Raw genomic sequence first — 57,671 nt, forward strand, 5'->3', positions numbered from 1 at the left:
ATGCCAAGTGAAGCTTGAAGAGAGATATACAATATTTAAACGTGAATAATGACGTCTGCCCGGATAAGATGGGGGAGACGTTTTTGTTTGCCAAAAATTAAGTGCAGCAAAAACCCCCTGTTTCCTGACAATCCGGAAATAGGGGGTTCATGGTTTATAAATATACATAAGTCACCTCTACATCATAGTGAAAAAGTTGACGATCAGCATGACGATTGCTGAGCCAGCGATTCCCAGTGCAAGATCTTCCCATCCCAGTTCCAATGCTTTTTCAAAGTTCATAACAATCCGCTCCTTTTTAGTTTCTATATTCTATAGAAGATCTTGCTTGCAAGTTATAAATCTTTGCTATTTTTATAACTTGTTCTGATTATATGGAATTATCAAATAATTGTCATGATACTATATTACTAAAAATTTTAAATAATTAAAATATAATAAATACCTTAAGATATTGGTATTTAATACGAAGGGTATTATACGTAAATTGGGTACATGTTTTGGGAAGAGAAACCGATAAAAATTCCGCCTGCTTGATGAATGGATGATGCATTGATATATTGAAGGGAAGCAGAACCAAGGGGTCAGTCGATACTATATCTACATAAAAGGAGCAGATACATATGAGAATATTGCCAAAACGGTTGAAACGTGGAGATACTGTTGGTGTGATTGCGCCATCCAGTCCCCCGAACCTTGAGAATTTGAAGAAGGCGTTGCCTTTTTTGGAAGAGCTAGGCCTGAACGTAAAAATGGGCAGTTCAGTGGAAGCGAAGCATGGTTACCTTGCGGGTACGGAAGAAGAGCGGCTGGCGGATTTCCATGCCATGTTCGAAGATCCGGAAGTGGCAGGCATCATCTGTGCTGGTGGCGGTTATGGAGCCGCACGTTTTGCAGAGCAGATTGATTTTGGCATGATTAAGGAAAATCCGAAAGTGTTCTGGGGGTATTCGGATATCACTTTCCTCCACACTGCCATCGGACAATTTGCAGATCTTGTGACTTTCCACGGACCGATGCTTGCTTCTGATGTCGGCAAGGACGAATTTCATGAACGGAGCGGCCGCATGTTCGGCCAATTATTTGCACCGTTCGAGCTTCATTATGATGAAGGCATTTCCACTTTGACGGCCATCGGAAGAGGTGTAGGACAGGGCGAACTGGTCGGCGGCAATTTATCGTTGTTGCGGAGCGGAATCGGAACAAAATTTGAAATCAATACAAAAGACAAGATTTTATTGATTGAAGATACGAATGAGCAGCCCTATGAAGTGGACGAAATTTTGAACCAATTGCGGCTGGCCCGGAAATTCGAGGGACTGGCGGGCATAGTGATTGGTGATTTCAAAAATTCTGAACCGAAAAAACCGGATGAATCGCTCAGCCTCGACCAAGTATTCGACCATTATTTCAAAGATCTCGGCATCCCGGTCGTAAAAGGCTTTAAAATCGGCCATTGCGAACCGCATTTTTCGGTGCCATTGGGTGCGGTGGCGAAACTGGATACTGAGGAAATGACACTGACAATCCTGCCGGGCGTGCAATAAGTACTTGCAGAGTTTCTGAACAAGGAGGAATGGCAATGGTGCTGAAACAATCAGCGGTGTGCGGTATACCGGTGGCAACGGTTTGGAGTTCACCCGATAAAGCGCGCGACGTCGATATGGAAGGTTTAAGCGCAACAGGACGGATCAATAATTGGGTTGAAGCGATGAATATGGATCAGACACGTGACCTTATGGAAAGCGGACGGATTGAAACACAATTGCTATACGGTGAACCGGTTGAAATCGACGTGGTAGTTGATGGCTGGGCGAAAATTGCAGCGCTTTGGCAGCCAAGCGGTAAAGATGAGCGTGGGTATCCGGGGTGGGTGCCTGTTGCTCAATTGAAAGAAGTGGAACTCTTTGAGGAATTTGACTACGCCCGCATTACCGGACGTCATGCCCAGTTGTGGACGCCAGAGTTCAAGCCGCTGACCACTATTTCATTTAACACAAAACTCCCGGTACTGGAAGTGAATGATTTTGTCCGTGTTCAGACGCCGGACGGAGATGCGCTGATTCGGTCCATAGACGTTGAAATCCTAGAGCGTTCCCACGCGAAAACGGGAACAACAGGAGCAGACATCGTCAAAATGGCGGAACAATTTTTAAACCTGCAGTATTTCTGGGGCGGGATGTCGAGTTATGGCTATGATTGTTCGGGTCTGACCTTTAATGTCTTCGGTGCTGCAGGAATTAAAATCTCACGCGATGCCGGAGATCAGGCTATAGAAGGTGAGTCGGTGGATAAAAATTCTCAGACAGATTGGCAGGTCGGCGATCTGTTGTTCTTTGCCGATGACTATGGCCGCGCAGCGGTGCGTCATGTTGGAATCTATTATGGCAATGGAATGATGATCCATTCACCGACAGCGGGGCAAGGCTATTGAAATCATTGAAATCACGGCCATCAAGTATGCGGATGAATTATGTGCGGTGAGGCGTTTTGCCCTTCAACAGGAGAAATAACCGGACTGCCAACTGTGAAGCGGTACTCAAAAGATGATAAATCCACGCTTTTATGATACAATATACAGATATTGTTTCTAAAAGAGAGGCGTGGATAACAATGGCATTTCAACCACATGAAAAAGAAGTATCAGAATTTGTAGCTGCCCGTTATATCGGGGAATGGATATCCTTTACCCGCAATGACGTCGAAGTCAGTGGAACCATATTTAAAATTATGGACAATTCGGTAATTGTTGAAATTTCGCCTGAAGATGCGAAAGAAATTGGTGCACCGTCCAACATGACCGTAATTTCACATAAGAAATATAAAATTGTTGCAGATCAATAAGGATGGAAACTTTCGCACACTGCGGAAGTTTTTTTTTGAAAAATTTCGGTTGCATTGATTGTTGTTGAAATATTATATTGTAAAATGTACCAATTTAAGCATTCCAATGTTCATCAGTTTTTGGTAAAGTAAGGGATGATTACATACGCGGAAATTCAATCGCCACGAAGGGAATAAAGCCATATGATATTTGATTTTAAGTTCTGGCATTATTTCGCCAGACAGGGAGAACTCATACATAATCTTGAAAATTCGGAAATGCGGCATTTCAATAAGAGGCTCGGGTGGCTTTTTGCGTTGGGAGTCCTGCTTTTTGCCGTGCGTGAAATTTGGGGAATGAACACCTCGACACTGACGCCATACCTTATTGCCGGAGATTTTGACACATATACGCTTGCCCGCTGGATATCACTCGCCGGCACTCTTATCTGGGCCGGCATTTATTTGGCTTTCCATACATACGGAGCGGCGTTCCTGTTCAGCCGGATTTTGAAAATCCCATGGCGCGCTGCGTTAGTGATGCAGACTTATGTTACAGCGATTCTTGTCATCGAAAAAGCGTTGCTGTTTCTAATTTTTGCTGTACTCGGCTACACAACTTTTTTGTCGATGTTTTCATTTGGCCCGCTGGCGGCGATGTTTTTTGATCATTCCTTTATCATTCTGACTTTTAACCAGCTGACAATTTTTACATCGCTCATTATTGCCATCCAATACCGTTTCCTCCGCAATTATGTGGAATTTTCACCGAAACTGCTGCTGTTCGGGCTTATCATTCTCCATCTGCTAATCGCAGTGGCGATTGGCGCATTGGACTTTGTGCCAGTCGAGGACATGCTGGAAGGTTTCACGGAAGGAGATGTTCCAGGTGAATAAATACTTTGCAATCGGCTTATCAATTGCCATCACCGCATTTCTGGCGGCGAATGCAATCCTATTGTTCAGCGACAAGAGCCTTGTTCCAAAAAAAGTTTATATCAGTGAATATGAACGTGTATACACGAGCAACTATACTGAAAAACTAGCGAAAGAGGCAGTTACAGCGCCGCTGGGAGCAACGGAAATCTTCATACAGGATTCCGAAGCTGTAGATCAATGGATTATCAATGAAGGCGATTATGTCGAAGCGGGTACTGAACTTGCCCTGCTGAACGAATCGGAAAGTGAAGAACAGCGAGCGATTTGGGAAGCGCAGGAAACAGCGCTGCGCACTGAATTGCTCGAGGTCCAAAACGCTGTGAGAGATCTTGAAACGGCCCGTTCCCGCCAGTCCGGCTCGAGCTCCGACAGTTCGACCGATCGGGATACGGTCACCAATGAAGATGGAGACACCGTTGAACTCGACGTCAATGTTTCATTGGATGTTGAAGTTCCGCAGGATGGCTCCTATGCAGCTGGAATTGCGGAGGCAGAACAGCGCCTCGCAGCGATTGAAACTGAATTGGCCGTCGTTGAAGCCCAATTGGCTCAGAATACGGCCACTCCCGCGCTAATCAGCCCGGTAGAAGGCATTGTCGGAAAAATCGATGCCGGTTCACAACCTATGAGCATTGAAATTTATTCGAGTGAAAAATTATTCATGACTTATGTTATTGAAAAAGAATGGCTCGAAGTCAACGCGGAAGATCGCGTGTTCGTCCACGTCGATGGAATTCCAGAGGCCATGCCTGCCAGAGTGCACAGCGTATCAGAGCTGCCGGCTGACAATTCCAAATGGCTGGAAGCTTACCGCGCCCTCGATCCTGTCGATCAGGCGAACCCGATCGCGATTTACGAAGTTCTCATCATGACGGAAGAACCCATTACGGACGCCGTTCCATATGGCAAAACCGCCAATACTTCCATTATTATCAATGAAGCAACAGATGCTGTCGCCTTAAAAGACGACTGGATTTTTGACCGCTATGACGGCACTGGCAATGTATTTGCACTGGACCAGGATGGATATGCGGTAGACATGCCGATATCCATTGCATTCGGACTGGATGGCAAAGCTATTTTGAGTGATGGTGTGCAAGCCGGGGCAACTGTTGTGGATAATGATTTACTGAGAGAATTCGGATCTGCCCCAATGACCTTCCTGCCATTCCCGAGCATTCAGCCGGACATGGAACATGCAAAAAATACCTATTGGCGCAAATATGTGGAATATCTTTTAGCAAGATAATGAACTTAGACCCGCGAGCGGCTGCTCGCGGGTTTTTGTATAGAATGAATTCGCTTGTTTGGAGGGTGTTTGTCATATAGCGGGGTTTTGCTGACGTATAAACTCATTTAGGTGTCGTATGACGGCGTTTTGTTGTCGTATAAACTCGTAAAGCTATCGTATAGCGGAGTTCACCTTACGCATAGCGAGTTTTACTTAACGTGTCCCTATTTCCTGTGGCTTTTTCCGAACGAACGAAGACCTTTTGATCGGAAAGCAGTCCGCCGCCAGCGGACTGCCCAGTGGGCGGCAGAAGCCGCCCGTCAATACCGGTTTGGGGGTTGAATTGCTTGGGTGGTGGGTTGGTTGTCGTATAACGGGTTTTGTTGTCGTATAAACCTTTATAGATGTCGTATAGCGGAGTTCACCTCACGTATAGCGAGTTTTACTTAACGTATCTCCATTTCCTGCGGCTTTCTCCAAAAGAATGAAGACCTTTTGATTGGAAAGCAGTCCGCTCCCGGCGGACTGCCCAGTGGGCGGCGAATCGCCGCCCGATCAATACCGGTTTTGGGGGGTGAGTTGCTTGGGGTGAGGGTGTGTTGATGGATAGCGGAGTTTTGTTGTCGTATAAACTCGTTTTGTTGTCGTATAAATTCGCTTACCTGCCGTATAGCGGAGTTCACCTTACGCATAGCGAATTTTACTTAACGTGTCCCCATTTCCTGCGGCTTTCTCCGAACGAACCAAGACCTTTTGATTGGAAAGCAGTCCGCTGCCGGCGGACTGCCCAGTGGGCGGCGAATCGCCGCCCGATCAATACCGGTTTTGGGGGGTGAGTTGCTTGGGTGGAGGGTTGGTTGTCGTATAGCCGAAGTTTGTTGACGTATAAACTTGTTTAACTGCCGTATAGCGGAGTTTACCTCACGTATAGCGAGTTTTACTTAACGTGTCCCCCTTTCCTGCTACTTTCTCCGAACGAACCAAGACCTTTTGATTGGAAAGCAGTCCGCTACCAGCGGACTGCCCAGTGGGCGGCGAATCGCCGCCCGATCAATACCGGTTTGTGGGGTGAGTTGCTTGGGATGAGGGTGTGTTGATGGATAGCGGAGTTTTGTTGTCGTATAAATTCGCTTACCTGCCGTATAGCGGAGTTCACCTCACGCATAGCGAGTTTTACTTTACGCGTCCCACTCTCCTGCGGCATTCTCCAAACGACAGAACGAAAACCCGTGAACGGCAAGCGGTCAGCGGCGCTAGAGTTGCCGCCACAATTCATTCCCAGTTTAATACTTTTACTAAATAATGGTATTATAAGAAAATGATAAGTAAAGAAATGGAGTGGGGATGATGAATGAAACGGATTGGCGGTTTAAAATTGCCCACCGGGAAGCTTTAATCGGCGTGGGGCTGGCGCTGTTCAATTTTATCTGGTGGTTCGGCTTCGCATATGGCCTGGGCTCGCGGCCGGTGGAAGAGTATACCTACGTCTTCGGGTTGCCGGCCTGGTTTTTCTACAGCTGTGTCGTAGGATTCCTCGTCATCGCAATCCTCGTGATTGTCATTGTGAAATTCTTTTTTGTGGAAGTGCCGTTTGATGGGGAAGAGGAGGAGAAACGATGAATTATGCTGTGTTGATTCCGATGATCGTTTTTCTCATCCTCATTTTCTTCATAGGCTATTGGTCGAGCCGCAAACTGGCGTCATCGTCGAATTTCATCAGCGATTATTTCCTCGGTGGCCGTGAACTCGGCGGTTTTGTGCTGGCGATGACGATGGTCGCGACATACGGCAGTGCCTCGAGTTTTCTAGGAGGTCCCGGAACTGCTTATACAATGGGTTTCGGCTGGGTGCTGCTGGCGATGACGCAGGTTGTCACCGGCTATTTCGTGCTGATGATTCTCGGCAAAAAATTTGCAATCATGGCTCGCCGTTATGGAGCGGTGACGATGATTGATTTCCTGAAAGCGCGTTACAACAGCAAAGCCGTGGTCCTATTATCTGCGCTCAGCATCATCATCTTCCTGTTTTCCGCCATGGCGGCCCAGTGGATCGGCGGCGCGCGGCTGATTGAATCGCTGACTGGCTTGTCCTATAATTCAGCGCTGTTCCTGTTTGCCGTCAGTGTGCTGGTTTACGTCACGATCGGCGGTTTCCGGGCGGTTGCGCTGACGGATGCCGTGCAGGGAGCAGTGATGCTGGTCGGAACGGCAATCCTTTTGATCGCGGTCATTATTACGGGCGGCGGCATTCCCACAATCGTCCAGGATTTGATCAATGAAAACCCGAATCTCGTGACACCATACGGAGCGGAAGGCGATTTATCCGCAGCTTACGTATCATCTTTCTGGATACTCGTCGGCGTCGGTGTTGTCGGGTTGCCGCAGATTGCGGTCCGGGCAATGTCCTATAAAAATTCTCGCTCGATGCACCGGGCGCTCATCATCGGAACGCTCGTCACCGGCATCATCATGCTCAATATGCACCTCATCGGTGTCTTCGCGCGTCCAATTCTGCCGGGCATCGATGTCGGCGACAAAGTCATTCCGCTGATTGCACTCGAAACCTTGCCGCCGTGGCTCGCGGGAATCGTCCTTGCTGCACCGATGGCGGCAATCATGTCGACGGTCGATTCGCTATTGCTTATTGTCAGCTCATCGATTGTCCGTGACGTCTATTTGAATTACATAAAACCGGAAGCGGAATTGAAGACCATCAAACGCATTTCGTTCGGCGTAACGGCCATGCTCGGAATTGGCGTCTTCCTGTTGGCACTTGATCCGCCGGATTTATTGATCTTCCTGAATTTATTCGCGTTCGGCGGTTTGGAAGCGGCGTTCGTCTGGCCGATTGTGCTCGGGCTCTACTGGAAATGGGGCAATAAATACGGAGCCATCGCGTCGATGGTGACGGGAATCGGCACATATGTCGCGCTGCATTTTTATAATCAGGCGTACGGCAACCTGTTCGGCGTCCATACCGTGACGTTTCCGGTGCTGCTGTCGCTCGTGGCGTTCATCGCATTCAGCCTGCTGATCGGGCGGAAAGCTTATGATTATTCGGTGTAGTCATTTACTTTCCCAGCAACAGAGCGTAAAATGGATGTTTATTACGAAATCCGAAAGAAGGCATGACTGGGTTGAAACAATGGAAAGTATATCTGATCCTGACCGGCGTCATGATCGTTTGGGGATTTAATCTTGCAACAGTTAAATACATGGTGGAATTCGTCGGTCCGGTGACTTTGACGACATTCCGGATTCTCGTCGCTGGGATATCAGTTTTCATCATTCTTGCCTTTTTCCGCCTGTTGCGCTGGCCCACCCGTGTTGATTGGAAATACATATTACTAGGGTCGTTATTGAACGTCGTCTCACATCATTATTTCCTGTCGAATGCATTGACCTTGACTACTGGCACAAATGCCGGGTTGATTCTCGGCACGGGTCCGATGCTGACGGCGGTGCTGGTGGCGCTCATCATGCGCAACTATCCGTCGCGGCTGCAATGGCTCGGCGTCGTCATCGGCCTGGCCGGTGTCGTTCTCACGGTGCGCGTAGGCAGCGGCCCGACAAGTGGCATGAATATCGGCGATCTCTTCGTCTTCATCTCGATCCTGACGCAGGTGCTGAGTTATATCGTCATTGCCAATGCCTCGAAAAACTTGGATCCCCGGCTGATGACGGGCTATATGTTCATCATCGGCTCCGCCGTGCTGTTCTTAATCTCGCTCGTGCAGGAACCGGGCGGCATAGCGGCATTTGCGGAAGTTCCGCCGATATTCTGGTTCGCCTTCCTGTTCTCGGCTGTACTCGGCACATCCGTCGGGCATATGCTCTACAATTATTCGATCGGCCAGGCGGGTCCGACAAAAGCGGCGATCTTTATGAACCTCAACACTTTGTTTTCACTGATCGCGGCGGCCATCATTTTAAATGAAACCATTCTGCCCGGCCACCTGGGTGGCTTTGTGCTGATTGTGATCGGCGTCCTTTTCGGCTCAGGAGCCGCAGAAGACCTTTATGCAAAAAGAAAGAAACGGTTCAGCACCCGCTGAACCGTTTTTTCTTGTTCTTATGCACATTATTATTTAAGATGAAGAAGAAAAGACTTTATATATGTTGAATTAAAGAATCAGCTTTTTATATACCGCTTCGGCGCTCTGGACAAAGCTCCTGCAATAAGCCGAGAAGACCGCTCGTCTTTTGCTCCGTCGGCATTCGCCTGCTCCTGGAACGCGCCGGCGCTAGGCGACACCTCGATATGGAGCAAAACAGCGCAGACGCCCAGGGGACCAAGCGAAGGGCTGAGATCCACTCGGGCGAAGTGAAACGAGACCGAGTTAGCTCAGCGCGAGCCTCCAGGCAAGCAAGCTGTTTTGCGGAATATCGAATACTTTGGATTTATTACTTCAATGTATAATAGAAGAAACTAATGAATGGATCGGAGATTATTATGACTTTAACCCTTAATCCACGGGCGGAAGCCCTTGTTATTTCCGGTATCCGCCAGTTTTTTAATCAGCTGGTGGATTACCCGGATGCCATCAACCTGACAATCGGCCAGCCTGATTTTCCAACGCCGGAAGCGGTGAAGCGAGCAGGGATGGACGCAATTGCAGCCAATAAAACAAGTTATTCCCATAATGCGGGGCTGATCGAACTGCGCCAGGAAGTGGCTTCATTTTTCAGCGACAGTTACGGGCTTGCTTATGACCCGCAGACGGAAATCATCATCACGAACGGTGCCAGCGAAGCGCTCGATTCTGTGCTCCGGACCATTATCGAAAAAGGCGATGAAGTCATTATTCCGGCTCCGTGCTATGCGGGCTATGTGCCGTTAGTCGAGCTGAACGGCGGGAAAGCGGTGCTCCTTGATATCTCGGACACCGGCCTGGTTCCGGATCCAAAGCGTTTGGAAGCGGCCATTACGGACAAAACGAAAGCGGTGCTGTTCAATTTCCCTTCAAATCCAACTGGGGTCAGTTTGAATAAAGAAGAGACAGAAGCGCTGGTTAAAGTATTGAAGGAGCATGAAATCTTTGTCATTGCGGATGAAATCTATTCTGAAAATGTCTTTGAGGGGGAACATATTTCATTCGCGTGCTATAGCGAAATCAAAGACCGGACTTTCCTCGTGCACGGCTTGTCGAAATCACATTCGATGACGGGCTGGCGGATGGGCTTTTTACTCGGACCGGAACGATATACGAAGCATATTTTGAAAGTGCATATGTACAACACGGTGTGCGCGTCCTTGCCAAGCCAGCATGCGGCGATTGAGGCGTTGCGCAACAACCGCTTTGTGCCGGATGAAATGAACGCGGCCTATAAGATGCGGCGTGATTATGTATACGGCAAATTAGTGGAAATGGGCTTTGATGTCGTCAAACCGACCGGCGCATTCTACATATTTCCTTCCATTGAGAAATTCGGTATGTCTTCCTTTGACTTCGCCACGCGCCTGTTGAAAGAAGGTGGAGTGGCCGCAGTGCCGGGTTCGGCTTTTACTGAACACGGCGAAGGTTTCCTGCGCATTTCGTATGCCTATGCGATGCCGACACTCGAACTGGCGATGGAGAGGATAGCCAATTGGCTGAAAACTGTGCAAGTGACGGAAAGGGGATAAGTTATGGACTTATTATGGGGAACACCGGAGAAATTACAGCAATTGCTTTGTGAAATGGTCGGCTGGAACAGTATCACACTTTCAGAAGGGGAAGTGGAATTCGCTTATAAACTGAAAGATAAGTTGGAACAGATCCCTTATTTCCAGAACAATCCGGAGAAGATCTATCTCGGTGAAGTCAATTGGGATCGCCAATACGTCACCGCTTTATACAAACATCCGGAAGCGACCGACACGATTGTCCTTATGAGCCATTTTGATACCGTTCAAACCGGGGAATACGGTGATTTGGAGCCACTCGCCTGCAACCCGCGTGAACTGACGGAAGCAATGAAAGGGATTCGAGGGGAGCTGGACGAATATGCTCAGGCAGACCTCGATTCGGGTGAATATTTGTTCGGCCGCGGCACGATGGACATGAAAGCGGGTCTCGCGATGCATATGGCGACGCTCGAGAAAGCCGCTGCCAATGAATGGCGGATCAATCTCGTGTTATTGTCCGTGCCGGATGAGGAAGTCAATTCTGCCGGTATGCGCTACAGCGTCAGCAAATTGCTCGACCTTGAACGCGAATACGGACTGGAATATATTTTATTCCTTAACGGCGAGCCTTCATTCGCGCAGCATCCGGGTGACCAGGACCATTACATCTACAGCGGATCGATCGGCAAAATCATGCCATCCGCCATGTTCTACGGCAAAGAGACGCATGTCGGCGAACCGTTGTCGGGCATAACGTCAAGCTATATTTCGACGTATCTGACACACCGCATGGAATGGAATCCCACATTCAAAGAGACGGTCTACGGCGAAACGACGCCATTGCCTGTAACTCTGACGCAACGTGATATTAAGGAGTTCTATTCAGCGCAGACGCCGTACCGCACATTTGCGTTGTATAATGTCTTCACGATGGAGCATAGTGCCGAACAAGTTTTTGACTTATTCGAAAAGGTCGCGGAAGAAGCGGCAGCGCATTGCATGGAAGATTATATGGTAATGTGCAACAATGAAAACATTGAACCGGTCGGTGTAATCAGGGTCATGCGTTACGAAGACCTGGTGAAATACGCGCTGGATAAATTTGGAATTGAGTATTTCAACGACCTGATCCGGGATACGCTCATGCATCCGGAATGGGACGTTCGCGAAAAGTCGATGCATATCACAGACATCCTGCTGGTCAATTGCCAGGAACTGACGCCGGCGATAATTATCATGTTCGCGCCGCCATATTATCCGGCGGTCAACTCGTCAGAAGACGAACTGGTCAAACGCTGCATCGGGCAAATCAAGGAAAACGCCATGGCAAAATTCGGCCATGAACTCAATCAGATCCATTACTTCAATGGTATTTCCGATTTGAGCTATGTAAATTATGGCGAACAGAAAGACGGTTGGATCACCTACGAAGCCAACACGCCGGTTTACGGAGATGCCTACAGAATCCCGTTCCAGACGATGAAGCAATTAAAAGCGCCGGTTCTCAACATCGGCCAATTCGGCAAAGATGCCCACAAACGTACCGAACGCCTCCACATCAAAAACGCATTCGAGCAGATGCCGGTACTGTTGGAGGAAATGATTTTGTCTATACCAGTAAAGAGCCGCCTGTGAGGGTGGCTTTTTTCTGTGGGAGATGTGAGGGATAAGGGGTTATGTGTGAGGGAAACTCCGCTATACAGCAGCTAAACGAGTTTATACGACAACAAAACCCGGCTATACGACAACAAATCGCCGCTATCCATCAACACACCCACCACCCAAGCAACTCAACCCCCAAACCGGTATTGATCGGGCGGCGCCTGCCGCCCACTGGGCAGTCCGCCGGGAGCGGACTGCTTTCCAATCAAAAGGTCTTCGTTCTTTCGGAGAAAGCCGCAGGAAATGGGGACACGTTAAGTAAAACTCGCTATGCGTGAGGTAAACTTCACTATACGGCAGCTAAACGAGTTTATACGACAACAAAATCCCGCTATACGACAACTAATCCTCCACACCAAGCAGCTCAACCCCAAACCGGTATTGATTGGGCGGCGCTCGCCGCCCACTGGGCAGTCCGCCGGGAGCGGACTGCTTTCCAATCAAAAGGTCTTCGTTCTTTCGGAGAAAGCCGCAGGAAATGGAGACTCGTTAAGTAAAACTCGCTATGCGTGAGGTAACCTTCGCTATACGACAACAAAACGAGTTTATACGACAACAAATCGCCCCTATCCAACAACACACCCACCACCCAAGCAGCTCAACCCCCAAACCGGTATTGATCGGGCGGCTTCTGCCGCCCACTGGGCAGTCCGCCGGGAGCGGACTGCTTTCCAATCAAAAGGTCTTCGTTCTTTCGGAGAAAGCCGCAGGAAATGGGGACTCATTAAGTAAAACACGCTATGTGTGAGGTGAACTTCGTTATACGACATCTATAAAGGGTTATACGACAACAAAACGAATTTATACGACAACAAATCGCCCCTATCCATCAACACACCCACCACCCAAGCGAATCACCATAATCTCATATAAGTTAAATGTCAAAAAAACATCATACATCACATAATATCAGACACAAATCTCATTTTTGAGGTTATATGAGCTCTCAAATTTCATATTTGGATAAATATGGAATAATCTGAAAATCTATGCTACTATTGATAGAGGGGTGGCTGCTATAATTATCAAATTCCGCAAGAAGCCGGCTAAAATTGAGGGATATGAAGCATTGTTGAAAAGGTTGCCGCTATACCATCCAAAACAGGAACTTGTTGAAGATTTTCTCAAATCCAGCAAAGCCGGCTTTGGTGGAGAAGAACGGCTGGACCAGTTGATGAAATATTTTAGCCCGGATTATCCGTATTTAATTATCCAGGACTATTCGATTTCCTCGAGCATGGAATTGCAGGTGGATACGATTTTATTGACCCAGTCCTGCATCATCCTATTAGAAGTAAAAAATATTTCGGGGCGGCTTCGATTTACGCTGAATCCCAGTACGCTCCGCCAAACGACGGCGTCCGGCATCGAACGCGGTTATAAAAGTCCATTGGTTCAGATGGAAATGGCAAAGTGGAAATTTGCAAATCTGTTAAAAAGCATCGATATTTCCTTGCCAGTTCATGCATTTCTGGTGATTGCCTATCCAAACCAGATCGTCGAAGACTCGCCGCCTGGTTCGATAATCTGGAGCGCGGACGAAGTAATGATCCGGTTGCAGAATTTCAAAATGCCGCCGGAAATCATCTCCATTGACGAAATGCATAGGCTCGGCCAGCAATTGCTGAGTCTCTATTCAGAATACAATCCGTTTCCGCTTGCACCGAAAATTGGTATCAATCCTGATGAAATAAAAAATGGCGTATTTTGTCCAGCGTGCGAAATTACGAAAATGAATAAAATCAAACGCTCCTGGAAGTGTGAAGGTTGTGGATTGACAAATCCTGAGGCGCATCACCAGGCACTTCATGAATGGTTCATGTTAATAAAACCCAGCATTACAGTAGCTGAATGTAAAGATTTCTTAGAGTTGGAGCATCTTTCCTCAGCAAGGAGAATACTAAGCCATCCCTTCTATAAAAAGGCTTCCGACAGTAAGGTGCGGCGATATTATATGGACAAGCATGTGGGCATTCATGAAAAATGAATGTCTTTTTTTTGCGTGGCGACATGCTGCAGAGGCGTATATATTAGGTTGAAGTGGTTATGCGTGAGGCAAACTCCGCTATACGGCAGCTAAACGAGTTTATACGATAACAAAACTCGGCTATACGACAACAAAACTCGGCTATACGACAACCAACCCACCACCCAAGCAACTCAACCCCCAAATCAGTATTGATCGGGCGGCGATTCGCCGCCCACTGGGCAGTCCGCCGGGAGCGGACTGCTTTCCAATCAAAAGGTTTTCATTCTTTCGGGGAAAGCCGCAGGAAATGGGGATATGTTAAGTGAAACTCACTATGCGTGAGGTAAATTTCGCTATACGGCAGGTAAGCGAATTTATACGACAACAAAAAGCCACTATACGACAACAAAACGCCGCTATCCAACAACTAACCCCCAGCCCAAGCAACCCAACCCCCAAACCGGTATTGATCGGGCGGCGCCTGCCGCCCACTGGGCAGTCCGCCGGAGCGGACTGCTTTCCGTTCAAAAGGTCTTCATTCTTTCGGAGAAAGCCGCAGGAAATGGGGATATGTTAAGTAAAACTCGCTATGCGTGAGGTGAACTCCGCTATACGGCAGGTAAGCGAATTTATACGACAACAAAACGAGTTTATACGACAACAAAACTCCGCTATCCATCAACACACCCTCACCCCAAGCAACTCAACCCCCAAACCGGTATTGATCGGGCGGCTCCCGCCGCCCACTGGGCAGTCCGGCCGGGAGCGGACTGCTTTCCAATACAAAAGGTCTTCAATCTTTCGGAGAAAGCCGCAGGAAAGGGGGATACGTAAAGTAAAACTCGCTATAGGTGAGGCAAACTCCGCTATACGATAGCTAAACGAGTTTATACGACAACAAAACGCCGCTATACGACAACAAAACCCCGCTATCCGACAACTAACTACCCCCACCCAAAAACCACCACACCCGAAAAAAACCGGCAGGCGCATAGAAGCGCCTGCCGGTTGGGGTCAGTTTTCCAGTTCCAGGATATTGGTTTCTGTAAGGATTGTACCGTTGGTGTCGATGATTTTTGCCTGAATCTCGCCGGTTGTGTCAGCGTTTGGCAAAGTAGCTTTTAATTCGCCTTCGTTAAAGCTGGTTTCAAGCTGTTCACCATTGACGAACACTTTTGTGAAGCGCGTCAGGTGATCACCTTGAACTACAGCGAAAGCCTGGCCTTCCTGATTCACTTTTTCAACCGACTTGATAGCCGGAGCAGAAGCTCCTAAGCGGAAATCCTCATTGCTTTCCGCCACGAATGATTCATCATATTTGCGGCCAAATAAAGCATCATATTGAAGTAATTGATAAGAGTTGTAAAGCTCCGAATCGAAATCTATCTGGTCCAGGAAATCTTTGCGGGGGAACAGTCCGTTTCCAGAATTAAGTGCTTCATTTTGCAGGTTGGTTAACGATGTTCCTTCCAAACCGCTTTTCGCAAGAATATAGGCCGGCAAATAAGCTGGAGAAATTGTCAGATCCTCGCGTTCTTCTGAAAAATTATCCCATATAAGCAAGGGGGCTGAATATTTTTTTAAATAGTCCTCGTATTCACTGTCATCGAAGAAGTAATTGGCTTCGCGATAAACCTGGTCATTGGCCCCGAGCAGTGGAAGATGATCGCCGAAGTATACGACCATTACATCTTCATCTAATTCCTCGAAAGACTCAATCATCCGTTGAAGCTCGAGATCCATTTGCTGAATATTGTCGCTGTAAAACTCCAGGATGTTTTGTGAGCTTTCGCTTAACTTGCCATCCGCTTCCTTCATTTCCACTTCGATTTCAGCATAGTCCTTTTTCATATTGTCTACATAGGGACCATGATTTTGCATCGTAACCGCAAAAACGAAGTTTGGTTTATCGGCATTTGTAATTTGCTCGATTATCATGTCATTGACTTCACGGTCGCGATAATATTTGAAATCGACAACGGGATCAGTGATGAACTCGAGAGGGATGAACTGGTCAAATCCGATATTCTTATAAACACTGTTGCGCTGATAGAACCAATTATAATAGGAATGTATGGCGGTCGTTTCATAACCTTGTTCTTTCAATAGACTCGGCAAAGCCTGTACGGGTTTCTTCATATAGAACTGATAAGGAATTGAACCGTCCGGCAAATAGTTCATCGAAAGACCGGTAAGTGCTTCGAATTCGGTATTGGCTGTGGAACCGCCAAAAACAGGAGCCAGAATATCTCCGGATGTATGCTCTTCAGACAATGAATGGAAATATTCAAGCGGGTCTTTATTAAATGAAATCGAATCCATACGTGTAGGATCCCAGAAAGCTTCACTCATGATCATAACGATATGAGGCTTTTTGCCGTCTTTTTCATACGGTTCTTCACTGTATCGTTCAGTAAGTTCAGCAATTTTTTGTTCATTATAATCTTCTGGTGGATCGATTGAGAGCCACTTCAAATTTCGTGTGAAGCCCATGACAAATCCGTTCATCTGATAGTTTTTTGCCTGGTTATAGTCGATGGTATCAATGTGGTATTGGCTGCGGATAGCTGACTCGGATGCCTCCACTTCCTGGTAATATATGTAAGTGAACATTGAGCATGCCAAAATGCCGATCACTACACGATGCCAATTCCACGTTTTCTCTTTCGGCATTTTTATGATGGCATAGATAATAGCAGCCAACAGCAGAATTATGATAATTCCACCTGTGACGATCTGCCACATGGGAGTTGCTGATAAATAACTTACCATTGTACTTGCTTCAGAGATCAGCAGCATGTCCGCAGGGATAAGTGGATCTCCTCTGACAGTCAGTTTGACTTTATTGGCAACGGAAAGAATGATTGTCAACAGACTGAATACAAGGGACAATAAAAGGAATATTTTCCTTTTAAATATATGAAAGATAAAGAAAATAGACAGGAAAAACACATAAACAAGTGTGAATTCATGATATTGCGTTTTTACCCATTCGGGCATTGCCGAAAAACCCCTGTAAATCCCTTCGACAATAAATAACAACAGAAATGCATAAATTGGTATTGCAATATATGGCAGCAAGTAAACCACTACTTTTTTCATAGTTCCGACTTCCCCATTTCACTAATAATATTTATTTTAACCTTTTTTGATAAGAAAATTTGATGCATAGTACATTTTACAATTTCTATCATGTAAAGTAAAATGAGAATTTAGAGAAGAAATTAGGAAGGATTGACTGTGTTGCAATTTTCTATTGTTATACCATGCTTCAATGAAGAGAATAACATCCGCAATTTTCAGCTGGAAATGCAGAAAGTGATGGGACAATCTTATTCATATGAGCTTATTTTTATAAATGATGGCAGCCGCGATAAAACTGAACACGTTTTACGGGAACTATCCGAACAGGAAGAACATGTTTTCTATATATCATTCAGCCGAAATTTTGGAAAAGAGGCAGCGATGCTTGCCGGATTGGAATTTGCCAAAGGGGATGCCGTAATCATAATGGATGGCGATCTCCAGCATCCGCCGTCATTGATTCCCGAAATGATCGGTAAATTCGAAGAAGGGTACGACCAGGTGATTGCGAGAAGAAACCGTAAAGGTGACTCTTTTGTGCGCTCGGGTCTTTCCTCACTTTATTACCGGTTGATCAACTGGTTTGTGGAAGTTGAATTGGAAGATGGCGTGGGGGATTTCCGTTTGCTGAGCAGGAGGGCAGTCAATTCACTGTTATCGTTAAAAGAATACAACCGCTTTTCCAAAGGGCTTTTCGCCTGGATCGGATTTAAGGAGTATATTATCGATTACGAAAATGTCACGAGGGAAGACGGGACGAGCTCCTGGACTTTTCCAAAGCTTTTGAACTACGCTTTTGACGGTTTGTTGTCCTTTAACAACAAGCCGCTTCGCGCGTCCATCTACATCGGCCTTACCCTGACCGCGGTTTCAATACTATACGTCATAGTCATGCTTATCCAAGTTATCTTCCGGGGTGTCGATGAACCCGGTTATTTCACGCTGATTTCAGCAATTCTCCTGGTTGGAGGCGTCCAGTTGACCTTCCTGGGCCTTATTGGGGAATATATAGGAAGGATCTATTATGAAACAAAAAAGAGACCGCATTATCTTATCAATGAAACCAATATGGAATCTTCCACTTTTGAAAAACATCCAAAATACTGAACTGGCCGGCCAGATATTCCGGTTCGTGTTGGTCGGTTTATTGAATACAGCAAATTATTATGTGTTGTACCTTTTCTTTGTGCATATTTGTTCACTGCCTTATATGGCAGCCCATATATCCGCTTTTCTCATCAGCATGGTGGGATCGTTCTATTTTAATTCTTATTTCACTTACAAAGTGAAACCAACATTAAAGAAATTCCTCCAGTTTCCACTGACTTATGTGGTGAATATTACCGTGTCGAGCGCGGCTTTGTTCCTGCTGGTGGATCTCATGAATTTCAATGAAAACATCTCACCTCTAATCGCGCAGGGCATTACTATCCCTGCTACTTTTTTCGTTTCAAAAAAAGTGTTGACACATGACAAAGCAAAAGGTGAACTCCGTGAACATATTGGACAATAAATTCATTAAACTGGCTTTAACCTATATTTTCTTTCTGCTGGCAGCTTTCAGCATGCATTCCTATTTTATCGTCTCCGGTGCGGACTTTAATGAAAACTGCTGTGACTCTGTCAAACAGGTATCCCATTTCTATCCATTCCTCCAACGTGAATTTTTAGATGGAAATTTTTTCTGGTCATGGAGCAATGGGCTTGGGGGAGATCTGCTTGGCGGCTTTTCCTATTATTACTCGACTTCCCCTTTTTTTTGGCTGACATTGCCTTTTGCTGCTGCATTCGACAGCCTGGAAGGAGTATTCGATGCACGCTTGATCATCAGCGCACTGAAAATGTTCCTGACTATGGTTTTCATGTTTCATTTCCTTCGTTGCCTGAAGCTTTTCAGATCTTCTGCTATTATAGGCAGCCTGGTATATGGAGGATCGGTATTCTTCATGTTCCATTCACTGCGCTACGATTTTATGATCGACGGTATGATCTATCTGCCGCTTCTTTTGTGGGCGTTTGAATACGCCATTGAAAAAAAGAAAGGGTGGGTTCTGATAGCGGCTGTGTTTTTGGTCGCAACTTCGAACTTTTACCTGGCGTACATAAACAGTCTTTATCTTGGAGTGTATGTGCTTCTTAAATATAGTTTAATGGAAAATAAATCAATCAAAGGTTTTTTCAGCTTTATACTGCGTTTTGGGCTCGCTTATGCCAGTGGACTATTATTGGCCGCGTTCGCATTTTTGCCTGCCGTATACTCATTCCTGAATGTTGACCGTTTCTATTACGAGGAAGCGGTTCCTGCCTTTTTCGATTCGTGGTTCTATAAGAATCTCCCATATCGGCTATTGTTCATGAATGACCAACCAAGTATTTTTATGGCGGCATTTCCCGCTTTGATCATCCTGCTTGTACCGCTCGGTTTTCTTTTGAGAGATAAAATCTTTCAAAAACGGTTCTTGTTTTCGCTGCTATTCAGCCTGCTGGTCTTAATCCCTTTCAGCTATTCACTTTTCAATGGGCTGTCGGCGATGCAATTTCGCTGGCTCTATCTATTCATGTTTACAGGGGCGTGGATGAGCGCACAGATTTTCGATATGATGTTAAAGGGCCATTTCAAAAGACACTCCAGCTTTTTGCTGGCCGGAATTCTTCTATTGGTTACGGCGGGGGTATATTTTAAAAGGGAATTAACCGGCCAAGTAGTGGAAGATCGTGATTTGATTATGCTGGGGTTCATGGCGCTATTCACCTTATTATTGATTGCACTCATCGAAATTTCCGGAAAAACGGTCAAACTGCTCATCACATCGGCAATAGTTTTGCTGGTCCTATTGAATGGCATCTATATGAATAGCTTTATGCTGAAAGATTTCCTGGGAGACGCTGCCGTCCTGAAACAGCATCAGGAGGAAAAGCTGGCGTCTTATGGCACACAGGAAGAAATAGAATTGATCGAAACCATCAAACGCGAAGATGATGGTTTCTACAGAATCATGTGGGATCATCTGCGCGAACAAAATGCTCCACTTCTGTTGGATTATAAAGGTTTTAGCGCCTACAGCAGTTTGATGGCGGGTAATGTCCACCGGTTCATGAAACAGGATTACAACGTGCTGCACTGGAATAGTCCAAGCCTGTATCAGAATCTCGATAACCGTCTTTACCTTGAAACTGCATTGGCCAATAAATACTTTATCAAGCCAAAAGACACCTGGTTCAAACCGTTTGGCTTCACTCATCAGTTTTCAACTGAAAATTACGAAGTGTACCAAAACGATTATTTCCTGCCAATCGGCTATCTGGTCGACACAGTCGTTACCGAAGAGAAAATGGAAACGATGAATTTTGCTGAAAGGGACCAGCTTCTCTTGCAGGCAGCTGTTGTTGATGAAGGGCAGGCAGACAATCTCCCGGAATTCGCGGTTGAAAATCTGACTGTGGAAGAAAGAATGCTGTTGGTCGAGGATTTAGTAATGGAAAACATCACAATCGATGAAAATAATATGTTAATAGTGGGGGATGGAGCATCATTGACCTTCAAAAACCCATGGCTTGATCAGCCCGGAGAAGTGATGATGGAATTGAAAATAAAAGAAACTTCTAAAAAACGTTTCAAAGTGGCTTCAAGTTATAAAACCTTTACCAATAATGGTGAAGGAACAGTCTATAACTATCCTCGTGAACAGATTGTCATTAATTTGGGCAATCAGCTATCCAATGAAAATCTCAGGTTCACATTGACACCTGGAACCTATGAAATGGAAGAATTATTGCTGACTTTCAATCCATATACGAGTTATCCTGAAATGGTAAACGATGCGAAGCAGCAAAGTATGGAAAACATCACTTATACCGGCCGCAGCGTCCAGGGAACGGTGGATGCCGAGACTGAAAGCATGCTCTTCTTGTCTGTGCCGTATAGTAAGGGTTGGCAGATAAAAGTTGATGGAGTTGCAACAGAAGCACTGGAAGTGAATTCCGCGTTTATAGGAGTACCGGTTTCAGCTGGTGAACACCGAGTGGAATTGCTTTATACAACACCGTACTTCAAAGCTGGACTTTGGATATCAGTTCTCACATTAATAGCGCTCCTGGCTGGCTATATTTGGATTAGAAAGGGCACTCTAAATAGAAGAAGAAATAATAGAGCGCATTACGAAGAGAAAAATTTATAACCGTAAAATATAAATCCTCCCTGTAAATAATATTATGGGGAGGATTTTTCTGTTGAAAAGTAAGGGGTATTGGTTATGTGTGGGGGGAATTTCGATATATATGGGAGGTAACCTCCGCTATACGGCAGCTAAACGAGTTTATACGACAACAAAACGCCGCTATACGACACCAAAAGTCGGCTATACGACAACACCGCCCCACCCAAGCAACTCACCCCCAAACCAGTATTGATCGGGCGGCGCCTGCCGCCCACTGGGCAGTCCGCTGGCGGCGGACTGCTTTCCAATCAAAAGATTTTTCTTCTTTCGGAGAAAACCGCAGGAAATGGGGAGACGTTAAGTAAAACTCGCTATGCGTGAGGAAAACTTCGCTATACGGCAGGTAAAAAGGGTTATACGACAACAAAAAGCCGCTATACGACAACCAACCCCTCCACCCAAGCAACTCAACCCCCAAACCGGTATTGATCGGGCGGCGCCTGCCGCCCACTGGGCAGTCCGCTGGCGGCGGACTGCTTTCCAATCAAAAGGTTTTCGTTCTTTCGGAGAAAGCCACAGAAAATGGGGACTCGTTAAGTAAAATTCGCTATGCGTGAGGAAAACTTCGCTATACGGCAGGTAAAAAGGGTTATACGACAACAAAACGCCGCTATACGACACCAAAAGTCGGCTATACGACAACACCGCCCCACCCAAGCAACTCACCCCCAAACCAGTATTGATCGGGCGGCGCCTGCCGCCCACTGGGCAGTCCGCTGGCGGCGGACTGCTTTCCAATCAAAAGATTTTTCTTCTTTCGGAGAAAACCGCAGGAAATGGGGATACGTTAAGTAAAACTCGCTATGCGTGAGGAAAACTTCGCTATACGGCAGGTAAAAAGGGTTATACGACAACAAAAAGCCGCTATACGACAACAACACTCCACTATATGACAACCAACCCTCCACCCAAGCAACTCAACCCCCAAACCGGTATTGATCGGGCGGCGCCTGCCGCCCACTGGGCAGTCCGCCGGGAGCGGACTGCTTTCCAATCAAAAGGTTTTCGTTCTTTCGGAGAAAGCCACAGAAAATGGGGACTCGTTAAGTAAAATTCGCTATGCGTGAGGAAAACTTCGCTATACGGCAGGTAAAAAGGGTTATACGACAACAAAAAGCCGCTATACGACAACAACACTCCGCTATCCAACAACACCCCCTCCACCCAAGCAACTCAACCCCCAAACCGGTATTGATCGGGCGGCGCCTGCCGCCCACTGGGCAGTCCGCCGGGAGCGGACTGCTTTCCAATCAAAAGGTCTTCGTTCTTTCGGAGAAAGCCTCACAAAAAGTAGACACGTTAAATAAAACTCGCTATGTGTGAGGTAAACTCCGCTATACGGCAGCTAAACAAGTTTATACGACAACAAAACGCGTCTATACGACAACAACACTCCGCTATCCAACAACACCCCCTCCACCCAAGCAACTCAACCCCCAAACCGGGTTTGATCGGGCGGCGCCTGCCGCCCACTGGGCAGTCCGCCAGAAGCGGACTGCTTTCCAATCAAAAGGTTTTCATTCTTTCGGGGAAAGCCGCAGGAAATGGAGACACGTTAAGTAAAACGGGCTATGTGTAAGGAAAAACTCGCTATACGGGAGGTAAACAAGTTTATACGACAACAAAACGCCGCTATACGACAACAACACCCCGCTATCCAACAACACATCCTCCACCCAACAACACACCCACCACCCAAGCAACTCAACCCCCAAATCAGTATTGTTCGGGCGGCGATTCGCCGCCCACTGGGCAGTCCGCCGGAGCGGACTGCTTTCCGTTCAAAAGGTTTTCATTCTTTCGGGGAAAGCCGCAGGAAATGGGGATATGTTAAGTGAAACTCACTATGCGTGAGGTAAATTTCGCTATACGACACCTAAACAAGTTTATACGACAACAAAACGCCGCTATATGAAAGGCAAATCCATCTATGCGTGAGCAACCCACATCACACCCCCTGGATTCATCCCCTTCATAGCGATACAATTAGCATTAATCGAAATTATCCACAAAAAGGAGTGCACCCATATGAAAATTATCAAAGCAGACATCTATTCAGTCAACTTTCCGCTAAAAGAGCCATTCATCATTTCTTATGCAAGCTATCCGAGTATGGCGGCGATTATCGTCAGACTCCAAACGGACGATGGACTCATCGGTTACGGCGAAGCTGTTCCGGATGAGCATGTGACCGGCGAGCAGGTGGATGGGGCCTTTGAGGTGTTGAAAAATGTGCTGGTGCCGCAAATTTTGGATCAGAGTCCCTTTAATATAGAAGAAATCCATTTTTCCATGAATGCCGCAATCGCAAACAACCCTGCGGCGAAAGCGGCCATCGATATTGCCTGTTACGATTTGATGGGGAAAGCGACGAATCAGCCCGTCTATAATCTTATCGGCGGACGGGCGCATGACAATCTTCAATATCCCAAAGTGCTGAGCATCGAGTCGCCCCAAATTATGGCGGAAAAAGCAGCAACAGCCGTAAAGCAGGGATTTTCCAGCCTGAAGCTGAAAGTTGGATTGGATAATGCCGCTCTCGATATCGAACGGATTTATGCTGTGCGCAAAGCGGTGGGGGAAGATATGCCGATCCGTATTGACGTCAATCAGGGATGGAAGACGGTTGGACTCGCGGTGCAGACGATCAATCGCTTGGAGGCTGCCAATCTCACGTGGATTGAACAGCCGATCCGGATGGGCGACATCCGCGGTCTGGCGGAAGTGAGGCGCAAAGTGTCGACGCCGATCATGGCGGATGAAAGTGTGCAGTCGATGGAAGATGTAATCGAAATCATCCGGCTGGAGGCGGCGGATTATATTAACATCAAGCTGATGAAAGCGGGCGGGATTTTTCCGGCGGTGCATATGGCCAAAGCGGCGGAAGCTGCGGGCATTATTGCGCAAATCGGCTCGATGGTGGAATCGTCCATCGGCTCTGCCGCCGGTTACCACGCCGTCATGTCGCGGAAGAATATCCAAACTGCCGAACTGACCGGGCCGCTGCTGTTCTCAGAAGAGGTCGGCAACCTCCATTACGACTTGCCTTACGTGAAGCTGAGCGGCAAGCCGGGGATCGGCATAGATGTCGATCAGGCTCAATTAATGAAATTAACGACCAAATCAACCACCGTAGAAAGAAAGGATGATAGATGATGGAAATAAAACAGCAGATACTGGAATACTTCACTTATTTCCACAACAACCCTGAAGTGAGCTGGAAAGAATTCAAGACGACGGAGAAACTGAAAGAAATAATGCAGTCGCTCGACGTCCGTTACAATTCTTTCGACAATCTCACCGGTTTGATTGCGGAAATCGGCCAGGGAGATGACATCGTCGCTGTCCGCGCGGATATTGATGCGCTCTGGCAGGAAGTGGACGGCAAGGAGCAGGCGAATCATTCCTGTGGCCATGATGCCAATATGGCGATGGTGCTCGGGGCATTAATGTATTTAAAGGATGAAACTCTGACGAAACATCTGCGTTTTATCTTCCAGCCTGCTGAAGAACAAGGCAATGGATCGCTGTCGATGATTGAGCGCGGGGCAGTAGAAGGAGTCAGCCACCTGTTTGGTGTTCACTTGCGTCCGGCGGAAGAACTGCCGTTTGGCAAAGTGTCACCGGCGCTGCACCATGGGTCCGGTATTTTTCTGAGAGGGAAGATCACCGGAGAAGATGCGCACGGTGCACGCCCGCATCAAGGCAAAAATGCAATGGACGTATTAGCTGCGGTCCATCAATTCGTTAAATCGATCTATTTTTCCCCATTCGAATCCTACTCGGCGAAGCTGACGAATGTGCGGATGGGCGGGGAAAGTTTGAATATCATTCCAGGCGGGGCAACGTTTGCCCTCGATGTCCGTTCCCAATCCAATGAATTGATGGATGAATTGCGGAAACGCATTGATGAAGGTTTTGGCGCAATCGCGACGCTGTATGGTGTGGGGTTGGACTGGGAATGGACCGATTTTACACCGGCAGCAGAAGTTTCGGATGAAGCAATGGAACTGGCGCGCACAGCGATACGCAATGTCATTGGTGAAGAAAACACAGGCCAGCCGCTGCACACAACAGGAGCGGATGATTTTCATTTTTATACAATCCGGAAGCCGGAATTGAAAGCGGCGATGATCGGTGTGGGTGCAGACCTCACACACGGGTTACACCATCCCGATATGGCGTTTAACACTGATGCACTGGATATTGGCGCGCGTGTGCTGGCGGAAACATTGAAAAACGTTTGATAATATTTCCCGGGAAATATTAACGGCCAATAATGCTTAAGGCTCTGCCGCAATTTTTTCTTCTATGATAAAGTGTGATGAGTTAAATGAATGCCCTCTCTTTGAAGAGGGTTTTGTTTTGCCCGAAACAGTCACTTAAATTGGTTTTCTTCAATAGTGATAAGGGTATAGACAATAAGTTTGTTTTCAACTTAGAGGAGGATAATGAAATGGATGCAATTTTAGATGCGTTGACGTGGCTCGTTGACGAAGGAAATAATTTATTGTGGACATACATATTAATCGGTTTACTGTTGGGCCTTGGCGTCTATTTCACAATCCGTACAAATTTTGTTCAGGTTCGGTTGTTTGGAGAGATGTTCCGCGTCATCAGTGAAAAGAAAGATGGCGAAAAAGGGGTCTCGGCGTTCCAGGCCTTTACGATTTCGACGGCTTCACGCGTCGGTACAGGAAATATCACCGGAGTAGCGCTGGCAATTGCCATCGGTGGACCGGGAGCGGTGTTCTGGATGTGGATGGTCGCGTTGATCGGTATGGCGACAGCATTCGTTGAAAGTACATTGGCACAAGTATATAAAATCCGTGACGGCGAACAGTTCCGCGGCGGTCCGGCGTATTACATGGAAAAAGCGCTGGGCCAACGGAAACTGGGAATCGTGTTTGCGATCCTGCTGACGCTTGCTTTCGGATTTATCTTCAACTCGGTTCAGTCAAATACCATTGCGCAATCATTTGAAGATGTCTTCAATATTCCGGATTGGTCAGTCGGTCTCGGATTGGTTATCCTGGCGGCAGTCGTCATTTTCGGCGGTGTAAAACGCATCGCGAAAGTTACACAGGTTGTCGTACCGGTTATGGCGACACTTTATTTGCTCGTTGCAATTTTTATTGTCATTACGAACTTTACGGAAATACCGGCAGTCTTCACGCTGATTATCCAAAGTGCATTCGGGCTTGAAGAAGCGGTCGGCGGCAGTATTGGTGCTGCGATCATGCAGGGCGTGCGTCGCGGTCTGTTCTCAAACGAAGCGGGGATGGGTTCTGTTCCAAACGCTGCCGCATCCGCCAACGTTTCGCACCCGGCAAAACAGGGGCTTGTACAAAGCCTGGGCGTATTCTTCGATACGATCGTCATCTGTTCGGCAACGGCATTCATCATCATCCTTGCCGATCTTTATAACACAAGTGAAGCGGAAGGAATCCTTCTGACCCAGGATTCGCTTGGTGTCCATGTCGGCGACTGGGCGCCGTACTTCCTGGCCATCGCGATTATGTTCTTCGCTTTCAGTTCGATCATCGGCAACTATTATTACGGTGAAACGAATATCGAATTCATCAATGCACACAGCGGCTGGCTGACGGCTTACCGTTTCGGCGTGCTGGCAATGGTGATGTTCGGTGCTTTGGCAGAAGTCAGTCTCGTGTGGGACATGGCCGACCTGTTCATGGGCATGATGGCCGTCATCAACCTCGTGGTCATTGCGCTGCTCGGCGGCACTGCCTTCAAAGTACTCGCCGATTACACTAAACAGCGCAAAGCCGGCAAGAATCCTGAATTCTATGCCAAAGATATTCCTGGTTTGAAAAACACGGAATGCTGGGGAGAGGACCGGGATTAATCGGAAATAAATGAACCCTTTCATCTTAGGATGAAGGGGTTCAATTCTTAAATATGTTTGACCTATTTAATTTGAAGTAATAATATAACATAATCGATATTCCGCAAAACAGCTTCGAAGACATTAGCCGACGCTTGCGAGGCTAAGTCTTTGCGACGAAGCAGCGCAGCGATGCAGGAGCACGGTTTTTATACCTAGCTAAGTTAGGGGACCAACCGAGTGGATCTCAGCACTTCGCTTGGTCCCCTGGGCGTCTGCGCTGTTTTGCTCCATATCTCAGATTCTCTCTCAGCTAAAGATCCCCCGGCACCGGCATGGCTCCGGAGTATCATCTTTGCACTGTACAAAGCACCGAAGCGTTTATAATGCTTATTCTGTAATTCAATCTATATAAGTTAAAAAAGCTTGATTTCAGGGTATAAATAAATGAATCAAAAACAGATATATTCTATTTCTAAATACTCTTTTCAGGTAAAAAATCGCCCTTTCATAATCATGCTGGCACCTTAAAAATTTTGTGTTATAATAAATCAATGTATTAAGAGGCAGTATGCTACGCTTGCTGCAATTGAAAGGAAGTTTAGGAATGATTAAAAGTTTATGTGTGGTCGGGCTTGGATATATAGGCTTGCCTACAGCAGTTATGTTCGCAAATCACAAACTCCATGTTCATGGAGTCGATATAAATGAAAAAGCAGTTAAAATGATTCAAAACAAACAGCTTCATATAGAAGAGAACGGTTTGCAGATTCGCATGGAAAAAGCGATTGACGATGGCTATCTGACAGCAGGCATCAAACCTAAAAAGGCTGATGTCTTTATCATCGCAGTGCCTTCACCGATCAATTATGATAAAACAGCGAATCTGGAATATGTGCGACAAGCGACAGCAGCAATCGTCCCTTATCTTGAAAAAGGGAATCTCGTGATTTTGGAATCGACTGTGCCGCCTAAGACGGTTGAAAATATTATGCTGCCTGAACTAATGAAATCAAACCTTGAATTAGGGACGGATATTTTTGTTTCGCATTCTCCGGAACGGGTAATTCCAGGCCGTATCTTTGAAGAGCTCATCAACAATGACCGGATCGTCGGCGGCATAAACGAAGAATCTTCATTGAAAACGAAAGAGCTTTATGAAATTTTCGTAAAAGGCCAGATTCACCTGACAGATGCTACGACAGCGGAACTGGTGAAAGTTATGGAAAATACATACCGGGATGTGAACATCGCATTCGCCAATGAACTCGCCAAAATGGCGGACCAACTGGAAGTGAACGTCTGGGAGGCGATTAAGTTCGCCAATTTCCATCCCCGTGTAAATGTTCATCTTCCGGGTCCGGGTGTTGGTGGTCATTGTATCGCTGTCGACCCGTGGTTCCTGGTTGAATTGCAACCGGATTTAGCGAAACTGATCCACTTGTCACGCGATACAAATGATGGAATGCCTTCATACGTCGCTTCTCAGGTTCAGCGTATGCTTACTGAGCAAAATGCTGCTGGCAGGAATATTGCGGTTTTCGGCCTGGCATTCAAAGGGAATGTCGATGACATGAGAGAAAGCCCATCGACAGATGTAATAGAAGAGCTTCAAAAGCTGGATTTGGAAGTTACGGCTTACGATCCGCATATCAAAGAGAATTTGCATCCGACGCAAGTGCAGGATATGAAACAGGCGTTGCAGGATGCTGACTTATTGATCGTTTTGACAAACCATGATGAGTTTACTGCCATGGACCCAGCCGAAGTTGCTGGATATATGCGCGGCAAGGCTGTCTATGATACTAAGAACTGCCTCGACCGCTCAAAATGGATGGATGCCGGATTTGCATCTTATCTATTAGGTAACAGCAAGTAAAATAATCAGAGTGAAAACTCAAATCAGGTGATTCCCATATGAAAGAACGTTTTTTTGGAATAGAAGTCAATACAGAGGGTTATGAAGAGTTGATGCGCCTGATTTTCGACCGGATCCATAAGGGCGAAAAGTCGTTTATTGTCGCCATCAACCCGGAAAAACTCATGGCATCGCGGAAAGATGATCAGCTGCGTGAAATTCTTCAAACAGCTGATTTCCAGATTCCGGACGGTGTAGGCGTCCTGCTGGCTTCGCGGCTTGGTACAGGAAAAATACGCCAGCGAGTTACCGGAATCGACATGATGGAAGCCTTATGCAAAACTGCAGCGGACAGCGGCGAGTCCATCTTTCTGTACGGAGGAAAGCCCGGGGTCGCGGATACTGCAGCAACAGCGCTGAAAACCAAGTATCCGAAACTCAAAATTGCCGGAATCATTGACGGCTATGAAAAAGATTTGGAAGGGATCCGACAGAAAGTGGATGCTTCCGGTGCTTCCATTATGTTTGTGGCACTTGGAAGTCCGAAGCAGGAGCAATTCATCATACAGGAGATGCAGCACCTGAAACCGTCCGTTTATCAGGGAGTGGGAGGGTCGTTTGATGTTTTCGCCGGCAACGTGAAACGTGCCCCGGCAATTTTCCGCAGATTCGGTCTGGAGTGGTTATATCGTTTGATAAGGGAGCCGTTCAGGTGGAAACGTCAACTCGCCTTACCAAAGTTTTTGCTCGCCGTTTTGCAAGAGCGAAAAAAGATAGAAGGTTCCTGATATGTCCAAGTTGAAAATCGCTTCTATACTTTTTTTGCTTTCCACCTTCATTTTAAAATTTTCAAGCATGCTGCGGGACCTTGTAATCGCCGGTTTATTTGGCGATTCATATCGTGCAGATGCCTACATAGCTGCCATGACAATTCCGAATGCACTGGTGTTATTCATGCTGACGGGGATGAAAGATGCATTCCTGCCGAGTTATTATAAATTCGACGCTATCGGCAAAGGGGAACAGCATCTGACGAATATTGCCAAAGGTACGATGTGGATTTCCCTCATCCTGTCCATTGTCGGCATGATTCTCGCGGCGCCGATCGTTCGGATTGTCTATCCAAGTTTCGGTCAATACGAGGACGGCTTCTTCATCGCCACATGGACGATTGTCATTTACTTTGCTTCTCTTGTTTTCGTCGGTATCAACGCCGTCTATGAAGGGTATTTCGACGCCCAGCGGAAATTTTCTTTTTCCGTATTCTCGCAAACAAGCGTCGTTTTGATGACGATTGTCTTTGCTCTGCTTTTCCATGAGCAATGGGGGATTTTGGCAGTACCGATCGGATATTTCGTCGGAACCATTGTCAGTCTGATGTTAAAACTCATTTACAGAACCCCGAAAAAATTCATGAAATGGAAACAGCCTCTCAATAAAGAAGAAGTAAGGCAGTTCTATTTGATTTTCTGGCCGGTCGGTCTGACGATTGCAGTGGGCCAGATCAACCTGATGGTCAATACATTTTACGCAGCAGGTCTCGATCAGGAAGGGGTAGTGGCGAATCTGAACTACGCATTCCGCCTGGTCAATATTCCACAGGCGATATTCGGAGTGACGATCGCGACCATCGCTTTTCCAATCATCGCCCGCGCGCGGGTGATGCAGGATATGTCCTTTTTTCGGAAAGGCATCGAGAAAGGCATCCTGTATATGCTCATGTTCATCACGCCGACACTGGCGGGCATGTGGCTTCTTATGGAGCCGCTGGTTGAAACAGTGTATGAACGTGGAGCGTTTGGTCCTGAAGCAACAATGCTGACATCGTCCTATGCAATTCTGTATATCGGATCGACTTTCTTCTATAGTATACAGGCCGTAGTGGCCAAAGGATTTTATACGTTAGAGAAAGGTCATCTGATGATGCGCATCGGACTCGGTTCAATTCTTTTGAACATCATAACGAATTATATCTTTTCGCAATTATACGGAGCGCCAGGCATCGCATTGTCAGCATCTCTTGTGGGTATGCTTTACTCCGCAGTGACCTTTACCTTGCTGTGGAAACTGATTGATGGCATGGAAGCCAAGTATTTATTGAAAAATACACTGCAGATCGGCATCGCGACTGCTGCAATGCTGGGCGTCTTGCTGGTCCTTGAGTGGCAGACAGCCATCGGCTCATTGCCTTCGTTGCTGCACATTGTTGTTCTCGGTACCATTGGAGCCGTCATATACTTCGCGATCCTATTGCTGTTTAAAAATGAATTTGCCAGAAAGCTGATTGAAAAAGGTGGGAATCCGAAATCGCTATTATAAGGGATTCCTGTTTCGCTTTTTTTCAGAAAACCACTGACAATCGTTTATATAATCAATCCGATCCCCAAATGCCTGACGCTCAGAAGAGTGGTGGCATTTGGGGATTTTTTCTGGAATTACTATTCAGTTCCTGCTGCAAATATGGAAATTCAGACAAATAGAATGGAATAAATTTCTTAATTTCCAATACTTATAAAATATATAAGTAATTACTTGCTTTGCTGGAGTATATTCACTATGATAAATGATATAGAATAATTTTCTTGCTCGTTACTTATAGAATGCGCAGGAAAATGGAAAAGACGCCAATTAACCTTGGCGTCTTTTTTTCTTGAATTATTAGAAGAATTACGGCGCTGTAATTTTTTTTCCGTTAAGAAGAAAAAAAGGGGTTCAATTTACCTTGCTCAATAGTAATAAAATATTAAATAACTGTAAGGTACTTGACTATTAACTCATTTTTTACCTAAAAATTAAATTTCATTGTAATATTATTGACATATTTAATTGATAAACCTATACTTGGAAATGTAGCGTTTTATCTGTGAAATATTTACTAATATTAGCGGGTGGAACTTTATTTTATGAAATTTGAGGAGGAAATTATTCTATGACAATCAACAAAAACAAATTTATGACCGGCGCTATTACAGCTGCTATGGTCGCTTCTGCAATCGCACCGGTTGCTGGAGCAGAAGAGGTAAAAACAAACGCTGAGGTTACATACTCGGACGTAGACCCGAAAAGCTCACATTTTCCGTTTATCTACAAAGCTTTAGATTACAACATCATGACTGGTTACGCGGACAACTCGTTTAAACCGAACCAAAAATTGACTCGTGCACAAGTTGTCAAAGCACTTGGTAAATATGTAGTTGCCAACAGCGGCAAATCACTAAGCGAATTCGATCTTACGGATGTTGAGTCTTTCAATGACGTGCCTTCAACGTACAGAGACGAAGAACTTTACACATACTCATTAATCGTAAAACAAGCCGGCATTTTCAGAGGCGATAACAACAACTTGAACGGTGCACAATTGATCACTCGTGAGCAAATGTCTCAGGTTCTTGTAAAAGCTTTCGACCTTCAAGATCTTCCAGGAGATAATTCTGAAGTAACAGATAACGCTTCAGCAAACAGCCAATACCGTGGCTTCATCGACATTTTGTCTGAAAATGGCGTTACAAGTGTATCAGAATACCGTCCGAAAGAAACTACTACACGTGCACAATTCGCAACTTTCCTAGTTCGCGCTTATGAAATTGCAAATGCACCTGAACCTGCACCTGAAGCTCCTGAAGTTGAATCAGCAAAAGCAGTTGACGCTACTACGATTGAAGTAACTTTCGACAACGGAGAAGTTGTTGAATTTGAAGTTGACACTCTTGAACACGGTGAAAACGAAGTTACTTTCGAATACGAAGGTAAAGAATACACTGGAACAGTTAACTACGTTGACGAAGCAGTAGTTGCTTTACAAGAAGCAATCGCAGCAGCTGAAGCAGCAATCATTGCTCTTCCAGAAGAAATCACGCTAGCTGACAAAGAAGATGTATACGCAGCAGATGCGTTGGTTGAATATGCATTTGAATTGGATGCAGAAGCAGCAGCTGGAATCGCTGGTTTAGACTTCCTAAGATATGCTCTTAATACAATTGCTGAATTAGAAGCAGAACCAGTTGTTGCATCTGTAAGTGCGATTAACGCTAAACAAGTTGAAGTTAAATTCAACACAGCTATTGATGCATCTACTGCAGTAGATACTGATGGCACTTTGAAAACTGGCGTTATTAATGTAGCAACTATTTCTGGTACTACAGTTACTGTTGATGGAGCTTCAGTTGCTGCTTTGAGCGCAGATGGAAAAACTTTAACAATCGACACTACTAGTGGAACATTTAATGGTCAATATGTAGTTAAGTCTGTTGAAGATACAATCAAAGCTACAACAGGAGAATTTTTACCTGTTTATACTTCATCAGTATTTTCTGCTAAAGACACAGTTGCTCCAGCAATCTCTTCAGTTGAGAAGCTTAACGCTTCGAATGTAAGAGTTAACTTCTCTGAGCCGCTTTCGAGTGCTGGTACTTGGACATTTAAATTTGCGGACGGGTCAACTGCTATAGTAACTCCGGATCTTGGAGATCTTTCAGCAGGTTATGTTGATTTGGCTATTGATTCAAATATCACAGCTGGTAAAGTTATCTCTGCTACAGTTTTAGGTGCAGCTGACTTTGCTAATAACTTGATTTCACCAAATCCAACTACATTCACTTTCTCTAAAGGTGCATTAGATGGTACTGCTCCAGTAGTTTCATCAGTAACACCTAATGGCTTAAACAAATTCGAACTTAAATTCTCTGAAGAAGTTCAAAACTTGACTGAGTCTGATATCTTGGTTGATGGTGTTGCAAGAACTGCGGCAGATGCTACTCCAGGTTTGTTGACAACTGAAGCTATCATCACTCAAAGCACTACAGATAAAACAAGATATACTGTTGAAATCGCACCATTTAGTTCAGCTGGAATTCATTCTGTAGGATTAGTTGCTGATGCAGTAACAGATCTTTCTGGTGAAACTAGCGCTGCCTTCTCTAAAGTTGTTGAGTTTAAAGCTGATACAACTGCTCCTAAACTAACAAAATCTGAAGTTAAGACTGAAAATGGCGTAGAATATCTATACTTAACATTTGATGAGTCTGTAACTGAAGGTACAGTAAGTGCCTTAGCAGCAACTGAAGTTAAAAACTATGTAACTGTAAATGGTACTCTTGATTTGTCAGGTTTAGCACCTGTTGCTAACACTGATAATAAACAACATTTTGTAGCTCTTTCTTCAATTACATTTGATCCAGCTGGATCAGCAGCTGCAGCAGTTATTTCAAACTCTGCAACATACACTGTAGCATTAACTGGATTTACAGATGCTTCAAACAACCCATTAGCTTCAACTTCTATTAGCTTTAAACGTGCTGCTGATACTGACTTGACGAAGCCAGCAGTACTTCTTACAGATGGAGATTCTGCTCCTTATACAGTGGACAATGGTGTAAGTGTAATTGATAATGATACTCTTCATGTTACTTTTGACAAAGCACTTGATGGGGCATCTGCAACAAACAAAGCAAACTATACTGTCAATGGATTGGTAGTTAAATCAGCTACTTTGCTTCCAAACAACGTTGTAGAGTTGAAATTAGATGCTAATACAAACACACTTACGGGTGTTCGTAATGTTGCTATCAGTGGAGTTAAGAGCTCTACTGGAGTTCTAATGAATGCTTTTGCAGCATCTGAGTACTTCGTAGAAAATGTACGACCTACATTTACTGCTGCATTAACTCAAAATGATGAAATCACGTTGACTTTCAGTGAAAATGTAGTTAACTTAACTAACGATGCTGGAGAAGCTGACTTCGAAGTAAACATTGATGGTGTTGATGTAACAACATTCTCACCAGCTGTAGCAGTTACTGAAGTTGGTACTGACGGAACTAGAACATATACACTAGAACTTTCTAGAGCATTGACTGCTGCAGAGTATGCTAAAACGTTAACTATCACTGCAACTGATGATTTAGATGTAGAAGATACTAACGAAAACGTTCTATCATTCACTTCTGTAGGCGTAACTAAATAATATTTAAGAATGATGAAGTTCATCTTTCTTTAAACTGAATTCCAAATGGGAACACTTTCACAGAGTGTTCCCATTTGGTTTTATGTTTTTTATAATAAAGTCCTATCCTGAATTTCCGGGTATAGAATCAGTCTGCACAAAAAGGTTCCCAATCTTCAGCTATTTTAATATCGCCGATTGTAGAATTAAGCTAGACAACTGAAAAAGCCATTCGTGGTACACTCTAAATGTATTTTCCGACCAAAGAAAAACATAGGAGTGACCACGAATGACCTACACCCATCTTACCACGGATGAACTGGTGATGATAGAATCCTATCACCGCCACAATATTCCTGTGGCTATCATCGCCAAACAAATGAACCGTTCCAGGCAGCCAATTTACAATGTCATCAACTTCCTGAAAATGGGACATAGCGCTCTCGATTTTTATACCCAATACAAGAAAAATAAGAAACGCTGCGGCCGCCGGAAAGTCGTTTTGCCGAAGAAACAAATGACTTATATCCAAGACAAGGTGGCGCAGGGTTGGACTCCGGATGTCATTGTCGGACGTACAGAGACAGCGATCGATTGTTCCGCGCGTACGCTCTATCGCATGTTCAAAAATCAGGTCTTTGATGTTGCCACACTGCCGATGAAAGGGAAACGGAAACCCAATGGCCACCAGGAACGGCGCGGAAAGCAGGCGTTCAAACGGCATATTTCCGAACGGGAAACGGATTATCCTTCTTTCAAAGAAGAGTTTGGGCACATCGAGGGCGACACCATTGTGGGCGCCCGCCACAAAAGTGCGGTGATTACGCTGGTCGAAAGGCTGACGAAGGTCATCATTGCCATAAAGCCTGCAGGACGCAAGGCATGCGATATTGAAACAGCTTTAAACCAGTGGTTTCAAGGGGTTCCACGAAACCTGTTCAAATCGATCACATTTGATTGCGGAAAGGAATTCTCCAATTGGAAACCGCTGTGCAACCGGCACGACGTCTCGATTTACTTTGCGGATCCCGGAACGCCTTCCCAGCGTGCCTTGAATGAAAACTCAAATGGTCTCCTTCGAAAAGACGGTCTGCCAAAGGAGATGGACTTCAACCAGGTGGATCAACCGTTCGTTTCTACGGTGGCCGACAAACGAAATAACATCCCTAGAAAGTCGCTGGATTATCGCACACCCTTGGAGGCATTTTTGAGTCACCTGAATGGAGTCGATCTGTCTAGCTTAAATTGACAAACGGAATATATAAAACTTTGAGATTCAGATAAAGAAAAGATTTACGAAGAGGCTTTGAAGTGTGGAATGAAATTAACACCTAATAAGAGGGATTGGTCATAGGTGGTGTCTAATTTACTATGAATGTGGAATTTTGATATCCGGCTTTTTCTGTATCGAATAGAATTTGAAAAATATTTTATATTTTGGATAGTAAGCATAGCCCTAAAACCCATCACGGTTTTAGGGCTATTTTTATTGAGGAGGAATTTATTTGAAGAACCAACCAGCCAAACGAATCAACATCGTCAGCCTGAAATTGGTCAAGGAGTCAAGTCTACTTTATAAGGAACGGAATATCCGCTCGCCAAAGGATGCGTATAAGCTGATGAAGCATTTCCTGGGTGAGTTGGATCGAGAAATGCTCATCGTCATAAACTTGGATATCAAGAACGCACCGCTTTCCATCAACATCTGTCACATTGGTAGCTTGAATGCTAGCATCGTTCACCCAAGGGAAGTCATGAAATCAGCTATTCTATCCAATGCAGCGTCTATCATGGTGGGACATAATCATCCGAGCGGAAACAGTACCCCATCTACTGAAGACATCGCAGTAACAAAGCGACTGGCAGAAGCCGGAAGGATAGTAGGTATCGAGTTGCTCGATCATATCATCGTCTGCGACGACGAATTTCTATCCTTCCAAGAAAAAGGATATCTAGGATGAAGGCTACGGATGAGAAAGAAATCGACTGGTTTATCACGACGCTGCAGGAACAATTTAACTTATGTATTCTGTCGGACGACATCGGCTATGAAGCTATGGAACTGGGGCTGGACGAAGTGGAAGCGTCGTTTGTTCCATCGGAACTGTTCGAAGAAGTTCCAGCGACGCTGCTCTATGAAACGATGATTGTTGATGACCCGGAGGGTATTGTGTGGGTCGGGGCAGTGGCCTATTATCCCCATTCCTCTGAATGGTGCTTACAGGTCATTACGAAAAATGATGAAGTCGTCCTGCGGAAAGTGCTACCTTTCATTGACTGAAGCTCACGACAAAACTACTCGAACGATACCAATATCTCACGACAATTCTTTTCAAGAGTTGTGCCATCAGCGGAGAATGCCGGTAACAAAGGAAACCACAGGTTTTACCCCTGCAAAAACTCCCGACAGTATTATATAACTGCCGTGAGTGGGAAGGATGAATGGAAAATGGAACAACACAAAATGTAAAAGGCGATTGATGGGGTAGTCAACCATCAATCGCCTTTTATTATGTTTGGAGGTAAATCAGAATTGACGATTCAAGAATACGAAAAATGGTTGTATGCAGAAGGCAAAGCAGACAAAACCATCGAGTCTTATGTGTCCGATGTGAAAGGCTTTCAATTCTACTTGCAAGAAAAGTTGAAGGAGGAAGTAGTGCTATCCCGCTTTTCGTTTGTCCGTTACCGGGACCAGCTAGTGAAAGAGAACTATGCCGTCTCGACCATCAACAAAAAGATTAATAGCCTCAAAGTCTACAACGATTTTCTAAGAACCATTGGTGTGGTAGACGAAACCTTCATCCAGCTAAAGCGGGATCGGATCAAGATTGCCGCTGGCAGCGAAGAGTCCGTGGATGCCCTGACGGAAGAACAGGTGGAGAAGTTGCTCTTCTATATCGAAGACCGAACCAACGTCAGCGTCCGAAATCAGTTGATCGTCTATCTCCTGCTCTATACAGGCGTTAGGGTCAGTGAACTGGTGAGTATTCAACTGACTGATATCGACTTCTTGGAAAATCATTTGAAAATCATCGGCAAAGGCGGAAAGCGACGGGAAATCGGGCTTCGACAGGATGTCCTTCGATTGATACGGGCCTATATCCAGGAAGAGCGTTCTGCGTCTGTTTTCCACCAAAGCGGCTATCTGCTGATTAGCCAGCGGGCAGAAAAAATGCACCGGGATGCGGTGCGGGATTGGCTAGTGAATCTATCTAAGGGAATGGGGTTCAAGATGCATCCCCATCTGTTCCGTCATACCTTCTGTACACGGTTACTAAAAAAGGGGGTGGACCTCACCACCGTCAGCAAGCTTGCCGGTCATTCCAACGTCAACATGACCGCCAAGTTCTATATCCAAACAACCAAACAAGAAAAGCTGGATGCCGTGAACAAGCTGTAATCCAGCTATTTTTATATCCTAACTAAAAGGAAAAGGAGCGAGATCCGATGATCCCGAAATTTGTAGCGGAAATTATTAAGATCGTGCTGGAAGAATTGGTGAAGAAACGGCCCTAGCTGTTAGCCATCAAGTCAAAGAAGTCTTCTGTTTCTGCATCCAGATTAATCAAAAGGACCAAACTATCCATGCGAATGGTTACATCCAGTATGACCGTGGGAAATACTTCTTGAAGGTGGAAGGCAAGGAGAGACGCCTTCCCCTTTTCTACTTTTACGTAATGCGTCGCTACATTTTTGTAGTAGGTAACTGGACTAGTTTGCAGGATGTTCTGTATATCGGTTAGGTGCATGTCCCGTTGCGTTTCAGGTGTAATCTCATAGAATCCACTGTCGCCTTTTTTGATTTTTAGCACGTCGAGATCCCGGCTGACGGTTCCCTGAACAGTGTCAACTCCGCGTTCCTCTAATTCAGCCACAATGTCATTATGAGATTTTATCCTTCCTGATTTTACGATGTTGAGAATCGCTTCCCGTCTTTTCATTCTATGGGTGGACTCGATGTTGATCTGATCTCCCCGCATTTTATGGATTCATCCTCTCTTATTCGCCTTTTTGTCCCAAATCGAGCCATTTATTTTACGGCTATTTTTTTTCTTCTACAACCGGCTGCGCTTGGAGGCTGAGCCTGAACGCCCACATAATCGTATGCACTCCGTCTATAAGCGTCCACGGCAGAAAAACGAAGAATATGCATAATTTCGAATAAAATAAGGCATATAATCAATGTCTATAAATATTATATTTCAATGTTATTTATATGGCAATTTCATTGTATTTACATGGTGCATATAAACACAGTAAGATTACATCTGTTACCTATGCAACCACTGAAAGCAGTGGAAGCAGTGATAAAAAAACAAGCAGGAGAGGATGAAGAATATGAACACAAGAACGAACCTAAAGCAGATGGTCAAACAAGCCCGACAAAGTGACCCAACCGCAACTAGCAATCCAAGGTTTGCGGAAACAGGGCAAGTGGAGTTGGAAACAGAACGGATACAAAGTCTGGAGGAGTTTATGGACTTATTCCGGATGTCGCAATTGGATCATCGCTTCTCACCGGATTCGACGGGATTTTGGGCCGTTGGACATCCAACCGGCATCTTTCGTTTTCCAAACACCGAGAGCCTGCAAGTGATCCAGTGGGAAACGATTTCGGAAAAGTTGAATGCCACCGTCCATCAGGTCTATTGCCTGGAAGAAGGCTTTGACCAGCGGTATGCGAAAGTCATGCAAGACCTGCAGGAACCTTTGAACGAACCACGGATACCAGCGGAAATCCTGTACCAACAAGTGGGGCTGTTCATCCGGACAGCGCTTATGGACGGGGAACCCTATTACACAATTGATGGCACCTGTACGCTGGAGGAATTGGAAAACCACGGTGTCGAAGTATTGCCGCTAAGTGTGGTGCTGGGCGAGTTATACACAGAATACCCACAGGAAGTGACGGAGTTTGCGGTCAGTGTGCGGCTGTGAAGCAGGAGTGAGCGCCTGCTGCCGGGATTATCCAGGAGAAGTCTTGGTGAACGATTAGCTCCGAGAATGTTGAATGCAAGAGTACTACAATCCACCACTACAACCAAAGGGGAGAAGAACATGATAAAAATTCAAGCGAACAATACAGGCAGCCAAGTCAAGTGGAGAACGAGTGGAATGGGGGATTCGGGAACAATCATCCTGTTTACCTGCAGGAGCACCACGTACCGGTTGAACCGGATGAATCAGGAAACAGAAGAGGACGCCTTAACGATCGCGAGCTATTTTCAAGAACAGGTGTCACAGGCGTACGGGGTTGAAAATATCAACATTCAATCGACCAAGGAACAATTCTTGGTGGAGGTGACGTTTTCCAAAGAGAAAAAATGGACTTCCTTTGATGCCATGAAAGCAGACATTCTCACGGATGAATTCATCTTGGATCAAGAGACGGGGATTCGACTTCGAACCGAAGACATCCTGTTTGAATACGAAATGGAAGTTCATCAGATGACCTACGAGCCAAACGAAGCTGTTCCTTTTGGAGGTGCCTTCCGATGAGCCAAAACCAATCGAACGTGCCGGACTTAGCGGAATTCGAAGCATCCACATGCACGGATTCCACACGGGAAACCGGTACGGGTGGCATGTCCATCATCTATTCAGCCAATGGAAAGCGCTTGGCCCTAAATGCCTCCATCATGAATGCCCTTTCCCAGCCAGGTTCCATTCAAATTTCGTATGCCGGTCATGTGCTGGCGCTCGCGAACTTCATCGGGGAAACGAACACCGACTACAAGTTGAAGAAAAGTGGCAAAACGGGTGTGCTTTACAATACGCAATTGATCCATGAAATCGTCGAGCGCTACGAATTGGACTATGAAAATCGGACGTCGCTCACCTTTCCGGTTATCGGGACAGAAGAAAGGGACGGTGAAGTGATTGTATTTATTCAAATGACGCCCCGCGTCCAAGCATCAGAGACGGACTAGCCATAGGGCTACACGCTACAGGAATCAGCTAGACCACTAACAAGAAAAGGGAGCCATTGACAATGATAAGTAACTTTCCAAACCCAGCCAAGAAAAAGATGCTGCATTTTGCAACGCCCATTCGAATGGAACAAGGAACGAATGCACGGACATGGAGAGGGACAGTCAAGCGAATCTGGGTGACCTTTCGTACGCGAGAAGGCGAAACGCTGAAGCAAGTCTTTTTATATGACCCGAACTTCCTGTTGCTGATCCAATTGAAAAACGCCACGATTGGACAAAAAAAAATGCCCTATAACCTACCGGAAATGATGGGACATGAATGTGTCATTGAAGTCCTGCATGACTATAGCGGAAACCACTACCAGACAACGATCACGAACATATTCGACAAGCAAGAGTATGTAGAGGAACCGGAAGAGGGGGAAGCGGAATGAAGGGGCCGATGACAAGCGAGAGCCTGGAAAGTGGCCAGACATTCAGACACTTCCCCTACGAGCTGTCGAAAGAGGGCTTGTTTCTGCAGCGGAAGAACGACAAGACGGGAGAAATTAGCCTTCACTGGTTATGCGACCCGATCTTCGTAAAAGAAATGGTCCAGAATTTGGATACCAAAGAAGTGACGATTACGTTGTGCTATTTCTTCCAACAGCAGTATCACGAGTGGTCGATCGGGATGGGGCAACTCATCCCGAATGAGCTGCTCAAGCTATCCAGTAAGGGGATGAATATCCCCTTTTCCACACACAAATCCATTTCCGATTTTCTGATGAGCCAACAGAAGACAGCTCCGTACCGGGAAATCTACCGGGAAGTCGGGTGGTGCTTTGAAGAAGGGCAAGCCCCCTATTTCAGGCACGCTGAAGCCATTCCCCAACGGGACAAGCAGATGGCAACGAATGATGAGGAGTCGGGCAATTATCAACTAAAGCCAAGGGGAACGCTCGCTGCATGGACGAATATGGTTCAAGAACAAGTCCTGAGCAACACCCCGTTGGAAATGCTCCTGTGTGCCGGGTTCTCCAGTGCAATCGTCGGCTATCTGTCGCATCGCTTTGATGACGTCGATTCACTGTTGATCCATCTGGCAGGGGATAGCACCAAGGGGAAAACGACCGCTGCCCTGCTCGCAGTATCCGCGTTCGGAATGCCTTCCAACAAGAAAAAAGGCTTACAGAAAACATGGAATGGCACAGCCAATGCCACGATCAATATGCTGAGTGGCAACTTCGGCATTCCGCTGGTGCTGGATGAATTGTCTATGAGTAAATCCAAAGACTTAAACAGCGAAGTATACGTAATGACATCCGGGCAAGAGAAATCACGCATGAACGATCAAATGACCCTACGAAAACAAGGAACCTGGACCACAACCATACTATCGACCGGGGAACAATCCATCTATGAACGAACCAGTCAAAACGTGGGGCTGACGGTTCGGGCATTCGAGGTGGCGAATGTGACCTGGACGACTTCTGCGGAAAATGCGGATGCCATCCGACGGGTGATTCAAGAGAATTATGGGCATGCGGGCATCGCCTTTCTATCGTATCTATTCGCTCAAGACTTAGCCATCATCGAAGAAATGTGGGAGAAGTGGCAGGCCAGATGCATCGAATCCTTACAAGAGTCACCATTTCGAGCGCGTATTGCGAAGAAATATGCCTTGGTTCTAGCCGCTGGAGACCTAGCCAACCAAGCCCTTGGACTGTCATTGGACATTGAAAGTGTGCTGGCATTTCTAGTAGAACAGGAAGAGGAACGGATGTCGTCTCGCGATATTGGCGGGAAAGCCTTGGGCTATCTCACGCAAACCATCATTCAGCATCAGCAACAGTTCAAACGGGAAGGCAGTTCGGGGAGTCCGATGAATTGTTGGGGGAAATTCATCCCGCGTGAGGACGATCAGATCGAAGTGGCCTTTCTCAAAAATATCCTGGAAGACCAACTGCGAGTGGCGGGATTCGAAGATCCGAAAGTGATTATTCGGGATTGGGCTGAAAAAGGGTTGCTGGTAGCGGAAGGGGACCGGAAAACCAAGCGAACGCGGATTTTTGCAGAGGATGAGCAAGACAAACGGAAAGAGATGCTGGGCAAAGCATTCAAAAACACCAAGGCGTATGACACAACCTATAACTTAAAGCTTCATCGCCTTCATCACTTAAATGGGCTGATCGATGACAACATTCACCCTGTTTACCAAAACCCTTTTAACGTGCAGCAACCCCAATGAAAAAGATGAAGAAAAAGAATAAGAAAAAGAAAAAGGGGAAAGGAATTTGTATTTCTTCCTTTTCCCTATTTCTTGTCCAGAGGAGGAAATGGCATGACAACAACCAGCATCGCACGACCCATGTATATGAATGAAGGCTTGGAACTTTTTGAAGAATGGCTGGCCGTTCGGGGAATGAGCCAGGAAACCCGGAGAGGGTACGCGATGGACAGCCGGCAGTTTGCGAAGTGGATGGGGCAGAAGTCCAACGCCCCGGTTCTGGTTCCCATGGTGACCGGCAACCATATCGAGGATTTCATCCGCTACTTAGTGGGGGAACGGAAGTGCATGCCCCGCTCCATCAACCGCAAGCTCAATACCCTATCGATGTTCTTCCAATGCATGAAGAAAAAGAAGGTCATAGAAGAAAGCCCGCTGGAGGACATTGAACGAATGAAAGTGCCCGACACGGAACGCACCTTTCTCACGCGGGATGAAGTGGAAGCGATCATCGGGGCCATCACGCATCCTGTCCTGCACTACTTTGCGCTGACCATGGCGTATTCCGGCATTCGGGTGAATGAGTGCATTCACTTAAAGCTGACGGATGTGAACTTTGACGAGCAGTCCATCCAAATCATCAATGGCAAAGGCGGGAAAAATCGTAAGGTGCCCATGAGTTCCCACTTAGCGGAACAGCTCCGCATCTACTTGAAGGAACATCGACCGCACACCGATTCGCTTTATTTCTTCGCGCTCAAGCGATCGGGCAGCGTGAGCACGCAATACGTGAACCGGATCTTGTTGGATGCCTGCCAAAAGGCAAACATTGAAAAGCACGTCACGAGTCACATTCTGCGGCACTCGTTTGCCAGTTACCTGGTTTCAAAGGATACCCATGTGGCGGTCATTCAGAAGTTACTCGGTCATGCGAGCCTGAAAACGACGTCCATCTATTTGCATGTCCAGCAAGACGATATGAAAGAAGCCATTGAACGAATCGATTTCTAAGAGAAGGAGTGGGGAAGAAATGGAAAACGTACTGGAAGATCCGCGCATCAAAGAAACCCTGACCCTGTTAGCCGAGGGGAAAACCAAAGAAGAAATTGCGCTTCACTTCAATCATAAGAACTGGAAAACGATCGACATGTATTTCAGGAGAAGGGGGTTCAAATGGGAAGAGGGGATGTATGTCCTTTCCCCCAAAAAGCAGCCAAATGCGCAGGTAGATGCCGCCGTCACCCAGACGAAAGCGGCGCAAATCATTCGGCAATTGGGGCAACAGTATGCCGATATTGAAGAGATCGCTCACAAGCAGGGCTTCAGAACAATCGAGGAACTGGGGGAATACATGAAGGGGAAAGGCTACATCTGGAATGGTGAGGAGAATACGTACGTTTACGATGAGCGAGCAAGGAAGGTGACTGGTTCGGACAAGCCACTGGAACGGACCGTTCTGCCCGCTGTTTCACAGGATGCAGGAGCGTATGGGGAGTTGCTGGCCTTTCTTGCCAAGCATCAGGACAAATTGGTCGATCTGCTGGAAACAAAAACGGATGCCACCTTGCCCCGGTACAAATTCAAAGGCACCAAAACCAACAAAACCCTGGGACTCACGACCACGGTCCAGGTGTTGCTGAATGATTACAGCAAGGAATTTAATGTTACTCAGCGAGATATTGTCGAAGTCGCACTGGCGGACTTCTTCAAACAGTACGGCTATGAAGAGCAACTGAATCAAATTACCATGGTGTAGCGGGTGTGCGGTGTCTAGCACCCCGCTTTTTTTTGAGCGTTGGCGCAGGTTTCCCGTAGCTCCCGCAACCCCGCTGAAAAAGAGGCCCCTTTATATAGAAGGAAACCTACAAAAAGAATTCCGAAAGGATGGGAAAAACACAGAGTAGGGTTAGGGGTTTTTCGAAACAATGGGAAAGCAAGAGTGTATAGGGTGAAGGAAGAGTTCTTTTATCAAAAACAGTTTTTTTTGACGGGGATGGCGGGAGAACGGGATCTTGAGCTGGTCATTTCGCATGTTCGTTTGGTTGGAGCGGGAAGGTACGGGAATGCGGGAGTCGGCTTTTTCTCATTCTTTTCTTTCTCTTTTTTTCACAGGCTCCCTTAGAATTGTTCTTTTTCCTCTCTTTTTTTCCTAAGCTTAGTTTTAGTCGAGCGCCGCAAACCCTTGGTGTACAAGGCTTTATGGAGATTTTATTTTCTGAAAAATACTGGTTAGAGTTGTGCGATTAACGGTACTACTGCTCGCGTAACTTTCGAATCTCCAGTAGCTGGCGAAGTTGATTTCAATAACTTCACAATTTCTGGTGGATTGACTGTAACAAAAGCGACTCTTCTTTCTGACAGAAAAACTGTCGAAGTTGAAGTTAACGAAGCGTTCACTCGCAACCAAGAGTACACATTGACTACAGCTAACTTCAGAGATGCTGATGGAGTAGCTTACCCAGCTTCTTCTGCTAAATTTTCTTGGGCTGTTGAAGATGGCGTAAAAGTTGCACTTGTTGATGGTTCACTAGTTGTAGGTGAAACTACTGGATTGACTGTTACTGATCAAGACGGAAAAGCAGTAACTGGCGCAACAGTAGCATTGACATCTTCAAACGCTAACATTGCAACAGTTTCTGGTACGACTGTTTCAACTGCTACAATTAATGCTATTGCTGCTGGTACAGCTGATGTTACAGCAACTGTCACTTTGGCAGACGGCGTTATTCTAACAAATACATTTAAAGTTTCTGTTGCAGAAGCTCCAAATGTTGTTGCTAACCAAGGTTTCACTTTGGTAGATGATGTTACAGATCTAACTGAAACTCCTCAAAACACTGTTGCTTTCACAAACTCTGCAAAAACAACTTCACTATTTGCTGGAGAGAGTAAAGAAGTAGCTATGTTTAACACTGTAAACAGTGATCCAGAAGAAGCTGCATACGAATTTGATGGTGCAACTGTACGCTCTTTGAACCCAATCATTGCTACAGCTAGCGTTACTGGGGACATCCTTACAATCAATGCAAATGCTGGTCAAACTGGAAAAGCTTCATTTGAAGTAACTCTTGCTGATAACACTAAACGTACGATTTCTGTAGATGTTAAAGCAGTTGCTGCATTGAAAGATATCAAAACTAGCGTAACTTCAGTTAAACTTTCTGATGAATCTGCTGCAGGTTCTGCACAAGAAGGTGTTAACCAAGAAACTGTAACTGTAAGCTCAGTTGATCAATATGGAGAAAACATTGAATTTGGTCCTACTGGTAAAGTAACTGTTACAAGTAACACTGAAGGATTAGTAATTGGTGGGACAGGTTCAAACAATGAACTTGCCTTCACTACAACAACTGCTGGTGACGATGCAACTGATGCTTTCACAATTACAACTACTAAAGATAAAGTTGTAAACGGAAAAGTAGAAGTGAAATACTTCAAAAATGCTACTGATGCTCAACCAGTTTCAACTAAAACAATTTCAGTAAACGTAGTGGACGTTGATCCTGCTGCAACTCCAGTTGCATTGGATGTAATTTCTGCATCTCAAATTGATGTAAACGCACCATATACAGCAACAGTTTCTGATACAGATGCTATCGATTTCGGATCTGCTGATGTTTACACATTGGATGCTAAAGGTAACCGTTTAGAAGAAGTAACAGCTACTGCATCATATGCTGGCTCAGATGATTATGTAGACGTTACAAATTCTGTTCTAGGATTCCAAGCGGTTGATGCATTAACATTACTAACTGCAAGTGACACTGTAGATGTTGAAGTTACAGCAGATGGTATTGTTAAAGTACTACCTATCAAGTACATGAACTCTGCAAGTGTTCCAGCTAGCGCGACTGTTACAACTAACCCTGTAACTGTTAAATTGGCTGCTGGAGATAACGAATTGACATTTGAAGAGCTAATCTTTGGTGCAATTGATTCTTCTCAGTTGGTTGAAGATACAGATCTTAGCGAGTACATTGCTGTAAGAAAAGCTGCTAAAAACGGCGGTTATATCTACAACAAATCACTTGTAACTGTTAAAGATGCTTCTGGAAAAGTTATTCCAACAGGTGTAAATGTTTACGGACTAAATGATACTGCAACTACAGGCAATATCTGGGCTGATGAATCTTCTGTATTCAGTTCTGTAAACTTCAATGCTGATTTCTCACTTGCTAACGTAGTGAAAACTGCAGGTGGAGATGTTACTCTAAGTGCAACTCCTGCATTGACTGATACAGTGGATGCTGCTCTTGCTGGCGACGCTGTTTCCTTCACTCTAGTTATCAAGTCTATCTACTCAGCTAGTCTTGATGCAAATGCTACAGACAACAACTTACTTGCTGCACCAGTTACTGTTAACGTAACTGTTACTAAATAAGTTGAACAACGGGTGGTAATCACCCTCATAATTCAGACACTTTTCGAAGAGTACATTGTTGATTGGGCTGAGTTGAGTGGAGAGAAGGACTTCGTGGAGATAAATCTCTGCGAGGTCTTTTTTCTTTTATTCGGTATAAATCCAATTTTAAAAAGATATTATAGTCATTTAGCAAAGAATGAGGCTCGAATTCCTTCTGGGGATTCGAGCTTTTTCTATTTGAGGAGGAGAAGAGAATGAAACAGTATACAGCAGGACAAGTAAGAGAAGAGGACGGAAAGAAAGTGCCCGCGAAACGTGTGAACATCGTCTCGTTGAAAGTGGATAAATTTCATTCCAAATAGTGAAAAATCCGGTCTTAACTTGGTGCAAGCAGAAAAAGTCTCCTTGATTGAGGCTTTTTTGCAATATCTCTCCAAGTTCTATTGCGTTTAAATTGCCTTTAAATTTCCTTAGTTTTTCTCCCGGCTGTTTTTACCATTATGATATAATATTCGGGTATCTTAATTCCCATGTCATGTTTTAACAACAGCTATAAAAGTGATGGATATTCGATCCAACAACTGACTGTCAAGGGGCAGCAGGGATATGGTATGCTTTAGTCAACTGGCCTTTTCAGGTCCCAGGTTTAAATTGGAGAAGAAAGATGAGTGATCAAATGTGGAAGAAGATAGTTGTTGCTGCCAGTCTATGCCTGGTTATAGCGGCACTCACAGTTGCGGCATTTGTTTTATTGAAAGATGATAAGCAAGTTTATACTGGAGAAAGTTTTAACATGTCTTTGTCTAAGCCGTTATTCATCAGTGTGAAAGAAGCGGAAGTTACAGAACGATCGATTGAAAACGTAGAAGATATTATACATACAAGCGAGCTCAGTTTGCTCGGTTTTGACATTGGTACATATGAACTGACGGAACGGACGCTTGGGAATGGCACGCAGTTTATTTTTGAACGTTTTACGAATGACAGTACTTTTGCATTGCCATTGGCGACGGCAGTTACTGGGCTTGGAGAAACCGATTACAAAGATTGGAATCCGGTCGTAGTGGAACATGAATATCATAAGGATTTCGGAACGGATCCGACAGTCAATCCGTTTGGTAAAGTGGAATATGACGGCGGAGAAATTTTACAGGGCAATGTCTATATTTCAACTCAAATGGAAATGGAATATGAAAATGGCGATTCAAGTTACGTGCGTGAATTGCAGGAAGAAGTTCGTAATGTTGAATTGCAGGATGATTCGATTGAAAAGTCATTCTGGCTGCAGAAAAACGAGATTGCTGAATCGTGGCTTTTAGTATCAGAAGAAGCATTATTTGATTCGGCTGAAGTTGAAGATGACTGGATCGACTATGCTCTGCACAATCAGACTCAACAGTTGAACTGGTTGACTTCGGACGGCCCTTATACGAAATTGCCGCATTCGATCGAACCTTATACACCACTTGGTTATGGCCGGTCGATAGGGCGTTTTGAAGATAATGTTTCTTTAAGGTGGAACACGAATACTCCTTCCATTTTTTTTGAATCAATGATCTTGAATTCGAGATCGAATCTCATCAATTATTTCGATGAATATGATGGTACACGCTGGCCGACTGAATATACAAGTACATGGCTTAAAGATCAATACGACATCACTGCATCATATGTGGATACGCGCTTTAACGAATATGTTGCTTTTTACTTGGATCATACTGCAGAACTTTATGATGAAGATATAGAGCAGGAAGAGTTTGCAGTCGAAGTATATGCTGATTATTTGTTGAGCCGCATTGAGGTGGGGGAAACGATTGAGGCGGGCGAGGGCTTTTTGATTGTTGATTATTTCGATGAAGATCCTGAAACGCCGATTACCCATGCTTCTTTGAACCATGAATTGGGTGGCTTGAAAATCCTCTTGGCTGCGTATGGCAACTCTAAGGAAGATAAATATCTGGATGCAGCCAATAAGGTTGTTACAGGAATCGAGTATTTTGGACAGCGTGACGGTGGCTGGATTCGCGACACTGGTGATTTATGGTACCAAGTGAGTCCGGATGGCACGTTCGATGGCAAAGACTATCCGCATCTGACACTTATTGACTTGCTCGAAACACAAGCGTTGTTTGAAGAACTCGGCATGGAGCAAAATGATTATTTTAATGAGATGATCGATTCCAAATTGGATTATGTGAAGTCGGAAGACATTCAACTGAATGATAAAGCGATCGAATTATTGCAGGAAAGAAATATCAGTTACCTCGAAGCGTCATAATACTTCACAGAGAAAACTCTCTGTGAAGTTTTTTTATCAATAATTTAAGTACAGGATTACAGAACTCCTTAGCCAACGGAATTCCCTAATTTGCAGCGTTTTGATAATATTTAAGGAATAACTTTAAATTTCAGAGTAAATTCATTGAATAAGGTCTTTAAGTTGTATAGATGGTTCAAACCACCCTGTAATCGTCTTTCTTTGCCATGTTATAATAGACTGAAAGTCAGATAACATTTAACCCCAGCTTCCCGTTTTTAAGCATAATTCATACATAAATAGGGTATAAAATACTTACAAACTAATTAGCATAGCGGGGTGGAACAGGTGAAGAAAGTTTTTGGACTGGTTTTTTCTATAGTCATAGCAATGGGACTGCATATAACGGTTTTGGCGGAAGATCCTGAAATGCAGCGGTTTATTGTCATTTTTGAAGAAGGCGGCGACCTCGGGGCCATTCAAGAAATGGATGGCGTTGTGACGGATACATACGATTATATAAATGCAGTGTCTATAATGGCGACAGAAGACTCAATCAGGCAATTGAAAGCCTCGGATAATGTGGCGCACGTCGAAAGAGATATCCTGGTTGAATCTAGTATTCAACAGATTGGGTGGGGCATCCCTCATATCGGAACCCCTTTATCCTGGCATACGGGTTATACAGGAAAGAATGTGAAAATTGGAATCATCGATTCCGGCGTTGCGGACCATCCTGATTTAAAGCTTGCAGGCGGGGTGTCAATCGTAGGCTATACAAAGTCCCATGCAGATGACAGCGGTCACGGTACGCATATCGCAGGGATCATAGGAGCTTTGGATAATAACATCGGCATAAAAGGGATTGCTTCCGGTGCCAGTCTCTACGCCATCAAAGTTTTTAATAAAAATAACGAGGCTTATTTGACAGATGTCATTAAAGGCATCGAATGGGCGATCGCCAATGATATGGACATCATTAACTTGAGTCTTGGCGTAACAGATGATTCAGAAGCTTTCAAACAGATCATCCAAAAAGCTTATGCGAAGGATATGATCCTGGTTGCGGCAGCAGGCAATGGGGGACTTTCAAATCCAACAGGGGACCTCGTGGAATATCCTGCCCGATACAAAGAAGTCATTGCAGTGGCTGCTGTTGACGAATTATTAAAACGTGCGCATTTTTCAGCTGCCGGGCCTGCGGTTGATATTGCAGCACCAGGCGTTGCGATTTACAGCACATATTTGAACAAAAGCTATTCAAAAATGAGTGGAACATCGATGGGTGCCCCTTATATTGTCGGCCAGGCTGCCCTTATAAAAGAAGCTTATCCATCTTTATCGAACGAACAGGTGCGTTCTGTTCTTTTTGAAAATGCACTGGATTTAGGCGCAAAAGGATTAGATCCCATCTTTGGTGTTGGGCTGGTTCAAGCGGCCGCCTATGATATGCCGGCATTCGGAAAGACCGCCGCTTTGAATCCGGGTGAATCCCTTCAAATTGATAAACCGTCCATCTTCGGAATTGAAGGGCTGGCTAAAAATACCAAAGCCATTATAGGTTTGAAAAATGGCAAGAATGTGGATATAAGCGCACATGCGGTTTGGAAATCTGACAATGAAAGAATTGCGAAAGTTTCAAAAGGGCGCGTCACTTTCATTGCCGAAGGAAGTGCAAAAATTACAGCCAGCTACGGAAATCTGACAGCAGAGATGGCTGTGGCTGTTGAAAAAGGCACTACAGTATTGGCGCCGTTTAAAGATGTTACCCCGGAACATTGGGCATACGATGAGATTCGGGAAATGTCCTATAAAGGAGTCATTACCGGCTACACAGAAATAGAAAAATTCGAACCGTTGCAGCGGATCCGGCGGGAACATGTTGCGGTTATCCTGGACCGCGCCATGCCATTACCGGTTAAACAAGAATATACACCTTTCCCGGATATCAATGAAAACCACCATTATTTCAAAGCCATTAAAGCGGTCCAGCAAGCTGGGATTTTCAGTGGCAACGAAGTAGGCTTTGCTCCTAAAGATGATTTATCGCGTGCACAAATGGCGAAAATATTGGTGCTGGCTTTCGATTTGGAAGCGGAGGGCCAGCATCCTTTCCCTGATGTGCCGGAAAACCATTGGGCGAATGATTATGTTTCGATTCTTTATCAGACAGGAATTACGACTGGATCAGAAGGGGAATTTAAGCTGGATGACAAAGTGACGCGAGCCCATTTTGCCACCTTTATGTCCCGCGCTTTTGAATGGCAGGCAATTCAAAATAAGGAAGAATGAAAACCCAAAAAGAGACGACCCGCGAATTGCGGGCCGTCTCTTTTTGGGTTTATCTTAACTACGGTATTTCGTGATTGAAGAATCAATTAATCTTCGTTATCAAATCTGAACGAATCCACGCAACGCCATTATTTTTGTCGTCGTTTGGATTTAAATCGGAAATCACTTTGTACCAGATATGGTTATCGGAGGCCATTTGTTCGCCGGTGATAATGACAGGGTAGCCAAGCGAGTTGTCAATCCCCAGGTCTGTGCGTGTATATTGGTAAAGTTTGTCCCCGAGCGGTTGATCACGGACATTAGTCATTGGTGTGTTCGTGAGTCCCAGCTGGTATTTGTTGATGTCTTTTTTGCCAAGTGCCAAGTCGACTCGGAACATATGACCTGCGATTTTCGATCCCCATGTCGGGTCAGATGCATATTTCACGTTGAAGCCGGATGTTTTATTGCCCGGTGCCGCACCGTTTGCATAAAGGCCGAGCGGATTTGCGTAATTGGTGTTCATGTATCTGAGAGCGAAAGCTTCGATGCTATTTTCAGGCGCGTTGTATATTTCGCCGGCATCCGGATTACTGTCGAACACTTTGATGCCGAAAAGGTTGTTTTTCGTTTGAGCGTTGGCGCTCATTCCATAGGCACTTTCATGCATAGCCGCAGCCAATATGAATAGGGCATTGACGTTGTATTTGTTCTGCGTTTCTATCAAATATTTTCCTTTGCCGATCAATTTTGATTTATTGACAGCATCTTTATACGTGGCATTTTTGTTGTTCAGTTCATTGAGGCGGACCATGATAAATTTATCAAGCTCGTCTGCAGTGTAACTTGTTTTGGATCGGACTGATTGGTATTGGAAATACGGGTAGTGCTGGAACAGTGTCTTGCCTGCCGCGTCAGAGAAGTTCACTCCGTCGTAGCTGTAATGTTTGGCACCTTGTACCATTTCTGCAGGTGCGGGACCGATTGAGTGCGTCGCACCGGATTTAGTAACATAGTTGTATTGATAATGCTCCAGTGTGCCCCACTGGTTTTTTATATAATAATCACGGTTTGTAATCATGTCGTAAGGCACAAAATTCACTTCGTCCTGCTTGACGTAGCCGATGGTTCCACCGGCCTGCACTTTCACATAGTCATCGTTCGAGCTGATATATCGCAGCTCGCGCCCATGTTCGATGTATGTAGCCTGTTTTGTGAAGCTCGTATCATAGTAGACGGTCGTGACTTGTTTTACGCCATTTCTCACTGAATCTCCGTAAACAACACCGCTTTTGATCTTGATAATATCATTTCCTTTGATAATAGCTTTGGCTGTCGACGTGCTGTCGAAAGAAGCGGCAGCGGTTTCGTAGTTTTTATGGCTATATTCCTGCTTCACCATTTTACCGTCAACTACATAACCAAGATAATACAGTGTATCTTCAACCGGGGTTTCAGGTTCATCCGGCTCTTCCGGAGCAGGTCGCTCACCTTTGGCAGCAGCCAATAAACGGGAAGTGACAGAAGCTGCGTGACCTCGGGTTGCATTTTCGAAAGGTCGGAAATAAACTTTACCGTTGATGGTGGTACCGCGGAAAATGTCAAAGGCCACATTCGTGCTGATGGCGTCCTGGTAATCCTTTATAACGGAAGACAGGTCTGCAAAATCCAACTGTGCCGATTTATCTTCCATTTGTAAATAAACCATGGCCCGCTTTACCACTACTGCCATGTGCACACGGGAGATAGGGTCGTCGGATTTAAATGAGCCATCAAGATAGCCCGTCACCAGTCCGACGTTAGCAGCAGCCAAAACTTCGTGATAGACACCAGATCTTTCAGTGAGATCTGTGAAACTGATACCTTCCGGAGCGGGTTCTAAATTCAATGCGCGGGTGAGTAGTGCAGAGAATTGACCGCGTGTTATTTCTGCTTTCGGCTTGTAAATATCATTGCCGTAACCTTGCATAATGCCTAATGCAATCAATTCACGGATTTCCTTTTCGTGCGTATTGCCGGTAATATCATCCGCGGCCGCAGCTGACTGGGCGAAAGGAGCCAACAGTAAAGCGAATACCAGGAGAGCCGTAAAAATCCTTAATCTGGTTGTCATATGAAAACTCCTTTTTCAAAAAAAATTTCCCTACCGGATTTTAAGCCGGCAGGAATTTGATTATGGTGCTGAATAATATTCGATAAGTCCGTCATAAATTGCTTGGGCATACTTATCCAAGTAAGCGGAGCTTGTCAATTTGGCAAAGTCGGGAGAGTGAGTTAAAAACCCAAGCTCGACAAGAACAGCAGGAATGTCCTGGTTTCTGATGACATGGAAATTCCCGTCAGCTACCCGGCGATAATACATATCTGCATATTGAACGATTTTGTTCTGGATATCTAAAGCCAAATACCTACTTTCAAGTGCATTGTCATTCTGTGAATTGTAAAAGACTTCCGATCCTTTAGCGTTAGGGTTACTGAAAGCATTCACATGGACACTGACGAAAACTTCGGCATAACTTTGTCTGGCAAAGTCAACACGGTCTTGCAATGAAGGAAATACGTCCGTTTTTCTTGTCATCAGGACATTGGCTCCTGCTGCTTTAAGTTTTGTCTCTACGCGTTTCGAAACATCAAGTACAATATTCTTTTCAATTGCACCGTTTTTTGAAGCTCCAGGATCTTTTCCGCCATGGCCGGCATCAATTACAATGATACGGTTTTTCAATATATGTCCGGTATTGTTCAGTAGTTTTAAATAAGATTTATGGGCATAACCCGTAACTGAGCCATATTTGATCTTCGCCCAGTATCCGTCAAGGGACTGGACAGTCACTTTATCACCAATTTTAAGTTTTCCTACAATGGCAGAAGAGGCATTTGCCTGGCTGCGCACATTTAAGGAATCGACGGTCACTTTGCCTGACAGAGTGCTGACAGGAACTGGAGTCACAGGCTTTGTCGCTTCATAATTCACAGTATAGGCTTTGCTGATGTAAGCGGGTAAACCATTGTATAAAACGAGATACCAGCCATTTTTTTCTCCATGAACTTCAATAATTTCATTGCGTTTAAAACTCCCGACCAACGTACCGGTGTAATGTGGTGTAGTGCGGGCATTTAAGGAATCAGTATTAATTTTCACGAAATGAGTGGCAAGTCCGACTGGATTAGAGTCGGCATCAAGAAAATCGATGAACTTTTTATGGACAAAAGCGGGGCGAGTCAAATATCTGATCTCCACCCATTCACCATGATCTTTAATGATTGATACAGCTTCGCCCGCCTTTAATGTGCCAATGATTGCAGATGAATCGGAAGCACTTGAGCGGATATTCAATACATCGCCCGGATAATCAAGTTTTATGACTTTTCCTTTAGCGATTTCAGTTTGAGAAAAAGCTTTTACGGGTAAAGTGTATTTAGAAGAAAGCGCGCGTGCAAGCAACATTGAAAATTGAGCACGGGATAATGAATCGGAAATCATGAATTCCCCCTGATCTCCCCGGGTAATTCCTTTATAGTATAATCCGTTGATTTTTGGAGAATACTCATGGTCTAAAGGGACATCGCTGAATGCCAATGGCTTGTCGAGTGTAACAGCTTGCTCAATATTAAAGGCATTGGCAAGGACTTTACTCATTTGCCCTCTCTTCAGAGGTTCATTCGGTTTAAATGTCTTATCTGGATAGCCTGAAAAGTATCCTAGTTTAACCGCCTTGCTGATGTAAGAATAGGCTTCTAAATTTTTGTTTACATCTGAGAACGAAACAGCTGATCCTTGGATGTTCTCATTTCCTGTTGCGATTACCAGCATTTTAGCGGCTTGAGCTCTTGTTACTGCATTTTGCGGTTTAAAGAGGTGTTTTCCGTTTTCCTGGTATCCTTTAATTATTCCGAGACCATGTATGTAAGCAACTTCCTCGGCGAATTCGTCTTTGGCAGAAACGTCGGTGAACACAATATTTGCGCTTACCGATGATGCTGTAGAGAAAAATACTCCCCCGGAAAGCAAGAAAACTAAAAGAATGCAAACTTTTCTCATTATTACTATTACCTCCCAAATATCTGTCTAATAAGATAATAACAATATTACTAAGCAATTACTATCATACATTTCTCCTCCTTATTACCCGAAAAAAAAACCGTTTACAATAATCCTGTGTAAAAAGGCTTGGGATATACCGGTTTCTTATTTGTAGAAAATTGTAAAAAACATCAAGGTCTACTTTAGAAGAGCATGAGTTCAATTTCTTGTAATAAAAAAACCTTTTCCCGATGCGGGAAAAGGTTTTTTTATTAGTTTGCACGATCCATGAACTTGCCGAATTGCACTTTTGTTACATTTTCTTGTAATCCGTATGTGCCTTTTTTAGAGCCTGTTGTATAGCCGGTTGTAATTCCATTGGAGTAAAGAGTTGAAATATAATCACTTGCCCAGTGGCTCGAACTTACATCTGTAAAGTTTGGATTCTTTTGCCCATTTAATTTATAAGCTTCGACTAAAACTTTGGCCATGTGTGCACGTGTTAATTTGTTGTTCGGATTAAACTTGCCGTCTGAACCAGTAAAAATTCCTGCTTCATACATGGCATTGATGTATTTGATCTTCGGGTGTGTTGAATAGATATCTGAGAAATACGTTCCATTATAAGAACTTGATAGACCTAACTCTTTCGCGATTGTTTCTGCAATCTCAAGTCGTGATACATACATATCAGAGTTGGTAGCGGGTGCTGCGGTTGTAGTAACTTGTGAAGCTGAGAAATCCTTAACGCGTTTTGCGCCGATGTATTTGCTTCCCCAATAATAAGGATCGTTGATGGATGATACCATTACGCCTTTGCTTGATGACGTATGGATAAAGTTATTGCTGCCGACGTAGATGCCGGCATGTGAAACGCCTCTACCGGTAGTATTGAAGAAAACAAGATCACCGACTTGCAGATTGCTTTTCGAAACCGCAGTTCCGGTAGCGTACATTTGACTCGTAGTTCTTGGGAGTGAAACTCCGTTTTTCGCGAATACGTATTGAATATATCCTGAGCAGTCAAAACCGGATGGAGATGTTCCAGCCCATTTATATGGTGTTCCGACAAATTGTTGTGCTGTAGATACTAATTGATTTGAAGTTGAAGCTTCAGTGGCAGTTGGCAAGGTTGGAAGTATCAGGAAGATCGCTATTAACGAGATTATCAGGCGTTTCATACTTTTACATTTCCCCTTAAAATTTATTGTATTTTTTTAACTAAATTTCCTGTTTGAATCATAGCATAATTGGGTATGGCATTAAGTTACATTTGTGTAACAAAACAATTACGCTCTGAAACAAACTTGATTTAGAGTTGCTGTAATACGTTTTTCATTCCTTTGAAATAATTTAAAATTAGTGAAATTTAACTGTTGACCACGTATAGAATGTGCAAAATCACACAATATTGACTAAGCAGATTGGAGTTGTC

The 57,671-nt window shown here is 45.1% G+C and carries 41 protein-coding genes (1 of these 41 only partly in view); 36 read left to right on the forward strand and 5 right to left on the reverse strand.

Annotated features, from left to right (window positions below; translation table 11 throughout):
• The 12 genes from ACFQ1X_RS10345 to ACFQ1X_RS10400 form a co-directional block, all read left to right on the forward strand.
• Nucleotides 1–18, forward strand: the 3' end of a protein-coding gene (locus ACFQ1X_RS10345; protein WP_144841172.1) for a transcriptional regulator. The gene continues 453 nt to the left of window position 1, outside the view; 18 of the gene's 471 nt are visible here — the last part of the coding sequence; its start codon lies off the left edge, out of view; its stop codon occupies nt 16–18.
• A gap of 605 nt (nt 19–623) precedes the next feature.
• On the forward strand, nt 624–1,547 hold the full coding sequence (locus ACFQ1X_RS10350; protein ID WP_144841171.1) for a S66 peptidase family protein: 924 nt from the start codon (nt 624–626) through the stop codon (nt 1,545–1,547).
• A 35-nt stretch (nt 1,548–1,582) separates the two neighbouring features.
• A complete protein-coding gene (locus ACFQ1X_RS10355; RefSeq protein ID WP_379082438.1) occupies nt 1,583–2,434 on the forward strand; it encodes a C40 family peptidase in 852 nt (283 codons plus the stop codon).
• 179 nt (nt 2,435–2,613) lie between these two features.
• Nucleotides 2,614–2,844 carry a DUF2187 family protein gene (locus ACFQ1X_RS10360; RefSeq protein ID WP_144841170.1) on the forward strand — a complete coding sequence of 77 codons (231 nt, stop codon included), beginning with the start codon at nt 2,614–2,616 and terminating at the stop codon, nt 2,842–2,844.
• Nucleotides 2,845–3,027: 183 nt separating this feature from the next.
• Nucleotides 3,028–3,720, forward strand: coding sequence for a hypothetical protein (locus tag ACFQ1X_RS10365; protein ID WP_379082442.1), 693 nt, complete (start codon nt 3,028–3,030; stop codon nt 3,718–3,720).
• A complete protein-coding gene (locus tag ACFQ1X_RS10370) occupies nt 3,704–5,011 on the forward strand; it encodes an efflux RND transporter periplasmic adaptor subunit (protein ID WP_379082444.1) in 1,308 nt (435 codons plus the stop codon). Before ACFQ1X_RS10365 ends, ACFQ1X_RS10370 begins: the two co-directional genes overlap by 17 nt.
• A 1,329-nt stretch (nt 5,012–6,340) precedes the next feature.
• Complete coding sequence (locus ACFQ1X_RS10375) at nt 6,341–6,613, forward strand: YhdT family protein (RefSeq protein WP_144841650.1); 273 nt, start codon at nt 6,341–6,343, stop codon at nt 6,611–6,613.
• Nucleotides 6,610–8,058 (forward strand): sodium/pantothenate symporter, encoded by a 1,449-nt coding sequence (gene panF, locus ACFQ1X_RS10380; RefSeq protein WP_144841649.1) that lies wholly within the window; start codon nt 6,610–6,612, stop codon nt 8,056–8,058. The genes ACFQ1X_RS10375 and panF overlap by 4 nt, the downstream gene beginning before the upstream one ends.
• 71 nt (nt 8,059–8,129) lie before the next feature.
• Nucleotides 8,130–9,047, forward strand: coding sequence for a DMT family transporter (locus tag ACFQ1X_RS10385; RefSeq protein WP_144841648.1), 918 nt, complete (start codon nt 8,130–8,132; stop codon nt 9,045–9,047).
• A 398-nt stretch (nt 9,048–9,445) separates the two neighbouring features.
• A complete protein-coding gene (locus ACFQ1X_RS10390; RefSeq protein WP_144841647.1) occupies nt 9,446–10,618 on the forward strand; it encodes an aminotransferase class I/II-fold pyridoxal phosphate-dependent enzyme in 1,173 nt (390 codons plus the stop codon).
• A gap of 3 nt (nt 10,619–10,621) precedes the next feature.
• Nucleotides 10,622–12,235 (forward strand): M20/M25/M40 family metallo-hydrolase, encoded by a 1,614-nt coding sequence (locus ACFQ1X_RS10395; protein ID WP_144841646.1) that lies wholly within the window; start codon nt 10,622–10,624, stop codon nt 12,233–12,235.
• 1,036 nt (nt 12,236–13,271) lie between these two features.
• On the forward strand, nt 13,272–14,249 hold the full coding sequence (locus ACFQ1X_RS10400; protein ID WP_144841645.1) for a nuclease-related domain-containing protein: 978 nt from the start codon (nt 13,272–13,274) through the stop codon (nt 14,247–14,249).
• 996 nt (nt 14,250–15,245) lie between these two features.
• Here the strand turns inward: ACFQ1X_RS10400 and ACFQ1X_RS10405 are convergent.
• The gene (locus ACFQ1X_RS10405; RefSeq protein ID WP_144841651.1) at nt 15,246–17,333 is read right to left on the reverse strand and encodes an LTA synthase family protein; all 2,088 of its coding nucleotides are present in this window, start codon (nt 17,331–17,333) and stop codon (nt 15,246–15,248) included.
• Nucleotides 17,334–17,474: 141 nt separating this feature from the next.
• On the opposite strand from ACFQ1X_RS10405, the gene ACFQ1X_RS10410 reads away from it, so the two are divergent.
• The 14 genes from ACFQ1X_RS10410 to ACFQ1X_RS10475 all read left to right on the forward strand — a co-directional run bounded on the left by ACFQ1X_RS10410 (nt 17,475) and on the right by ACFQ1X_RS10475 (nt 38,579).
• Entirely contained in the window at nt 17,475–18,422 is a 948-nt protein-coding gene (locus ACFQ1X_RS10410; RefSeq protein ID WP_144841653.1) for a glycosyltransferase family 2 protein, read from the forward strand.
• Nucleotides 18,400–18,828, forward strand: a complete 429-nt coding sequence (locus ACFQ1X_RS10415) for a GtrA family protein (RefSeq protein WP_379082451.1) — start codon at nt 18,400–18,402, stop codon at nt 18,826–18,828. The genes ACFQ1X_RS10410 and ACFQ1X_RS10415 overlap by 23 nt, the downstream gene beginning before the upstream one ends.
• Nucleotides 18,785–21,493: a YfhO family protein gene (locus ACFQ1X_RS10420; protein ID WP_144841652.1), complete on the forward strand. Its 2,709-nt coding sequence runs from the start codon at nt 18,785–18,787 to the stop codon at nt 21,491–21,493. Before ACFQ1X_RS10415 ends, ACFQ1X_RS10420 begins: the two co-directional genes overlap by 44 nt.
• Before the next feature lie 2,067 nt (nt 21,494–23,560).
• The gene (locus tag ACFQ1X_RS10425) at nt 23,561–24,688 is read left to right on the forward strand and encodes a mandelate racemase/muconate lactonizing enzyme family protein (RefSeq protein WP_144840879.1); all 1,128 of its coding nucleotides are present in this window, start codon (nt 23,561–23,563) and stop codon (nt 24,686–24,688) included.
• Complete coding sequence (locus ACFQ1X_RS10430; protein WP_144840878.1) at nt 24,688–25,779, forward strand: amidohydrolase; 1,092 nt, start codon at nt 24,688–24,690, stop codon at nt 25,777–25,779. The genes ACFQ1X_RS10425 and ACFQ1X_RS10430 overlap by 1 nt, the downstream gene beginning before the upstream one ends.
• Before the next feature lie 209 nt (nt 25,780–25,988).
• Nucleotides 25,989–27,398 carry an alanine/glycine:cation symporter family protein gene (locus ACFQ1X_RS10435; RefSeq protein ID WP_144840877.1) on the forward strand — a complete coding sequence of 470 codons (1,410 nt, stop codon included), beginning with the start codon at nt 25,989–25,991 and terminating at the stop codon, nt 27,396–27,398.
• A 586-nt stretch (nt 27,399–27,984) separates the two neighbouring features.
• Complete coding sequence (locus ACFQ1X_RS10440; protein WP_144840876.1) at nt 27,985–29,256, forward strand: nucleotide sugar dehydrogenase; 1,272 nt, start codon at nt 27,985–27,987, stop codon at nt 29,254–29,256.
• Between the two features lie 38 nt (nt 29,257–29,294).
• Entirely contained in the window at nt 29,295–30,023 is a 729-nt protein-coding gene (locus ACFQ1X_RS10445; protein WP_144840875.1) for a WecB/TagA/CpsF family glycosyltransferase, read from the forward strand.
• A 1-nt stretch (nt 30,024) separates the two neighbouring features.
• Nucleotides 30,025–31,554, forward strand: a complete 1,530-nt coding sequence (gene murJ / locus ACFQ1X_RS10450) for a murein biosynthesis integral membrane protein MurJ (protein WP_144840874.1) — start codon at nt 30,025–30,027, stop codon at nt 31,552–31,554.
• 610 nt (nt 31,555–32,164) lie between these two features.
• Complete coding sequence (locus tag ACFQ1X_RS10455) at nt 32,165–35,197, forward strand: S-layer homology domain-containing protein (protein ID WP_144840873.1); 3,033 nt, start codon at nt 32,165–32,167, stop codon at nt 35,195–35,197.
• 268 nt (nt 35,198–35,465) lie between these two features.
• Entirely contained in the window at nt 35,466–36,425 is a 960-nt protein-coding gene (locus tag ACFQ1X_RS10460) for an IS30 family transposase (protein ID WP_379082458.1), read from the forward strand.
• A 256-nt stretch (nt 36,426–36,681) separates the two neighbouring features.
• A complete protein-coding gene (locus tag ACFQ1X_RS10465) occupies nt 36,682–37,137 on the forward strand; it encodes a JAB domain-containing protein (protein ID WP_144840871.1) in 456 nt (151 codons plus the stop codon).
• Nucleotides 37,134–37,457: a hypothetical protein gene (locus tag ACFQ1X_RS10470; protein WP_144840870.1), complete on the forward strand. Its 324-nt coding sequence runs from the start codon at nt 37,134–37,136 to the stop codon at nt 37,455–37,457. The genes ACFQ1X_RS10465 and ACFQ1X_RS10470 overlap by 4 nt, the downstream gene beginning before the upstream one ends.
• A 231-nt stretch (nt 37,458–37,688) precedes the next feature.
• On the forward strand, nt 37,689–38,579 hold the full coding sequence (locus ACFQ1X_RS10475; protein WP_144840869.1) for a tyrosine-type recombinase/integrase: 891 nt from the start codon (nt 37,689–37,691) through the stop codon (nt 38,577–38,579).
• 112 nt (nt 38,580–38,691) lie between these two features.
• Here ACFQ1X_RS10475 and ACFQ1X_RS10480 read toward each other — a convergent pair whose 3' ends face one another.
• Nucleotides 38,692–39,159: an arginine repressor gene (locus ACFQ1X_RS10480; RefSeq protein ID WP_144840868.1), complete on the reverse strand. Its 468-nt coding sequence runs from the start codon at nt 39,157–39,159 to the stop codon at nt 38,692–38,694.
• Between the two features lie 358 nt (nt 39,160–39,517).
• Between ACFQ1X_RS10480 and ACFQ1X_RS10485 the strand changes: the two genes are divergently transcribed.
• From ACFQ1X_RS10485 to ACFQ1X_RS10530, 10 genes are all read left to right on the forward strand, one after another.
• Entirely contained in the window at nt 39,518–40,117 is a 600-nt protein-coding gene (locus ACFQ1X_RS10485) for a hypothetical protein (RefSeq protein WP_144840867.1), read from the forward strand.
• Between the two features lie 120 nt (nt 40,118–40,237).
• Nucleotides 40,238–40,678: a hypothetical protein gene (locus ACFQ1X_RS10490; protein WP_144840866.1), complete on the forward strand. Its 441-nt coding sequence runs from the start codon at nt 40,238–40,240 to the stop codon at nt 40,676–40,678.
• On the forward strand, nt 40,675–41,109 hold the full coding sequence (locus ACFQ1X_RS10495) for a hypothetical protein (RefSeq protein WP_144840865.1): 435 nt from the start codon (nt 40,675–40,677) through the stop codon (nt 41,107–41,109). Before ACFQ1X_RS10490 ends, ACFQ1X_RS10495 begins: the two co-directional genes overlap by 4 nt.
• 62 nt (nt 41,110–41,171) lie before the next feature.
• A complete protein-coding gene (locus ACFQ1X_RS10500) occupies nt 41,172–41,546 on the forward strand; it encodes a hypothetical protein (RefSeq protein WP_144840864.1) in 375 nt (124 codons plus the stop codon).
• Between the two features lie 8 nt (nt 41,547–41,554).
• On the forward strand, nt 41,555–43,342 hold the full coding sequence (locus tag ACFQ1X_RS10505) for a DUF927 domain-containing protein (RefSeq protein ID WP_379082464.1): 1,788 nt from the start codon (nt 41,555–41,557) through the stop codon (nt 43,340–43,342).
• A 93-nt stretch (nt 43,343–43,435) separates the two neighbouring features.
• Nucleotides 43,436–44,332, forward strand: coding sequence for a tyrosine-type recombinase/integrase (locus ACFQ1X_RS10510; RefSeq protein WP_144840862.1), 897 nt, complete (start codon nt 43,436–43,438; stop codon nt 44,330–44,332).
• 19 nt (nt 44,333–44,351) lie between these two features.
• The gene (locus ACFQ1X_RS10515) at nt 44,352–45,077 is read left to right on the forward strand and encodes a hypothetical protein (RefSeq protein ID WP_144840861.1); all 726 of its coding nucleotides are present in this window, start codon (nt 44,352–44,354) and stop codon (nt 45,075–45,077) included.
• A 570-nt stretch (nt 45,078–45,647) separates the two neighbouring features.
• Nucleotides 45,648–47,702 (forward strand): Ig-like domain-containing protein, encoded by a 2,055-nt coding sequence (locus ACFQ1X_RS10520; protein ID WP_144840860.1) that lies wholly within the window; start codon nt 45,648–45,650, stop codon nt 47,700–47,702.
• A 646-nt stretch (nt 47,703–48,348) separates the two neighbouring features.
• Nucleotides 48,349–49,962: a hypothetical protein gene (locus ACFQ1X_RS10525; protein WP_144840859.1), complete on the forward strand. Its 1,614-nt coding sequence runs from the start codon at nt 48,349–48,351 to the stop codon at nt 49,960–49,962.
• A 327-nt stretch (nt 49,963–50,289) separates the two neighbouring features.
• On the forward strand, nt 50,290–52,233 hold the full coding sequence (locus ACFQ1X_RS10530; protein WP_144840858.1) for a S8 family peptidase: 1,944 nt from the start codon (nt 50,290–50,292) through the stop codon (nt 52,231–52,233).
• An 82-nt stretch (nt 52,234–52,315) separates the two neighbouring features.
• Here ACFQ1X_RS10530 and ACFQ1X_RS10535 read toward each other — a convergent pair whose 3' ends face one another.
• The 3 genes from ACFQ1X_RS10535 to ACFQ1X_RS10545 all read right to left on the reverse strand — a co-directional run bounded on the left by ACFQ1X_RS10535 (nt 52,316) and on the right by ACFQ1X_RS10545 (nt 57,417).
• Nucleotides 52,316–54,325: a glucosaminidase domain-containing protein gene (locus ACFQ1X_RS10535; RefSeq protein ID WP_144840857.1), complete on the reverse strand. Its 2,010-nt coding sequence runs from the start codon at nt 54,323–54,325 to the stop codon at nt 52,316–52,318.
• 60 nt (nt 54,326–54,385) lie between these two features.
• Nucleotides 54,386–56,254 (reverse strand): N-acetylmuramoyl-L-alanine amidase, encoded by a 1,869-nt coding sequence (locus tag ACFQ1X_RS10540; protein WP_144840856.1) that lies wholly within the window; start codon nt 56,252–56,254, stop codon nt 54,386–54,388.
• Between the two features lie 254 nt (nt 56,255–56,508).
• Nucleotides 56,509–57,417 carry a C40 family peptidase gene (locus ACFQ1X_RS10545; protein ID WP_144840855.1) on the reverse strand — a complete coding sequence of 303 codons (909 nt, stop codon included), beginning with the start codon at nt 57,415–57,417 and terminating at the stop codon, nt 56,509–56,511.
• Between the last annotated feature and the right edge of the window lie 254 nt (nt 57,418–57,671).

The organism is Metaplanococcus flavidus (assembly GCF_042675885.1).
Classification (GTDB): domain Bacteria; phylum Bacillota; class Bacilli; order Bacillales_A; family Planococcaceae; genus Planococcus; species Planococcus flavidus.

Excerpts from the sequence above, each read along its gene's own strand:
- ACFQ1X_RS10350 (WP_144841171.1), top strand. The coding sequence starts at position 624 with ATGAGAATATTGCCAAAACGGTTGAAACGTGGAGATACTGTTGGTGTG.
- ACFQ1X_RS10355 (WP_379082438.1), top strand. The coding sequence starts at position 1,583 with ATGGTGCTGAAACAATCAGCGGTGTGCGGTATACCGGTGGCAACGGTT.
- ACFQ1X_RS10360 (WP_144841170.1), top strand. The coding sequence starts at position 2,614 with ATGGCATTTCAACCACATGAAAAAGAAGTATCAGAATTTGTAGCTGCC.
- ACFQ1X_RS10365 (WP_379082442.1), top strand. The coding sequence starts at position 3,028 with ATGATATTTGATTTTAAGTTCTGGCATTATTTCGCCAGACAGGGAGAA.
- ACFQ1X_RS10370 (WP_379082444.1), top strand. The coding sequence starts at position 3,704 with ATGTTCCAGGTGAATAAATACTTTGCAATCGGCTTATCAATTGCCATC.
- ACFQ1X_RS10375 (WP_144841650.1), top strand. The coding sequence starts at position 6,341 with ATGAATGAAACGGATTGGCGGTTTAAAATTGCCCACCGGGAAGCTTTA.
- panF (WP_144841649.1), top strand. The coding sequence starts at position 6,610 with ATGAATTATGCTGTGTTGATTCCGATGATCGTTTTTCTCATCCTCATT.
- ACFQ1X_RS10390 (WP_144841647.1), top strand. The coding sequence starts at position 9,446 with ATGACTTTAACCCTTAATCCACGGGCGGAAGCCCTTGTTATTTCCGGT.
- ACFQ1X_RS10395 (WP_144841646.1), top strand. The coding sequence starts at position 10,622 with ATGGACTTATTATGGGGAACACCGGAGAAATTACAGCAATTGCTTTGT.
- ACFQ1X_RS10405 (WP_144841651.1), bottom strand. The coding sequence starts at position 17,333 with ATGAAAAAAGTAGTGGTTTACTTGCTGCCATATATTGCAATACCAATT.
- ACFQ1X_RS10420 (WP_144841652.1), top strand. The coding sequence starts at position 18,785 with ATGACAAAGCAAAAGGTGAACTCCGTGAACATATTGGACAATAAATTC.
- ACFQ1X_RS10425 (WP_144840879.1), top strand. The coding sequence starts at position 23,561 with ATGAAAATTATCAAAGCAGACATCTATTCAGTCAACTTTCCGCTAAAA.
- ACFQ1X_RS10430 (WP_144840878.1), top strand. The coding sequence starts at position 24,688 with ATGGAAATAAAACAGCAGATACTGGAATACTTCACTTATTTCCACAAC.
- ACFQ1X_RS10435 (WP_144840877.1), top strand. The coding sequence starts at position 25,989 with ATGGATGCAATTTTAGATGCGTTGACGTGGCTCGTTGACGAAGGAAAT.
- ACFQ1X_RS10440 (WP_144840876.1), top strand. The coding sequence starts at position 27,985 with ATGATTAAAAGTTTATGTGTGGTCGGGCTTGGATATATAGGCTTGCCT.
- ACFQ1X_RS10445 (WP_144840875.1), top strand. The coding sequence starts at position 29,295 with ATGAAAGAACGTTTTTTTGGAATAGAAGTCAATACAGAGGGTTATGAA.
- murJ (WP_144840874.1), top strand. The coding sequence starts at position 30,025 with ATGTCCAAGTTGAAAATCGCTTCTATACTTTTTTTGCTTTCCACCTTC.
- ACFQ1X_RS10455 (WP_144840873.1), top strand. The coding sequence starts at position 32,165 with ATGACAATCAACAAAAACAAATTTATGACCGGCGCTATTACAGCTGCT.
- ACFQ1X_RS10460 (WP_379082458.1), top strand. The coding sequence starts at position 35,466 with ATGACCTACACCCATCTTACCACGGATGAACTGGTGATGATAGAATCC.
- ACFQ1X_RS10470 (WP_144840870.1), top strand. The coding sequence starts at position 37,134 with ATGAAGGCTACGGATGAGAAAGAAATCGACTGGTTTATCACGACGCTG.
- ACFQ1X_RS10475 (WP_144840869.1), top strand. The coding sequence starts at position 37,689 with ATGTTTGGAGGTAAATCAGAATTGACGATTCAAGAATACGAAAAATGG.
- ACFQ1X_RS10480 (WP_144840868.1), bottom strand. The coding sequence starts at position 39,159 with ATGCGGGGAGATCAGATCAACATCGAGTCCACCCATAGAATGAAAAGA.
- ACFQ1X_RS10485 (WP_144840867.1), top strand. The coding sequence starts at position 39,518 with ATGAACACAAGAACGAACCTAAAGCAGATGGTCAAACAAGCCCGACAA.
- ACFQ1X_RS10490 (WP_144840866.1), top strand. The coding sequence starts at position 40,238 with ATGATAAAAATTCAAGCGAACAATACAGGCAGCCAAGTCAAGTGGAGA.
- ACFQ1X_RS10495 (WP_144840865.1), top strand. The coding sequence starts at position 40,675 with ATGAGCCAAAACCAATCGAACGTGCCGGACTTAGCGGAATTCGAAGCA.
- ACFQ1X_RS10500 (WP_144840864.1), top strand. The coding sequence starts at position 41,172 with ATGATAAGTAACTTTCCAAACCCAGCCAAGAAAAAGATGCTGCATTTT.
- ACFQ1X_RS10505 (WP_379082464.1), top strand. The coding sequence starts at position 41,555 with ATGACAAGCGAGAGCCTGGAAAGTGGCCAGACATTCAGACACTTCCCC.
- ACFQ1X_RS10510 (WP_144840862.1), top strand. The coding sequence starts at position 43,436 with ATGACAACAACCAGCATCGCACGACCCATGTATATGAATGAAGGCTTG.
- ACFQ1X_RS10515 (WP_144840861.1), top strand. The coding sequence starts at position 44,352 with ATGGAAAACGTACTGGAAGATCCGCGCATCAAAGAAACCCTGACCCTG.
- ACFQ1X_RS10525 (WP_144840859.1), top strand. The coding sequence starts at position 48,349 with ATGAGTGATCAAATGTGGAAGAAGATAGTTGTTGCTGCCAGTCTATGC.
- ACFQ1X_RS10535 (WP_144840857.1), bottom strand. The coding sequence starts at position 54,325 with ATGACAACCAGATTAAGGATTTTTACGGCTCTCCTGGTATTCGCTTTA.
- ACFQ1X_RS10540 (WP_144840856.1), bottom strand. The coding sequence starts at position 56,254 with ATGAGAAAAGTTTGCATTCTTTTAGTTTTCTTGCTTTCCGGGGGAGTA.
- ACFQ1X_RS10545 (WP_144840855.1), bottom strand. The coding sequence starts at position 57,417 with ATGAAACGCCTGATAATCTCGTTAATAGCGATCTTCCTGATACTTCCA.